Annotated in this window: 47 protein-coding genes, 1 tRNA gene, 3 rRNA genes and 2 pseudogenes (2 of these 53 running past the window's edge); 29 read left to right on the forward strand and 24 right to left on the reverse strand. The window is 54.2% G+C overall.

Translation table 11 applies throughout. The features are described 5' to 3' along the window. On the reverse strand, window positions 1–947 hold the 5' portion of the coding sequence (locus ACSPHG_RS23435) for a serine/threonine protein kinase (RefSeq protein WP_435955864.1). Its footprint begins 40 nt before the window's first position; the window shows 947 of its 987 coding nt (coding positions 1–947); it begins with the start codon at window positions 945–947; the stop codon falls past the left edge of the window. Between the two features lie 76 nt (window positions 948–1,023). After that, window positions 1,024–1,293 (reverse strand): YihD family protein, encoded by a 270-nt coding sequence (locus ACSPHG_RS23440; RefSeq protein ID WP_435955865.1) that lies wholly within the window; start codon window positions 1,291–1,293, stop codon window positions 1,024–1,026. Window positions 1,294–1,317: 24 nt separating this feature from the next. On the opposite strand from ACSPHG_RS23440, the gene mobA reads away from it, so the two are divergent. Next, a complete protein-coding gene (gene mobA, locus ACSPHG_RS23445; RefSeq protein WP_435955866.1) occupies window positions 1,318–1,947 on the forward strand; it encodes a molybdenum cofactor guanylyltransferase MobA in 630 nt (209 codons plus the stop codon). Beyond that, window positions 1,947–2,453: a molybdopterin-guanine dinucleotide biosynthesis protein MobB gene (mobB, locus tag ACSPHG_RS23450; protein WP_435955867.1), complete on the forward strand. Its 507-nt coding sequence runs from the start codon at window positions 1,947–1,949 to the stop codon at window positions 2,451–2,453. The genes mobA and mobB overlap by 1 nt, the downstream gene beginning before the upstream one ends. A gap of 157 nt (window positions 2,454–2,610) precedes the next feature. On the opposite strand, the gene rrf is transcribed toward mobB, so the two are convergent. The 4 genes from rrf to ACSPHG_RS23470 form a co-directional block, all read right to left on the reverse strand. After that, window positions 2,611–2,726: ribosomal RNA gene (gene rrf / locus ACSPHG_RS23455) — 5S ribosomal RNA — on the reverse strand. Window positions 2,727–2,831: 105 nt separating this feature from the next. Then, window positions 2,832–5,739 (reverse strand): 23S ribosomal RNA (locus ACSPHG_RS23460). Between the two features lie 221 nt (window positions 5,740–5,960). Further along, a tRNA-Glu gene (locus ACSPHG_RS23465) sits at window positions 5,961–6,036 on the reverse strand. 85 nt (window positions 6,037–6,121) lie between these two features. Further along, window positions 6,122–7,663 (reverse strand): 16S ribosomal RNA (locus tag ACSPHG_RS23470). Together the 16S, 23S and 5S rRNA genes with 1 tRNA gene alongside form the textbook arrangement of a ribosomal RNA operon. 494 nt (window positions 7,664–8,157) lie before the next feature. On the opposite strand from ACSPHG_RS23470, the gene ACSPHG_RS23475 reads away from it, so the two are divergent. Together ACSPHG_RS23475 and mdtD are read left to right on the forward strand one after the other, a co-directional pair. Next, entirely contained in the window at window positions 8,158–8,856 is a 699-nt protein-coding gene (locus ACSPHG_RS23475; RefSeq protein WP_435955868.1) for a FadR/GntR family transcriptional regulator, read from the forward strand. 40 nt (window positions 8,857–8,896) lie between these two features. Next, window positions 8,897–10,316: pseudogene (gene mdtD / locus ACSPHG_RS23480) on the forward strand (multidrug transporter subunit MdtD); the annotation flags it as partial. Here the strand turns inward: mdtD and rbsR are convergent. From rbsR to kup, 7 genes are all read right to left on the reverse strand, one after another. Continuing rightward, window positions 10,288–11,280, reverse strand: a complete 993-nt coding sequence (gene rbsR, locus ACSPHG_RS23485) for a ribose operon transcriptional repressor RbsR (protein WP_435955869.1) — start codon at window positions 11,278–11,280, stop codon at window positions 10,288–10,290. The pseudogene mdtD and the gene rbsR sit on opposite strands and share 29 nt — an antisense overlap. A gap of 2 nt (window positions 11,281–11,282) precedes the next feature. Then, entirely contained in the window at window positions 11,283–12,212 is a 930-nt protein-coding gene (gene rbsK / locus ACSPHG_RS23490; RefSeq protein WP_435955870.1) for a ribokinase, read from the reverse strand. Window positions 12,213–12,284: 72 nt separating this feature from the next. Next, the gene (gene rbsB, locus ACSPHG_RS23495; protein ID WP_435955871.1) at window positions 12,285–13,172 is read right to left on the reverse strand and encodes a ribose ABC transporter substrate-binding protein RbsB; all 888 of its coding nucleotides are present in this window, start codon (window positions 13,170–13,172) and stop codon (window positions 12,285–12,287) included. Between the two features lie 26 nt (window positions 13,173–13,198). Beyond that, entirely contained in the window at window positions 13,199–14,164 is a 966-nt protein-coding gene (rbsC, locus tag ACSPHG_RS23500; RefSeq protein ID WP_435955872.1) for a ribose ABC transporter permease, read from the reverse strand. Next, window positions 14,165–15,676, reverse strand: a complete 1,512-nt coding sequence (gene rbsA / locus ACSPHG_RS23505) for a ribose ABC transporter ATP-binding protein RbsA (RefSeq protein ID WP_435955873.1) — start codon at window positions 15,674–15,676, stop codon at window positions 14,165–14,167. It lies immediately after the preceding gene. A gap of 7 nt (window positions 15,677–15,683) precedes the next feature. Further along, complete coding sequence (gene rbsD / locus ACSPHG_RS23510; RefSeq protein ID WP_435955874.1) at window positions 15,684–16,103, reverse strand: D-ribose pyranase; 420 nt, start codon at window positions 16,101–16,103, stop codon at window positions 15,684–15,686. A gap of 189 nt (window positions 16,104–16,292) precedes the next feature. After that, window positions 16,293–18,161, reverse strand: a complete 1,869-nt coding sequence (gene kup, locus ACSPHG_RS23515) for a low affinity potassium transporter Kup (RefSeq protein ID WP_435955875.1) — start codon at window positions 18,159–18,161, stop codon at window positions 16,293–16,295. Window positions 18,162–18,385: 224 nt separating this feature from the next. Between kup and ravA the strand changes: the two genes are divergently transcribed. Continuing rightward, window positions 18,386–19,879, forward strand: a complete 1,494-nt coding sequence (ravA, locus tag ACSPHG_RS23520; protein ID WP_435955876.1) for an ATPase RavA — start codon at window positions 18,386–18,388, stop codon at window positions 19,877–19,879. After that, window positions 19,879–21,330, forward strand: a complete 1,452-nt coding sequence (gene viaA, locus ACSPHG_RS23525; protein WP_435955877.1) for an ATPase RavA stimulator ViaA — start codon at window positions 19,879–19,881, stop codon at window positions 21,328–21,330. Before ravA ends, viaA begins: the two co-directional genes overlap by 1 nt. A gap of 8 nt (window positions 21,331–21,338) precedes the next feature. Here viaA and asnA read toward each other — a convergent pair whose 3' ends face one another. Continuing rightward, window positions 21,339–22,331: an aspartate--ammonia ligase gene (asnA, locus tag ACSPHG_RS23530; protein ID WP_435955878.1), complete on the reverse strand. Its 993-nt coding sequence runs from the start codon at window positions 22,329–22,331 to the stop codon at window positions 21,339–21,341. Window positions 22,332–22,491: 160 nt separating this feature from the next. Between asnA and asnC the strand changes: the two genes are divergently transcribed. From asnC to ACSPHG_RS23595, 13 genes are all read left to right on the forward strand, one after another. Then, entirely contained in the window at window positions 22,492–22,950 is a 459-nt protein-coding gene (gene asnC, locus ACSPHG_RS23535) for a transcriptional regulator AsnC (protein WP_435955879.1), read from the forward strand. A gap of 90 nt (window positions 22,951–23,040) precedes the next feature. After that, window positions 23,041–23,490, forward strand: coding sequence for an FMN-binding protein MioC (mioC, locus tag ACSPHG_RS23540; RefSeq protein WP_435955880.1), 450 nt, complete (start codon window positions 23,041–23,043; stop codon window positions 23,488–23,490). A 369-nt stretch (window positions 23,491–23,859) separates the two neighbouring features. Then, complete coding sequence (mnmG, locus tag ACSPHG_RS23545; RefSeq protein WP_435955881.1) at window positions 23,860–25,749, forward strand: tRNA uridine-5-carboxymethylaminomethyl(34) synthesis enzyme MnmG; 1,890 nt, start codon at window positions 23,860–23,862, stop codon at window positions 25,747–25,749. 58 nt (window positions 25,750–25,807) lie between these two features. Continuing rightward, a complete protein-coding gene (gene rsmG, locus ACSPHG_RS23550; protein ID WP_435955882.1) occupies window positions 25,808–26,431 on the forward strand; it encodes a 16S rRNA (guanine(527)-N(7))-methyltransferase RsmG in 624 nt (207 codons plus the stop codon). A 618-nt stretch (window positions 26,432–27,049) separates the two neighbouring features. Next, a complete protein-coding gene (gene atpI / locus ACSPHG_RS23555) occupies window positions 27,050–27,430 on the forward strand; it encodes a F0F1 ATP synthase subunit I (protein WP_435955883.1) in 381 nt (126 codons plus the stop codon). Window positions 27,431–27,438: 8 nt separating this feature from the next. Beyond that, complete coding sequence (gene atpB, locus ACSPHG_RS23560; RefSeq protein ID WP_435955884.1) at window positions 27,439–28,257, forward strand: F0F1 ATP synthase subunit A; 819 nt, start codon at window positions 27,439–27,441, stop codon at window positions 28,255–28,257. A 48-nt stretch (window positions 28,258–28,305) separates the two neighbouring features. Further along, the gene (atpE, locus tag ACSPHG_RS23565) at window positions 28,306–28,545 is read left to right on the forward strand and encodes a F0F1 ATP synthase subunit C (RefSeq protein ID WP_004393045.1); all 240 of its coding nucleotides are present in this window, start codon (window positions 28,306–28,308) and stop codon (window positions 28,543–28,545) included. Between the two features lie 61 nt (window positions 28,546–28,606). Further along, window positions 28,607–29,077: a F0F1 ATP synthase subunit B gene (gene atpF / locus ACSPHG_RS23570; RefSeq protein WP_121263716.1), complete on the forward strand. Its 471-nt coding sequence runs from the start codon at window positions 28,607–28,609 to the stop codon at window positions 29,075–29,077. 14 nt (window positions 29,078–29,091) lie between these two features. Beyond that, window positions 29,092–29,625, forward strand: coding sequence for a F0F1 ATP synthase subunit delta (gene atpH, locus ACSPHG_RS23575; RefSeq protein ID WP_435955886.1), 534 nt, complete (start codon window positions 29,092–29,094; stop codon window positions 29,623–29,625). A 12-nt stretch (window positions 29,626–29,637) separates the two neighbouring features. Continuing rightward, entirely contained in the window at window positions 29,638–31,179 is a 1,542-nt protein-coding gene (atpA, locus tag ACSPHG_RS23580) for a F0F1 ATP synthase subunit alpha (protein WP_435955887.1), read from the forward strand. A 50-nt stretch (window positions 31,180–31,229) separates the two neighbouring features. Continuing rightward, window positions 31,230–32,093 carry a F0F1 ATP synthase subunit gamma gene (gene atpG, locus ACSPHG_RS23585; protein ID WP_435955888.1) on the forward strand — a complete coding sequence of 288 codons (864 nt, stop codon included), beginning with the start codon at window positions 31,230–31,232 and terminating at the stop codon, window positions 32,091–32,093. Window positions 32,094–32,127: 34 nt separating this feature from the next. Beyond that, window positions 32,128–33,510 carry a F0F1 ATP synthase subunit beta gene (gene atpD / locus ACSPHG_RS23590; protein WP_435955889.1) on the forward strand — a complete coding sequence of 461 codons (1,383 nt, stop codon included), beginning with the start codon at window positions 32,128–32,130 and terminating at the stop codon, window positions 33,508–33,510. A gap of 20 nt (window positions 33,511–33,530) precedes the next feature. Next, window positions 33,531–33,950 (forward strand): F0F1 ATP synthase subunit epsilon, encoded by a 420-nt coding sequence (locus tag ACSPHG_RS23595; RefSeq protein WP_435955890.1) that lies wholly within the window; start codon window positions 33,531–33,533, stop codon window positions 33,948–33,950. A 58-nt stretch (window positions 33,951–34,008) separates the two neighbouring features. Here ACSPHG_RS23595 and ACSPHG_RS23600 read toward each other — a convergent pair whose 3' ends face one another. Beyond that, window positions 34,009–36,183, reverse strand: a complete 2,175-nt coding sequence (locus ACSPHG_RS23600; RefSeq protein WP_435955891.1) for a right-handed parallel beta-helix repeat-containing protein — start codon at window positions 36,181–36,183, stop codon at window positions 34,009–34,011. 337 nt (window positions 36,184–36,520) lie between these two features. Here ACSPHG_RS23600 and glmU point away from each other — a divergent pair, with 337 nt between their 5' ends. The 7 genes from glmU to phoU all read left to right on the forward strand — a co-directional run bounded on the left by glmU (window position 36,521) and on the right by phoU (window position 44,739). Next, entirely contained in the window at window positions 36,521–37,888 is a 1,368-nt protein-coding gene (glmU, locus tag ACSPHG_RS23605) for a bifunctional UDP-N-acetylglucosamine diphosphorylase/glucosamine-1-phosphate N-acetyltransferase GlmU (protein ID WP_435955892.1), read from the forward strand. 245 nt (window positions 37,889–38,133) lie between these two features. Further along, window positions 38,134–39,963: a glutamine--fructose-6-phosphate transaminase (isomerizing) gene (glmS, locus tag ACSPHG_RS23610; RefSeq protein ID WP_435955893.1), complete on the forward strand. Its 1,830-nt coding sequence runs from the start codon at window positions 38,134–38,136 to the stop codon at window positions 39,961–39,963. A gap of 241 nt (window positions 39,964–40,204) precedes the next feature. After that, window positions 40,205–41,245, forward strand: a complete 1,041-nt coding sequence (gene pstS, locus ACSPHG_RS23615; RefSeq protein ID WP_435955894.1) for a phosphate ABC transporter substrate-binding protein PstS — start codon at window positions 40,205–40,207, stop codon at window positions 41,243–41,245. Window positions 41,246–41,329: 84 nt separating this feature from the next. Further along, entirely contained in the window at window positions 41,330–42,292 is a 963-nt protein-coding gene (gene pstC, locus ACSPHG_RS23620; protein WP_435955895.1) for a phosphate ABC transporter permease PstC, read from the forward strand. After that, window positions 42,289–43,179 carry a phosphate ABC transporter permease PstA gene (gene pstA, locus ACSPHG_RS23625; protein ID WP_435955896.1) on the forward strand — a complete coding sequence of 297 codons (891 nt, stop codon included), beginning with the start codon at window positions 42,289–42,291 and terminating at the stop codon, window positions 43,177–43,179. Before pstC ends, pstA begins: the two co-directional genes overlap by 4 nt. A 47-nt stretch (window positions 43,180–43,226) precedes the next feature. Then, the gene (gene pstB / locus ACSPHG_RS23630) at window positions 43,227–44,000 is read left to right on the forward strand and encodes a phosphate ABC transporter ATP-binding protein PstB (RefSeq protein WP_435955897.1); all 774 of its coding nucleotides are present in this window, start codon (window positions 43,227–43,229) and stop codon (window positions 43,998–44,000) included. Window positions 44,001–44,013: 13 nt separating this feature from the next. Continuing rightward, complete coding sequence (gene phoU / locus ACSPHG_RS23635; RefSeq protein ID WP_271121494.1) at window positions 44,014–44,739, forward strand: phosphate signaling complex protein PhoU; 726 nt, start codon at window positions 44,014–44,016, stop codon at window positions 44,737–44,739. Window positions 44,740–44,828: 89 nt separating this feature from the next. On the opposite strand, the pseudogene ACSPHG_RS23640 reads toward phoU, so the two are convergent. From ACSPHG_RS23640 to yieH, 4 genes and pseudogenes are all read right to left on the reverse strand, one after another. After that, window positions 44,829–44,927, reverse strand: a pseudogene (locus ACSPHG_RS23640) (6-phosphogluconate phosphatase); the annotation flags it as partial. Between the two features lie 92 nt (window positions 44,928–45,019). Beyond that, a complete protein-coding gene (locus tag ACSPHG_RS23645) occupies window positions 45,020–45,220 on the reverse strand; it encodes a DUF4926 domain-containing protein (protein ID WP_435955898.1) in 201 nt (66 codons plus the stop codon). A 10-nt stretch (window positions 45,221–45,230) separates the two neighbouring features. Further along, on the reverse strand, window positions 45,231–46,361 hold the full coding sequence (locus ACSPHG_RS23650; protein WP_435955899.1) for a DUF6883 domain-containing protein: 1,131 nt from the start codon (window positions 46,359–46,361) through the stop codon (window positions 45,231–45,233). Between the two features lie 394 nt (window positions 46,362–46,755). Further along, window positions 46,756–47,421 carry a 6-phosphogluconate phosphatase gene (gene yieH / locus ACSPHG_RS23655; protein WP_435955900.1) on the reverse strand — a complete coding sequence of 222 codons (666 nt, stop codon included), beginning with the start codon at window positions 47,419–47,421 and terminating at the stop codon, window positions 46,756–46,758. Between the two features lie 179 nt (window positions 47,422–47,600). Between yieH and ACSPHG_RS23660 the strand changes: the two genes are divergently transcribed. Beyond that, a complete protein-coding gene (locus ACSPHG_RS23660) occupies window positions 47,601–48,932 on the forward strand; it encodes an NCS2 family permease (RefSeq protein WP_435955901.1) in 1,332 nt (443 codons plus the stop codon). Window positions 48,933–48,974: 42 nt separating this feature from the next. On the opposite strand, the gene ACSPHG_RS23665 is transcribed toward ACSPHG_RS23660, so the two are convergent. From ACSPHG_RS23665 to ACSPHG_RS23675, 3 genes are all read right to left on the reverse strand, one after another. Next, window positions 48,975–49,541 (reverse strand): NADPH-dependent FMN reductase, encoded by a 567-nt coding sequence (locus ACSPHG_RS23665; RefSeq protein ID WP_435955902.1) that lies wholly within the window; start codon window positions 49,539–49,541, stop codon window positions 48,975–48,977. A 33-nt stretch (window positions 49,542–49,574) separates the two neighbouring features. After that, complete coding sequence (locus ACSPHG_RS23670; protein ID WP_435955903.1) at window positions 49,575–50,303, reverse strand: 4'-phosphopantetheinyl transferase family protein; 729 nt, start codon at window positions 50,301–50,303, stop codon at window positions 49,575–49,577. 126 nt (window positions 50,304–50,429) lie between these two features. Further along, complete coding sequence (locus ACSPHG_RS23675; protein ID WP_435955904.1) at window positions 50,430–51,461, reverse strand: LacI family DNA-binding transcriptional regulator; 1,032 nt, start codon at window positions 51,459–51,461, stop codon at window positions 50,430–50,432. Between the two features lie 222 nt (window positions 51,462–51,683). Here ACSPHG_RS23675 and ACSPHG_RS23680 point away from each other — a divergent pair, with 222 nt between their 5' ends. Then, entirely contained in the window at window positions 51,684–54,116 is a 2,433-nt protein-coding gene (locus ACSPHG_RS23680) for a glycoside hydrolase family 31 protein (protein ID WP_435955905.1), read from the forward strand. A gap of 63 nt (window positions 54,117–54,179) precedes the next feature. Continuing rightward, entirely contained in the window at window positions 54,180–55,508 is a 1,329-nt protein-coding gene (locus tag ACSPHG_RS23685) for an MFS transporter (protein ID WP_435955906.1), read from the forward strand. A gap of 61 nt (window positions 55,509–55,569) precedes the next feature. Here the strand turns inward: ACSPHG_RS23685 and mnmE are convergent, their stop codons facing one another. Beyond that, window positions 55,570–56,934, reverse strand: coding sequence for a tRNA uridine-5-carboxymethylaminomethyl(34) synthesis GTPase MnmE (gene mnmE, locus ACSPHG_RS23690; RefSeq protein ID WP_435955907.1), 1,365 nt, complete (start codon window positions 56,932–56,934; stop codon window positions 55,570–55,572). Window positions 56,935–57,040: 106 nt separating this feature from the next. Next, window positions 57,041–57,671 carry the final stretch of a membrane protein insertase YidC gene (gene yidC, locus ACSPHG_RS23695; RefSeq protein WP_435955908.1) on the reverse strand. Its footprint extends 1,016 nt past the window's final position, so 631 of the gene's 1,647 nt are visible here — the last part of the coding sequence; its start codon lies off the right edge, out of view — the gene reads right to left on this strand; its stop codon occupies window positions 57,041–57,043.

Genomic DNA, 57,671 nt, shown 5'->3' on the forward strand with positions numbered 1-57,671 from the left:
ACCCGGACCTGCTCTGTAAAAGTTGCAGTCTGTGTTCTCCAATAATCTTCCTCGGTAAGCCAGGGGAAGTTTCTGGGAAAAGCGGGATCATCCCAGCGCCGCATAATCCACGCGAGATAATAAACCATGCGCATCGCCCGTAAAGGTTCGATGAGCGCAATTTCATCGGAATCGAACGGCGCGAACTCTTCATAGGCTTCAATGATAGTTTCAAGCTGCATGCGCTGTTCAGCTTTATCGCCGTTGAGCAGCATCCAGATATCCTGTACGGCCGGGCCATTGCGTGCGTCATCAAGGTCGACAAACAGCGGGCCATCTCGCCAGAGGATGTTCCCTGGATGACAGTCGCCGTGCAATCGCAGCGCATCGAACCCGTCGTGCCAGTGCAGTTTTACTTCATCTATTAAAGCATCTGTAGCCTTAAGGAAAGCGGGCTTCAGCGCAGCGGGAACAAGAGAGGTTTGCTCAAACAGGGCTCGCGGCTCATGCAGATATTCATCAAGCCCGATCGTTGGACGCTTTTCAAAAAGCTGACGGCGCCCGGTCTGATGAATGCGGCCCAGATAGCGCCCAACCCATTCCATCTGATCGATATTGTCGGTTTCATACTGGCGGCCTCCCAGGCTTGGGAAAACGGCGAACATAAAGCCCTGGTGTCTGAGTAAAGTCTTGCCGGAATAGGTAAGAGGAGCGGCGACCGGAACTTCATCAGCCAACAGCTCAATGGCGTACTGATGCTCTTCTTCGATCTGTTCTGCGGACCAGCGGTGAGGCCGATAAAACTTCACCACATAGCGTTTGCGATCCTCGTCCTGAAATTGATAGACGCGGTTCTCAAAGCTATTTAAAGGAGTCAGCCCGGAATCCACCCGTATACCCTGTTCGAAAAGGGCATCCATGATGGTATCCGGATGTAGAGTTTGAAAATTGAAAGCGCTGTCCGTCATCCAGGCAACCGGCGGTAAATACGAATAGTTCAGGATAACATTTCGTAGCCGCTTAAGCGGCCTGGCTTACAAGCTTTTACTCTTTAATTACGCCGCGTGCGCGCAGCAGGGCAGTTTTGAAATCTTCTTCGTAATCTTTCTTAAGGCCCGGGATTACCGCATCTTTTTCAGAATCACGCATTTTCAGATGATAGATCAGCACATCATCAGTCAAATCGGTCAACTCGCCGGTATAGCCTGACTCTTTACTGAGTTTCTGTAAAAATTGAATCAGGTTTAGATCCGGCTCTTTTTGCCACGCGGGCTGCAGCAGCTCGAGCAGTTCGTTCAGACGCTTACATTTCATGATAGGGCTCCTTTCACTTGCGAGATGTCACACGTTAGCAGGCTCAATCCCACATTAAAAGAGGCGATATTGGTGAGACGTTTAATAGAAGTCACAGGGGTTGTTTTAGCCGGTGGGCGTGCAACCCGAATGGGTGGACAGGACAAGGGGCTGGTGAAGCTAAATGGGCTACCTATGTTCAAACATGTCGTAAACAGGCTTGCCCCGCAGGTTGGAAATATGGCGATCAGTGCCAACCGGAATGTTGAGATATATCAGCAGGCGGGTTTAGAAGTAGTGAACGATACGCTGGCCGACTATCCTGGCCCCCTGGCTGGCATGCTTTCCGCGATGCAGAAGTTGGATAGCGACTGGTTTCTCTTCTGCCCCTGCGACACGCCGATGATTCCCGACGATCTCGCTGGCCGTCTTTGGGCGCAACGGGGCCAGTATCCCGCAGTGTGGGTTAACGATGGGGAACGCGATCACCCAACAATTGTTCTGATGCACCGGAAACTGATATCCCCGCTGGAAAACTATCTGGCCGCAGGCGAAAGGCGCGTGATGTTCTTCCTGCGCGAGGCGGGCGGCCATGCGATTGCTTTCCCGGATCGGCAGCAAAACTTCATCAATGTTAACTCCCCTGAAGACCTCTCGCAGTGGGAGGGGCGCTAATGCTGCCTTTATTAGCTTTTGCAGCCTGGAGCGGAACGGGTAAGACTACGTTACTGAAACGGCTCATTCCTTTGCTTATTGAGCGTGGTATCCGCCCTGGGCTTATAAAACATACCCATCACGATATGGATGTTGATAAGCCCGGCAAAGACAGTTACGAGCTGCGTAAAGCAGGCGCAACGCAAACTATAGTAGCTAGCCAGAAACGCTGGGCGCTGATGACCGAAACGCCTGAAGAACCCGAACTGAATTTACGTGGGCTCGCAGGCCGCATGGACCGAACTTCACTGGATCTGATTTTGGTAGAAGGTTTTAAGCACGAAGAAGTACCGAAGATCCTGCTTTATCGTAAAGGGGGTTCACACGCTTTTGAAGAGTTAGAGATCGATGCTCATGTTATCGCTATCGCTTGCGATGTGAACCCGGGAACGCAAAAGGCACCCGTTCTGGATATAAATAATCCCGTCCAAATCGCGGATTTCATAATGGAATGGGTTAAGAAGTAGAGTTTTTGGGCGGATAGGCGGGCTGCACCATCTGACACCGCAGCCCGGCCCCCCTGCCGGGGATGGCACTTCGTTTAACCGCCCCACGACAGAGCGTACGTAAACTGCAGACGGCAAAAAGCCCTGCACATCGTGCAGGGCTTTTCACTTGTTTGAAGCCTGGCAGTTCCCTACTCTCGCATGGGGAGACCCCACACTACCATCGGCGCTACGGCGTTTCACTTCTGAGTTCGGCATGGGGTCAGGTGGGACCACCGCGCTAGTGCCGCCAGGCATATTCTGTCTATCAACCGTTACGTTATCCACGTAACCATTGATTTAATCTCGGACCAGCTGAAAATTATATCGTCTCTCTCACCAAAACACCTTCGGTGTTGTAAGGTTAAGCCTCACGGATCATTAGTACTGGTTAGCTCAACGTATCGCTACGCTTACACACCCAGCCTATCAACGTCGTAGTCTTCAACGTTCCTTCAGGACTCTCAGGGAGTCAGGGAGAATTCATCTCGGGGCAAGTTTCGCGCTTAGATGCTTTCAGCGCTTATCTCTTCCGCATTTAGCTACCGGGCAATGCCATTGGCATGACAACCCGAACACCAGTGATGCGTCCACTCCGGTCCTCTCGTACTAGGAGCAGCCCCCCTCAATTCTCCAGCGCCCACGGCAGATAGGGACCGAACTGTCTCACGACGTTCTAAACCCAGCTCGCGTACCACTTTAAATGGCGAACAGCCATACCCTTGGGACCTACTTCAGCCCCAGGATGTGATGAGCCGACATCGAGGTGCCAAACACCGCCGTCGATATGAACTCTTGGGCGGTATCAGCCTGTTATCCCCGGAGTACCTTTTATCCGTTGAGCGATGGCCCTTCCATTCAGAACCACCGGATCACTAAGACCTGCTTTCGCACCTGCTCGAGCCGTCACTCTCGCAGTCAAGCTAGCTTATGCCTTTGCACTAACCTCACGATGTCCGACCGTGATTAGCTAACCTTCGTGCTCCTCCGTTACGCTTTAGGAGGAGACCGCCCCAGTCAAACTACCCACCAGACACTGTCCGCAACCCGGATCACGGGTCTACGTTAGAACACCAGCCATTAAAGGGTGGTATTTCAAGGTTGGCTCCACGCAGACTGGCGTCCACGCTTCAAAGCCTCCCACCTATCCTACACATCAAGGACCAGTGTTCAGTGTCAAGCTATAGTAAAGGTTCACGGGGTCTTTCCGTCTTGCCGCGGGTACACTGCATCTTCACAGCGAGTTCAATTTCACTGAGTCTCGGGTGGAGACAGCCTGGCCATCATTACGCCATTCGTGCAGGTCGGAACTTACCCGACAAGGAATTTCGCTACCTTAGGACCGTTATAGTTACGGCCGCCGTTTACCGGGGCTTCGATCAAGAGCTTCGCCTTGCGGCTGACCCCATCAATTAACCTTCCGGCACCGGGCAGGCGTCACACCGTATACGTCCACTTTCGTGTTTGCACAGTGCTGTGTTTTTAATAAACAGTTGCAGCCAGCTGGTATCTTCGACTGCCTTCAGCTCCACGAGTAAATCGCTTCACCTAACGACAGCGTGCCTTCTCCCGAAGTTACGGCACCATTTTGCCTAGTTCCTTCACCCGAGTTCTCTCAAGCGCCTTGGTATTCTCTACCTGACCACCTGTGTCGGTTTGGGGTACGATTTGATGTTACCTGATGCTTAGAGGCTTTTCCTGGAAGCAGGGCATTTGTTACTTCAGCACCGTAGTGCCTCGTCATCACACCTCAGCGTTTAATAAGAGTCCGGATTTACCTAAACTCTCCGCCTACATGCTTAAACCGGGACAACCGTCGCCCGGCTAACATAGCCTTCTCCGTCCCCCCTTCGCAGTAACACCGAGTACAGGAATATTAACCTGTTTCCCATCGACTACGCCTTTCGGCCTCGCCTTAGGGGTCGACTCACCCTGCCCCGATTAACGTTGGACAGGAACCCTTGGTCTTCCGGCGAGCGGGCTTTTCACCCGCTTTATCGTTACTTATGTCAGCATTCGCACTTCTGATACCTCCAGCAAACCTCACAGTTCACCTTCGACGGCTTACAGAACGCTCCCCTACCCAACAACACATAGTGTCGCTGCCGCAGCTTCGGTGCATGGTTTAGCCCCGTTACATCTTCCGCGCAGGCCGACTCGACCAGTGAGCTATTACGCTTTCTTTAAATGATGGCTGCTTCTAAGCCAACATCCTGGCTGTCTGTGCCTTCCCACATCGTTTCCCACTTAACCATGACTTTGGGACCTTAGCTGGCGGTCTGGGTTGTTTCCCTCTTCACGACGGACGTTAGCACCCGCCGTGTGTCTCCCGTGATAACATTCTTCGGTATTCGTAGTTTGCATCGGGTTGGTAAGCCGGGATGGCCCCCTAGCCGAAACAGTGCTCTACCCCCGAAGATGAGTTCACGAGGCGCTACCTAAATAGCTTTCGGGGAGAACCAGCTATCTCCCGGTTTGATTGGCCTTTCACCCCCAGCCACAAGTCATCCGCTAATTTTTCAACATTAGTCGGTTCGGTCCTCCAGTTAGTGTTACCCAACCTTCAACCTGCCCATGGCTAGATCACCGGGTTTCGGGTCTATACCCTGCAACTTAACGCCCAGTTAAGACTCGGTTTCCCTGCGGCTCCCCTATACGGTTAACCTTGCTACAGAATATAAGTCGCTGACCCATTATACAAAAGGTACGCAGTCACCCCATAAATGAGGCTCCCACTGCTTGTACGTACACGGTTTCAGGTTCTGTTTCACTCCCCTCGCCGGGGTTCTTTTCGCCTTTCCCTCACGGTACTGGTTCACTATCGGTCAGTCAGGAGTATTTAGCCTTGGAGGATGGTCCCCCCATATTCAGACAGGATACCACGTGTCCCGCCCTACTCTTCGAACTCACAGAATGTGCATTTTAGTGTACGGGAGTATCACCCTGTACCCTGCGACTTTCCAGACGCTTCCACTAACACACAAACTGATTCAGGTTCTGGGCTGCTCCCCGTTCGCTCGCCGCTACTGGGGGAATCTCGGTTGATTTCTTTTCCTCGGGGTACTTAGATGTTTCAGTTCCCCCGGTTCGCTTCGTTAAGTTATGTATTGGCTTAACGATAGTGCAACGAATTGCACTGGGTTTCCCCATTCGGAAATCGCCGGTTATAACGGTTCATATCACCTTACCGACGCTTATCGCAGATTAGCACGTCCTTCATCGCCTCTGACTGCCAGGGCATCCACCGTGTACGCTTAGTCGCTTAACCTCACAACCCGAAGGTGTCTCGTAAGACACAATCGACGTTGTGAAAATTTGAGAGACTCGAACATATCGTATTCCCATTCCTTATTACGGAGGAATGAGACGACATGTCGTTTCAATTTTCAGCTTGTTCCGGATTTTTAAAGAGCAAATATCTCAAACATAACTCTACAGAGTCAGTTTTGAGATATTGAGGTCGGCGACTTTCACTCACAAACCAGCAAGTGGCGTCCCCTAGGGGATTCGAACCCCTGTTACCGCCGTGAAAGGGCGGTGTCCTGGGCCTCTAGACGAAGGGGACACTGAAGTCTCAATCGCAAGACGCCTTGCTTCTTTACATCTATCAGACAATCTGTGTGAGCACTACGCGGGTTGTATCTATTAGGTAAGGAGGTGATCCAACCGCAGGTTCCCCTACGGTTACCTTGTTACGACTTCACCCCAGTCATGAATCACAAAGTGGTAAGCGCCCTCCCGAAGGTTAAGCTACCTACTTCTTTTGCAACCCACTCCCATGGTGTGACGGGCGGTGTGTACAAGGCCCGGGAACGTATTCACCGTGGCATTCTGATCCACGATTACTAGCGATTCCGACTTCACGGAGTCGAGTTGCAGACTCCGATCCGGACTACGACGCACTTTATGAGGTCCGCTTGCTCTCGCGAGGTCGCTTCTCTTTGTATGCGCCATTGTAGCACGTGTGTAGCCCTACTCGTAAGGGCCATGATGACTTGACGTCATCCCCACCTTCCTCCAGTTTATCACTGGCAGTCTCCTTTGAGTTCCCGGCCGAACCGCTGGCAACAAAGGATAAGGGTTGCGCTCGTTGCGGGACTTAACCCAACATTTCACAACACGAGCTGACGACAGCCATGCAGCACCTGTCTCACAGTTCCCGAAGGCACTAAGGTATCTCTACCGAATTCTGTGGATGTCAAGAGTAGGTAAGGTTCTTCGCGTTGCATCGAATTAAACCACATGCTCCACCGCTTGTGCGGGCCCCCGTCAATTCATTTGAGTTTTAACCTTGCGGCCGTACTCCCCAGGCGGTCGACTTAACGCGTTAGCTCCGGAAGCCACTCCTCAAGGGAACAACCTCCAAGTCGACATCGTTTACGGCGTGGACTACCAGGGTATCTAATCCTGTTTGCTCCCCACGCTTTCGCACCTGAGCGTCAGTCTTTGTCCAGGGGGCCGCCTTCGCCACCGGTATTCCTCCAGATCTCTACGCATTTCACCGCTACACCTGGAATTCTACCCCCCTCTACAAGACTCAAGCTTGCCAGTTTCAAATGCAGTTCCCAGGTTGAGCCCGGGGATTTCACATCTGACTTAACAAACCGCCTGCGTGCGCTTTACGCCCAGTAATTCCGATTAACGCTTGCACCCTCCGTATTACCGCGGCTGCTGGCACGGAGTTAGCCGGTGCTTCTTCTGCGAGTAACGTCAATCACTGCGGTTATTAGCCACAATGCCTTCCTCCTCGCTGAAAGTACTTTACAACCCGAAGGCCTTCTTCATACACGCGGCATGGCTGCATCAGGCTTGCGCCCATTGTGCAATATTCCCCACTGCTGCCTCCCGTAGGAGTCTGGACCGTGTCTCAGTTCCAGTGTGGCTGGTCATCCTCTCAGACCAGCTAGGGATCGTCGCCTAGGTGAGCCATTACCCCACCTACTAGCTAATCCCATCTGGGCACATCTGATGGCAAGAGGCCCGAAGGTCCCCCTCTTTGGTCTTGCGACGTTATGCGGTATTAGCTACCGTTTCCAGTAGTTATCCCCCTCCATCAGGCAGTTTCCCAGACATTACTCACCCGTCCGCCGCTCGCCGGCAAAGTAGCAAGCTACTTTCCGCTGCCGCTCGACTTGCATGTGTTAGGCCTGCCGCCAGCGTTCAATCTGAGCCATGATCAAACTCTTCAATTAAAAGCTTGATTTGCTTCAACTCGTGAAGCGGTGCTCAAAAATTAACTTTCGTAATAATTCAACTAAATGAATTACTGCTTGGTCACTCTTCAAGACTTGATATTTTTTTGTACCCGAAGGTACTGAGATATCAATCCTGCGAGTGCCCACACAGATTGTCTGATAAATTGTTAAAGAGCAGTGAGTTAGCCGCTTTCGCTGGCTTTCTCGAGGTGGCGTATATTACGCTTTCCTCTTTCAGAGTCAAGCGTTTATTTTCGCTTTCGTCTGACTGACGGGCCGGTTTGTAAGCCGTTGTGCCGTGTCAGTGGAGGCGCAGTATAGGGATTTTTCGGAGGCTGACAAGGGTTTATTGCAAATAAATTACCAAGCGCCTTTTTTTTCATCAAATACGCTGTAAAAGGCGCGCAATACGGGATATTTGCTGTTTTTAGCATCAGAAAGAGATCGGCAATGGCATACTACAAAGAGAAAAATAGCTAAAGGAATTCCCCATGTCTTTATCTGCACAACAACTCGCTGCACAAAAGAACCTGTCTTACGTTCTTGCCGAGAAGCTGGCACAGCGCATTCTCAGAGGAGAATACGAAGCGGGGAGCATTTTGCCCGGCGAGATAGAGTTGGGCGAACTGTTTGGCGTGAGCCGCACCGCCGTACGCGAAGCAGTAAAGACATTAACAGCAAAAGGGATGGTTTTACCGCGCCCGCGCATTGGCACCCGAGTAATGCCTCGCGGCCACTGGAACTTCCTTGATAAGGAACTCCTCACCTGGTGGATGACCGAGGAGAACTTTAATGATGTTGTCGAATACTTCCTTGTGATGCGTAATAGCCTCGAACCCCAGGCCTGTGCGCTAGCCGCAATAAATGGAAGCCGCGAACAGAAAGCCAGTCTCAATGAGATGATGGCGGAAATGGTGAAGTTGAAAAGCGCATTTGACCGCGAACGCTGGGTAGAGGTCGATATGGCCTACCACGAGCACATCTATGAAATGAGCGGTAACCCTTTCCTGTGTTCTTTCGCTAACTTATTCCGTTCTATTTATTACAATTACTTCACCGCGATAACCGATAACGAAGTGATTAAACTCGATTTGCACCAGGCAATCGTTGATGCCATTTCCCAGGGAGATAGCCAGGCTGCGCTAGCGGCAGGCCAGGCATTATTAAAAGAGCCCTTCTCTCACGGGTAAAATCACGTATTCCTGGCTGCTTTAAAACATCAGGATTCTAATGACCAAATCTGCTCGCAATATGGCCGGGCTGCCGTGGATTGCGGCGATGGCCTTCTTTATGCAGGCGCTGGATGCCACCATCCTTAACACCGCCCTCCCCGCTATCGCCCACAGCCTTGGCCGCTCGCCGCTGGCGATGCAGTCCGCGATTATCAGCTACACGCTTACCGTTGCGATGCTGATCCCGGTAAGCGGCTGGCTCGCCGACCGCTTCGGCACCCGTCGCGTGTTTATGGTTGCGGTTTCTCTCTTTACGCTCGGTTCGTTCGCCTGCGCCATGTCGGGCTCGCTAAGCCAGCTGGTTATCTTCCGCGTCATCCAGGGTATTGGCGGCGCAATGATGATGCCCGTTGCACGCCTGGCTTTACTGCGCGCCTATCCGCGCAGCGAACTGTTGCCGGTACTGAACTTCGTGACGATGCCAGGCCTGGTCGGCCCGATTCTGGGGCCGCTGCTGGGTGGGGTACTGGTGACATGGGCGAGCTGGCACTGGATCTTCCTTATTAATATTCCTATCGGTATTCTCGGCCTGCTCTACGCGCGCAAATACATGCCAAACTTCACGACGCCGCGCCGCAGCTTCGATATGACAGGCTTCCTGCTGTTCGGCATAAGCCTGGTTGCCATCTCAAGCGGCATGGAGCTGTTCGGCGAACGCATCGTGGCAAGCTATATCGGCATTCTGATTATCTTCGGAGGGCTGGCTTTGCTCGCGGCTTATATATGGCACGCGCGCCGCCACCCGACGCCCCTTATCGCTCTGCCGATGTTTAAAACCCGAACCTTCTCGATAGGCATCATTGGCAACCTCGCCTCACGCCTGGGCACCGGGTGCGTGCCCTTCCTGATGCCTTTAATGCTGCAGGTCGGGTTTGGCTATACGGCATTAATTGCGGGCTGCATGATGGCACCAACCGCCTTCGGCTCGCTGCTGGCAAAATCAACCGTGACTCAGGTACTGCGCTGGTTCGGCTACAGGAAGACGTTGGTCGGCATCACGCTGGTGATTGGTCTGCTGATTGGGCAGTTTTCCTTGCAGTCGCCGGGAATGGAGGTTTGGCTGCTGATCCTGCCGCTGTTTATTCTGGGGATGGCGATGTCCACACAGTTTACCGCCATGAACACCATTACGCTTGCCGACCTGACGGATGAAAACGCCAGCAGCGGTAACAGCGTGCTGGCCGTAACTCAGCAGCTCTCTATTAGCCTTGGCGTGGCGGTGAGCGCCGCGGTGCTCCGTCTTTATGAGGGAATCGACAGCATTAACACCGTCGAGCAGTTCCATTATACGTTCCTGACGATGGGCGCGGTGACGCTGGTTTCCGCGATGGTGTTCCTGCTGCTACGCCCGAAGGACGGGCGCAACCTGATAAAAGAACGCCACAGGCGCTAAACCGAACCGCGCTCCACCAGCTCCGGCGTCAGCAGCAGGCGCTGCTGCGCGAGGGTGGGCTGCGCCATACGATGAATCAACACATCCACGGCTAGCTCGCCCAGCTCGTCTTTTGGCTGATGGATGGTCGTCAGCGGCGGCGTCATGTAGCGCGCCAGCTCAATGTCATCGTATCCCACAACGGCCATATTACCCGGCACGCTCAACCCGGCTTGGTAAAGCGCGTGATAAGCACCCACCGCCATCGCATCGTTGCCGGTAAAGACCGCATGCGGCGGCTGATCCAACGACAGCAGCGAGTTCATGGCCGTAAATCCGCCCTGAAACTCAAAGTCACCGATGATTTCATACCCAGGATGGATCTCAAGCCCGGCGGCCAGCATCGCTTTGCGATAGCCTTCGAGGCGCAGCCGCGCGGGGGTTTTATCCTGCGGCCCGGCTATACAGGCAATGCGCGTGTATCCATTATCGATAAGATGCTGAGTCGCCATTTCGCCGCCCAGCAGGGAGTTATCCTGAATCACATCGCTTTCGCCTTCGAATGGCGCCCAGTCCATCATCACGGTGGGAATAGAAGGATAGCGATTCATGATCTCCGCAGAAGGGAGATGAGTTTCGGTACACAGCAGCAGCAGCCCGTCGACGCGTTTTTGCATCAGCGTTTCGAGGTTGCGGTTCATGCGCTGCTCGTCGCCTTCCGTATTACAAAGCACCAGGCTGTAACCACGCTCAAAGCAGCTACGCTCTACGCCGCGCACCAGCTCAGAATAGAACGGGTTGCTGCTGGCGGTGATCAGCATGCCGATGGTATGCGTTTGATTAAGCTTGAGGCTACGCGCCAGAGCGGAAGGCGCGTAGTTCAGCGTTTTGATCGCAGCGTCGACCTTCTCGCGAATCGCCTCGCTCACGAACCGGTCGTTATTAATGACGTGTGAAACCGTCGAGGTGGAGACGCCCGCGAGGCGAGCGACATCTTTCATGGTGGCCAAGATTACCCCTGCTGCTGCAAGAACTCGTCAATTTCGTTGCGCCACGGCACGGAGGGCTGGGCACCTTTACGGGTGACGGCGATTGCGGCCGCGGCGTGTGCAAAGCGAATAGCCTCAGCCATAGGCTTATCTTCCAGCAGCGCCGTCACCAGCGCACCGTTAAAGGTGTCGCCTGCGGCAATGGTATCCACGGCTTTAACCTTAAAGCCCGGAACGCGCTGTCCCTTACCCCGATCGCTCAGCCATACGCCACGGCTGCCAAGCGTAATAATGACGGTTTCGATGCCTTTGCCGTGCAGCGCCTGCGCGGCTTTTTCCGCATCTTCGTCATTTTCAACACGAATACCGGTAAGCTTTTCCGCTTCGGTTTCGTTCGGGGTGATCATATCCACCAGCCCCAGCAGCTCGTCCGACAGCTCGCAGGCGGGCGCGGGGTTAAGCACGACTTTAGTCTGGTTCTGATGAGCAATTTTAGCCGCAGCCAGCACGCTTTCCAGCGGCGACTCCAGCTGCATTAATAACGCGGAGGCGTCGGCAATTTTCTGCTGCTGCGCGTTCACCAGCGCAGGCGTCAGCGCGCCGTTGGCTCCGGCATGAATGCCAATCACGTTTTCACCTGCACCGTTTACGAAGATCAGCGCAACGCCAGTGGCGGCGTCTTTGATAGTGCTGATAGGCGCGGTGTCGATATTATCGCTGGCCAACTGCTTGCACACGCGACTGCCGGTATCGTCGTCACCCACGCAGGCAATAAAGGCTATGTCTGCACCGCTACGCCCGGCTGCTACGGCCTGGTTAGCACCCTTCCCACCAAACGCCACCTGATACTCCTGCCCGGTGACGGTTTCACCCGGCGTGGGAAAGTGTTCAAGGTTGAGGATATGGTCTGCGTTGATACTGCCGAGGACGACGAGACTGCCTTTGCTTTTCATTATGTATGTCCAGTTAAGTGCGCCACCTCTATTTATAAGGTGGCGCGATGCCCTGCTTTTCTTTTATTCGTCTTATTTAGTAACCAGCTTCAGGTCAACCGGGATTTTCGCGTCGACTTTCTCGCCCTTCAACACTTTATCCGCAGTTTCTACGCCGATGACGCCGATTTGGTCAGCCATTTGCGCGACCGTTGCGCCCAGCTTGCCGCCTTCAACTGCCTTCACGCCGTCTGCGGTGCCGTCAAAGCCCACCACCAGCACATCGGTTTTACCTGCAGTTTGCAGCGCACGCAGCGCGCCCAGCGCCATTTCGTCGTTTTGAGCAAACACCGCCTGCACGTCAGGATGCGCGGTCAGCAGGTTCTGCATGACGTTCAGACCTTTTGTACGGTCGAAGTCCGCAGGCTGGCTCGCCAGAACGGTAAATTTGTGGGCTGCCGTTGCCTGCTTGAAGCCTTCGCCACGTTCGCGCGCGGCGGAAGCACCGGCGATCCCCTGCAGCTCGATAACCTTCGCGCCGTCACCGACTTTCTTGGCGATGAAGTCACCGGCCATTTTGCCGCCCGCGACGTTATCAGAAGCAATGTGGCTGACCACGGTGCCCTGGTTTGCCATACGGTCCAGGGTAATTACCGGGATTTTGGCCTGGTTGGCCATTTTCACCGCGTTGCCTACCGCATCGGAATCGGTTGGGTTAATCAGCATAAGCTTGGTGCCACGAACCGTCAGGTCCTGCACGTTCGCCAGCTCTTTAGCCGGGTTGTTCTGCGAATCCAGCACGACCAGGTTGTAGCCCAGCTTGTCGGCTTCTTTCTGCGCGCCGTCTTTCAGGGAAACGAAGAACGGGTTATTGAGCGTGGATACAACCAGCGCGATGGTGTCTTTCGCCATGGCGTTTGCGCTAACGGTGGCGCTCAGTGCAACAGCGGAAACCAGGGTAGCCAGCTTTTTCATATTCATAGTCAGATGTCCTGTAGGGTTATGATTTACTGCTTTTTGTTGTCCACCAGCACCGCCAGCAAAATAACCACTGCTTTGACGATCATCTGGTAATAAGAAGAAACACCTAATAGGTTCAGCCCGTTGTTCAGGAAGCCCAGGATCAGCGCGCCGATCAGCGTCCCGACAATACGCCCCTTGCCGCCCGCAAGGCTGGTACCGCCAAGCACAACGGCGGCGATAGCGTCCAGCTCGTAGCCGGTGCCTGCCGTAGGCTGTGCGGAGGAAAGCCGCGCCACTTCGATGATCCCGGCAAGCGAAGCCAGCAGACCACAGAGTGAGTAAACGATAATTTTGACTTTGTTAACGCTGATGCCGGACAGGCGCGTCGCCGCCTCGTTGCCGCCAAGCGCGTAGATGTAACGGCCCAGACGAGTATGGTGCAGCATGTACCAGGCGGCCAGGAACACCACACCCATAATCCATACCGGCGTTGGAATACCCAGCGGGCGGCCGATACCAAACCAGCCAAACACGTCGGCGTTGTCAGAGAAGCCCGTATTTACCGGGCTGCCGTTGGTATACACCATGGTTACCCCGCGCAGCAGCAGCATCATCACCAGCGTCGCGATAAACGCCTGCACCCGCCCTTTCGCAACGATAACGCCAGTCACGGCCCCGATTGCGGCACCCAGCGCCAGCGCCGCGGCAACCGCCACCAGCGCATTCACTTCAAGGCCAACAATCGAGGCGGCCACCGCCCCGGTCAGCGCCAGCAAAGAACCGACGGACAGGTCGATCCCGGAGGTCAGAATGACCAGCGTCATCCCCACCGCCATGATGGCGTTCACGGAGGTTTGCTGCAGGATGTTAAACAGGTTATTGACGGTAAAGAAGTTCGGGCTCAGGCTCGAGACAATCGCAATCAGCACCAGCAGCGCGATCAGCGATTTTTGATCCAACAACCACGCTTTAGTGAACCAGCGGCGGGTAGAAACAGACTGGGTACTCATTTATGCAGACTCCTGATTCACGCGATTAAGCTTACCGACGGCCGCCGCCATCAATGTTTCCTGGGTGGCCTCTTCGCGGGTAAAGACTCCGCCAAGGTGCCCTTCATGCATCACCATGATGCGGTCGCTCATGCCCAGCACCTCAGGCATTTCCGACGAAACGAGGATGATGCTCAGCCCATCGGCTTTAAACTGGTTGATTAACTGATAAATCTCTTTCTTTGCGCCAACGTCTACGCCACGGGTCGGCTCGTCCAGAATCAGCACTTTCGGGCGCGTCATCAGCCCGCGCGCAATGGCGACCTTTTGCTGGTTGCCGCCGGAGAGCAGGCCAATCGGCTGCTCGATTGACGGCGTTTTAACGTTGAACAGACGGACAAAGTCCTGCACCGCCTGCTGCTCATCTTTATGCTTCAGGCTGCCGACGTTATGGCTAAAATAGCGCAGCGCGGTCAGCGACATGTTCTCTTTCACCGACATGCCGAGCACCAGCCCGTCGCGCTTGCGGTCCTCGGAGATATACACGATGCCGTTCGCCAGGCCGTCCTGCGGGGAACGCGCCACCACTTCGCGGCCATCCAGCGCAACGTAGCCGCCGGTACGCGACAGCGCGCCGTACAGCACCTTCATTAATTCTGTACGCCCAGCACCCATCAGCCCGGCCACGCCGAGGATTTCGCCTTTGCGCAGGGTGAAGCTAACGTCGTTTACGCCCGGCCCGGAGAGGTTATCGACGCGCAGACGAATCTCGCCCGGCTCTTTATTCAGGCGCGGGTACTGGTCTTCAAGCTTGCGTCCGACCATCATTTCAATCAGCGAGTCTTCGGTGAGCGACGCCACCTCGCGTTCGGCAATGAACTGGCCGTCGCGGAAGACGGTGACGTCATCGCAAATCTCGAAAATCTCTTTCATGCGGTGGGAAATATAGACGATGCCGCGCCCTTGGCCTTTCAGCTCGCGGATCACGCGGAACAGCGATTCCGTTTCGGTATCGGTCAGCGCATCCGTCGGCTCGTCCATCACGATGACTTTGGATTCGAAGCTCAGCACCTTGGCGATTTCAACCATCTGCTGGTCGCCAATCGACAGATCGCCCACCAGCCGCTGGCTGTTAAAGCGCAGGTTAAGCTTCAGCAGCAGCTTGTCCGCCTCGGCGTACATTTTCTTCCAGTCGATCTTGCCGAAGCGGTTAACGAACTCGCGCCCGAGGAAGATGTTTTCCGCAATGCTGAGCTGCGGGATCAGGTTGAGCTCCTGATGAATAATGCCGATCCCCGCTTCCTGCGAAGATTTCGGGCCGTTGAACGTGGTTTCCTGCCCAAGCCATAAGAGCGAACCGGCATCGCGTTGATAAATGCCGGTTAACACTTTCATCATGGTGGATTTGCCCGCGCCGTTCTCGCCCACCAGCGCCATCACGCGTCCGGGATAAACGTTCAGCGCGGCGCCAGAAAGAGCTTTTACGCCTGGGAACGCTTTATCGATCCCTTTGAGTTGCAGTAACGGTTCCATGCCGGCCTCAGAAAGTTACGCCAGCGCAGAGAATGACATTCGCATACGGGGAACACTCCCCGCTGCGAATAACCGCATGTGCCTGCGCGGTGTGCTGCTTAAACTGCTCGTGACTGATATAGCGAATAGAAATGGTGTTTCCCTGGTGTTGTTGCAGCTGTTCGATGTGTTTGAGCAGCGTTTCGTGGAGCTCTGGATTATGTTGTTGGATTTCCTGAGCAAGGATCGCCGCTTCAACCTGCATCTCCTGCGTTACGACATCCACGACCTGCATAAAGCCGGGTACGCCGTGTGTCAGCGCCAAATCAATGCGCTGCGTGCTGCGCGGAATGGGCAACCCGGCATCGGCAACCACCAGCATGTCGGTGTGGCCAAGACGGGAAATAACGGACGAGATATCAGCGTTGAGAACGGTGCCTTTCTTCATTTTCTTACTCCACTAGCGAAACGTTTCGCTGATTCGGAGTGTAGGAAATGTCATGGCGACAAAACAACCACCAGGTTATGAAAATGTGATCGGTATCGAAACGTTTCGCTCATCATTTTCACAAGCGGTTAAATGAGAGCGCGCTCGGCCACAATAAAAAACGCCCCTTCGGTTGAAGAGGCGTTCTCGTTAAATCTCGACCTGGGTGCCCAGCTCGATAACCCTGTTCGGCGGGATCTCAAACTGGTCCGGTGCCCGCAGGGCGTTGCGCTGAAGCGCCAGGAACAACTTGCCGCGCAGGCGCAGATACCATGGCCGTTTACCGATAATCAGCGACTCGTGGGACATAAAGAACGATGTCTCGGTCATCCTGCAGCTCAGCCCTTCCAGGCCGCAGCGGTGGAAGATTTCCTCAACGTTCGGCGTTTCGCGCCAGCCGTAGCTTGCCACCACGCGCCAGAAGGTCGGCGAAAGCTGCTCGATGGAAACGCGCTTAACGTTGTGAACGTACGGCGCATCTTCGGTTCGCAGCGTCAGCAGCACCACGCGCTCGTGCAGCACCTTGTTGTGCTTGAGGTTATGCAGCATCGCAAAAGGAATGACGTTCAGCGCGCGAGACATGTAAACCGCGGTGCCCGGCACGCGTACCGGCGGCGACTTTTCAAGTGAGGCGATCATCGCTTCCAGAGAGTTGCCGTGTTCATGCATACGCCGCAGCAGGCGGAAACGCTCGCTTTTCCAGGTCGTCATGATGATGAACATCACCAGCGCCAGGCTAAGCGGCAGCCAGCCGCCGGAGAAGATTTTCACGGCGTTGGCGGAGAACAGCGGGATATCAATGCACAGGAAACCGACGCCCATCAGCAGCACGCCGATTTTGTTCCAGTGCCAGTTTTTACGCGCCACGGTACAGACAAGAATAGACGTCAGCACCATGGTGCCGGTGACCGCAATCCCGTAAGCCGCCGCCAGGTTACTGGAATGCTCGAAGCTAACGATGACGATAACCACGGAGATATAGAGGATCCAGTTAATCGCTGGAACGTAAATCTGCCCGGACTCCATTTCCGAGGTGTGGATAATGCGCATCGGCGACAGGTAGCCCAGGCGCACGGCCTGGCGAGTCAGCGAGAAGACGCCGGAGATAACCGCCTGGGAGGCGATAACCGTGGCAAGGGTCGCCAGAATCATCAGCGGAATCAGCGCCCAGTCGGGGGCCAGCAGGAAGAACGGGTTTTTAATCGCTTCCGGCGTTGTCAGCAGCAGCGCGCCCTGGCCGAAGTAGTTCAGCACCAGCGACGGCAGCACGACGGCGAACCACGCGATACGAATCGGGAATTTGCCGAAGTGCCCCATATCCGCATACAGCGCTTCCACGCCGGTAATAGAAAGCACGACCGCGCCCAGCGCAAAGAACGACACGGTTTTATATTCGAGGAAGAAGTGAACCGCCCAGGCCGGATTCAGCGCCTGAAGCACTTCCGGGTTAGCGATAATACTGCGCGCGCCAAGAACGGCGAGCACCAGGAACCACAGCAGCATCACCGGGGCGAACAGCTTGCCCACCATGCCGGTGCCGTGTTTTTGAATCATAAACAGCAGCGTCAGCACGATTATCGACAGCGGGACGATATAGGCATCCAGCGACGGCGCGGCTATCTCAAGCCCCTCTATCGCAGACATGACCGATATCGCCGGGGTTATCACCACCTCGCCATAGAAGAAGCTGCCGCCGATAAGCCCCATGATCACCAGCACCGAGGTCATTCTTGCCGAGGTGTTACGCCCGGCCAAAGACATCAGCGTCAGGATCCCACCTTCACCGGCGTTATCCGCACGCATGACAAAGGTGAGGTACTTCACGGAAACGACAAGAATCAGCAGCCAAAAAATTAAGGACAAAAATCCGAACACGGCGTCGCGTTCTACGCCAAAACCAAACTGACCGGACAGACATTCACGAAGGGTATAAAGCGGGCTGGTACCGATATCGCCGTACACCACCCCAATTGCAGCCAGCGTAATCGCGGGCAATGATTGTTTATTATCAGCGCTCATAGACTAATCTTTTGTTGGAATCCTGAAAGCGTGTGCTTAGTCCCTTGGCCCACAAAAAGGCGCACAGTATGCACGATAATCAAGGAAATCGTACCCCTAAATGCAGTTGGCTTATCTTTGGTCAGACAAAAAAGGTCAGCTCATCAATCGTTAACGAGCTCAGGTAGAAACGATATACTCGGCCCCCCGCACAGCGATAACCGCCTAAGGATGCAAAGCTAATTATGGCTCAATCACATTTATTGGCTGAAAGAATTTCTCGACTCAGCCAGGCGCTTGAAAAAGGACTTTTTGAACGTCAACACGCCATTCGACTTTGCCTGCTGGCGGCCTTAAGCGGGGAAAGCGTCTTTTTACTCGGGCCGCCGGGAATTGCCAAAAGCCTGATCGCCCGTCGCCTTAAGTTCGCCTTCAAGCATGCCCGCGCTTTTGAATACCTGATGACACGCTTCTCAACGCCCGAAGAGGTATTTGGGCCGCTGTCGATTCAGGCTCTGAAAGACGAAGGGCGATATGAACGTCTGACCGCAGGCTATCTGCCGGAAGCCGAAATCGTGTTTCTGGATGAAATCTGGAAGGCGGGGCCGGCCATTCTGAACACCCTGCTCACCGCCATCAACGAACGCCGCTTCCGCAACGGGGCAAGCGAAGAAAAAATCCCCATGCGCCTGCTGGTGGCTGCCTCCAACGAACTTCCGGAGGCGGATAGCAGCCTCGAAGCGCTGTATGACCGCATGCTGATCCGCCTGTGGCTCGACAAAGTGCAGGAGAAAGGCAATTTCCGCTCCATGTTGGTCAGCCAGCATGATGAAAACGACAACCCGGTGGCGGAAAGTCTCCAGGTCAGCGACGAGGAATACTTCAGCTGGCAGCAGGAGATTGGCCAGGTCGCGCTGCCCGATAACGTTTTTGAGCTGATCTTCACGCTGCGCCAGCAGCTTGAGGAGATTTCCGGCGCGCCCTACGTTTCCGACCGCCGCTGGAAAAAGGCGATTCGCCTGCTGCAGGCCAGCGCCTTCTTCAGCGGCAGGCACGCCGTCGCGCCTATCGATCTGATCCTGCTGAAAGACTGTCTGTGGCACGACACGGCGGCCATGAACCTGATGCAGCAGCAGCTCGAAATATTGATGACCGGGCAGGCCTGGCAGCAGCACGCCATGCTGAGCAAGCTAGGGGCTATCATGCAGCGCCGTATCCAGCTGCAACAGCAGCACAGCGACCGTGAAGCCATTACGGTCAGCAAGCAGAGCGGGATGTTCAGCCGTCGGCCGCAGTATCAGCTTCCGGACTACCTCAACGGGGAATCACTGACGCTGCTGCTTCAGCAGCCGCTGAAACTGCACGATATCGAGGTTATCCATATCGCGATTTCACGTGAAACGCTGGCGCAGTGGCTGGTGAAAGGCGGGGAAATTCGCGGCAAGCTTAACGGCATTGGCTTTGCGCAGGCGCTGAATCTGGAAGTCGACGCCACGCAGCACCTGGTGATCCGCGACGTCAGCCTGCAGGGCACCCGCCTGGTGATGCCGGGCAAAGAGCAAAAAGGGATGCCTGGCGAAATCAAACAGCAGCTCGACGATCTCGAGGCCGCGCTCCACCAGCAGCACGAATACTTCAACGATCAGCAAAAATGCCTGTTTATCCACAGCGACTGGCTGGGCAAGATAGAAGCCAGCCTGCAGGACGTCGCCGCACAGATTAAGCAGGCCCGGCAATAATGCTGAGCCTTGAGACGCTCGACGTCATCCTGGCTATCAGCGAAGCAGAATTGATAGAAGAGCTGATATTAACCCTGCTGGCGGCGCCGCAGCTGGCGGTATTCTTCGAGAAATTCCCCCGGCTAAAAAATGCCGTCACCCAGGATATTCCGCGCTGGCGCGAGCTGCTCAAGGCGCGTATCCACGACGCAAAGGTGCCTCCGGGGCTTGCAAGCGAAGTGCTGTGCTATCAGGAAAGCCAGCTGCTTTCGACCAGCCAGCTTGTCGTTAAGCTGCCGGAAATCCTTTCGCGGTTAAAAAGCGTTGAGTCGCCTTTTTACGGGCAGGCCCAGGCGCTGGTCGCAGAACATCCTCATTTTACACCCGCCCAGCAAACGCTGTTTCTTCAGCGCTGGCGGCTAAGCCTTGTCGTACAGGCGACCTCCTTAAACCAGGAACTGCTGGAAGAAGAGCGCGATCGGCTGCTGGCTGAGGTACAGCAGCGCCTGGCGTTGAGCGGCCAACTGGAACCCGTGCTTTCTGAAAACGACAACGCGGCAGGTCGTCTGTGGGATATGAGCGCCGGGACGCTCGGCCGCGGTGACTATCAGCTGATAGTGCAGTACGGGGAGTTTCTGGCAAGCCAGCCCGAATTGTTAAAGCTTGCCGAACAGCTGGGGCGTTCGAAGGAAGCTAAGGCGGTACCGAGAAAGGACTCGCCGATGGAAACCTGGCGCATGATGGTTCGCGAGCCTGCAACGGTACCTGAACAGGTAGACGGCCTGCAGCGAAGCGACGACATTCTGCGCCTGCTGCCGCCGGAGCTGGCAACGCTTGGCATTACCGAACTTGAGTTTGAGTTTTACCGGCGGCTGGTGGAGAAGCAGCTGCTCACCTACCGGCTGCACGGTGATGCCTGGCGTGAAAAGGTGGTTGAGCGCCCGGTGGTGCATCAGGATTTCGACGAGCAGCCGCGCGGCCCGTTTATCGTCTGCGTGGATACCTCCGGCTCCATGGGCGGCTTCAACGAACAATGCGCTAAGGCGTTTTGCCTGGCGCTGATGCGCATCGCACTGGCCGATAACCGGCGCTGTTTCATTATGCTGTTTTCCAGCGAAGTGGTGCGCTACGAAGTCTGCGGCCGGGACGGCATCGAGCAGGCGATCCGCTTCCTGAGCCAGCGCTTTCGCGGCGGCACCGATCTGGCGAGCTGCTTCCGTTCGATCGTCGAAAAAATGCAGGGCAGCGAATGGTTTGATGCCGACGCGGTGGTCATTTCGGATTTTATCGCGCAGCGGCTGCCGGACGATGTGGTGAATAAGGTGAAGGGGTTACAGCAGGCGCATCAGCACCGTTTTCACGCCGTGGCGATGTCCGGACACGGCAAACCCGGCATCATGCGCATTTTCGATCATATCTGGCGCTTTGATACCGGGATGCGTAGCCGCCTGCTAAGACGCTGGCAGCGTTAATTTCATGCTTATAGCAGAGCGGATACTTTGGCCTGGACTTCCGCAGGCCATACGCCGCACTGAACCTGGCCGATGTGCGGCTGTTGCAGCAGCAGCATGGTCAGACGTGACTGCCCAATCCCGCCGCCGATAGTCTGCGGCATTTCACCCTGCAGCAAAGACTGATGCCATTCGAGCTGTAAACGATCTTCATCACAGGTCACCGCCAACTGGCGTTTCAGGGTTTCGGCGTCCACGCGGATCCCCATTGAAGAGAGCTCAAAAGCATCTTCCAGCACGGTGTTCCACACCAGAATATCGCCGTTCAGGCCGGAGAAACCGCCTTCGCTGCTTGTTGACCAGTCATCATAATCCGGTGCGCGAACGTCATGACGTTTGCCATCGCCCAGCTTGCCGCCGATACCAATCAGGAATACCGCGCCCAGCTCTTTGGCGATTGCACGTTCGCGCCCTTTTGCATCTAAATCCGGGAAACGCTGCTGGAGCTCTTCGCTGTGAACGAAGTGAATTTTCTCCGGCAGGGCAGCCACCAGACCATACTGTTCGCTGACCGCGGCTTCCGTGGCTTTCATTGCCGCCCAGATGCTTTCTACGGTTTGCTTTAGCGTGCCGAGATGGCGTTCACCGTCGCCCATCACACGTTCCCAGTCCCACTGATCGACATAGACGGAGTGGATAGGCGTCAGGCGGTCTTCATCGGGGCGAAGGGCTTTCATGTGCGTGTAAAGCCCTTCGCCCGCGCTGAAGTCATGCTGGCCGAGCGTTTTTCTTTTCCATTTGGCCAGGGAATGCACCACTTCAAACTGTGCCTCAGGCAAGGTCTTCACCTTGACCTGTACCGCTTTTTCACAGCCAGACAGGTTGTCCTGTGTACCATCACCCACACGGCTGAGAATCGGTGCCTGTACTTCAATCAGACCCAATTTTTCTTCAAGCTGGCGGGAGAAATGGGATTTCACAAAACTAATCTGGCGCTGTTTAGCGATGTAGGCGGTTTTCATGGCTCTTCTCTTTTTTGCTGTGTTGTTTCAGTACCGACGATTAAGCAACAGAATGGACACCATATTCAATAATCAATAATAAAAAAGGCCACCCTCTTTTTAATCGGTTAATTTCAGGCTATAAAAACTGAATATTCGTAATTAATCATAGGAAAAAGTGATGGATAATTATCAAATCGACAATCTGGATCGCGGCATTCTTGAAGCTTTAATGGCAAATGCGCGCACGGCCTATGCCGAACTGGCCAAGCAATTTGCCGTAAGCCCCGGCACCATTCACGTACGCGTCGAGAAGATGAAGCAGGCGGGAATTATCACCGGAGCGCGTATCGACATTAGCCCCAAGCAGCTCGGCTACGACGTTTGCTGCTTTATCGGCATCATTTTGAAAAGCGCCAAGGATTACCCGTCGGCGCTGGCTAAACTCGAAAGCCTCGAAGAAGTGACCGAGGCCTACTACACCACCGGGCACTACAGCATCTTTATTAAGGTAATGTGCCGATCCATCGACGCTCTCCAGCAGGTACTTATCAACAAGATCCAAACAATCGATGAAATTCAGTCCACCGAAACGCTGATCTCCCTGCAGAACCCGATTATGCGCACCATCAAGCCCTAGCCGCTAAATGTAATACCCATATTATCCACAGGTAGATCGCAGGCCTTACACAGCGTACAATGCAACTCGTTTTGAAAAGGCGGGATCGCAATGGCAGACATTACTCTGATTAGTGGCAGTACGCTTGGCAGCGCTGAATATGTGGCAGAACACCTGGCTGAGAAGCTGGAAGAAGCCGGTTTTTCAACGGAAACGCTGCACGGGCCGCTGCTTGAGGATCTGCAAACCAGCGGTGTCTGGCTTATCGTATCTTCTACGCACGGCGCGGGAGATCTGCCGGATAACCTGCAGCCGCTTTACGATGCAATAAAGGAAGAAAATCCGGATCTGAGCAATGTTCACTACGGCGCGGTGGGTATTGGCAGCCGTGAGTACGACACTTTTTGCGGTGCCATTGAGAAAATGGACGCTTTGCTCAGCGCGTGCGGTGCAAAAAGAGTGGGCTCTTTACTGAAGGTGAACATCCTCGATCATGACATTCCTGAAGATCCAGCTGAAGTTTGGGTCGGATCGTGGAAAGAATTAATCCAGGATTTGTAAAGATCGCACTTTCTTCTGTGTATAACTATGCTTAAAAGCTCGTAGTAAGCAGTAGTTATCCAAAGAACAACTGCTGTACACTTTTTGAGTTGTGCATAACCCTCGATTTTGATCCCAGCTTATACGGCGTGGGATCACCGATCATTCACAGCAAACGATCTATCCCAATCACTTGATCTCTTTAGCTTAAAAGCGGTTATCCACAGCACAGGGCGATCCTAATAAGAGATCATAATAAAGAGATCTTTAAATAAAAAAGATCTTCTTTTAATTAGTGAAGATCCCGGTACTTTCTCGATCGACTAAAGTTGAGTAGAATCGCCAACCCGGGAATCAGTCACCCTCCCGTTTAACCACGAGGCAGTCACCATGTTTTATCCAGATCCTTTTGACGTCATCATCATTGGCGGGGGTCATGCAGGCACCGAGGCCGCTATGGCCGCAGCCCGTATGGGTCAACAGACCCTTCTTCTGACACACAATATCGACACGCTGGGACAAATGTCCTGTAACCCGGCGATCGGCGGTATTGGCAAGGGACATCTGGTTAAAGAAGTGGACGCACTGGGCGGATTGATGGCGAAAGCGATCGATCATGCAGGCATTCAGTTTAGAATACTAAACGCCAGCAAAGGCCCAGCCGTACGGGCGACTCGTGCACAGGCTGACCGTGTGTTATACCGGCAGGCCGTTCGCACCGCGCTGGAAAATCAGCCGAACCTAATGATCTTCCAGCAGGCGGTTGAAGATCTGATTGTGGAAAACGATCGGGTTGTCGGCGCCGTGACCCAGATGGGCCTGAAGTTCCGCGCAAAAGCCGTTGTGCTCACGGTCGGGACTTTCCTCGATGGCAAAATTCATATCGGACTGGATAACTACAGCGGTGGCCGTGCAGGCGATCCGCCGTCCATTTCGCTTTCACGCCGCCTTCGTGAACTGCCGCTGCGCGTTAGCCGCCTGAAAACGGGCACACCTCCGCGTATCGATGCGCGCACTATCGATTTCAGCGTACTTGCGCAACAAAATGGCGATACCCCGATGCCGGTGTTCTCGTTCATGGGAAATGTGAACCAGCATCCTGCGCAGGTACCGTGCTACATCACTTACACCAACGAGAAGACCCACGACGTTATTCGTAATAACCTCGATCGCAGCCCGATGTATGCGGGTGTTATCGAAGGGATTGGTCCTCGTTACTGCCCGTCCATCGAAGATAAGGTGATGCGCTTTGCCGATCGCAACCAGCATCAAATCTTCCTTGAGCCTGAAGGGCTGACCAGCAACGAAATTTACCCGAACGGCATCTCCACCAGCCTGCCGTTCGACGTGCAGATGCAGATCGTCCGTTCCATGCAGGGCATGGAAAACGCGAAGATCGTCCGTCCGGGCTATGCCATCGAGTATGATTTCTTCGATCCTCGCGATCTGAAGCCAACGCTTGAAAGCAAATATATCCAGGGCCTGTTCTTTGCCGGACAGATCAACGGCACCACCGGTTACGAAGAGGCTGCAGCCCAAGGCCTGCTAGCTGGCCTGAACGCAGGCCGCTACTCCGCCGAGAAAGAAGGCTGGGCGCCCGGTCGCTCCCAGGCATACCTCGGCGTGCTGGTGGACGATCTTTGCACCCTCGGTACGAAAGAGCCGTACCGCATGTTCACCTCGCGTGCTGAATATCGCCTGATGCTGCGTGAAGATAACGCCGACCTGCGTTTAACCGCCGCCGGTCGCGAAATGGGCCTGGTGGATGATGAGCGCTGGGCGCGCTTCAACGAGAAGCTTGAGAACATCGAACGCGAGCGTCAGCGCCTGAAAGACATCTGGCTGCACCCGCACTCGCCGCAGGTTGAAGAAGTCAACGCGAAGCTGAGCGCGCCGCTGTCACGCGAGGCAAACGGCGAAGATCTGCTGCGTCGCCCGGAAATGACCTATGCTGAGATGATGCAACTTTCAGCGTTCGCCCCAGGGCTTGAAGATCCGCAGTCTGCCGAACAGGTGGAAATCCAGGTTAAGTACGAGGGATATATCGCTCGTCAGCAGGATGAGATCGACAAGCAGCAGCGCAACGAGAATACCGTGTTGCCAGCTACGCTTGACTACCGTCAGGTGAGCGGGCTTTCTAACGAAGTGATCGCAAAGCTCAACGATCATAAACCTGTCTCGATCGGGCAAGCCTCGCGTATCTCAGGGATTACCCCTGCGGCGATTTCCATCCTGCTTGTCTGGCTAAAAAAACAAGGGCTGCTGCGCCGCAGCGCCTGATAAAGCGTTAATCAGGGCCGGGATATCCTGGCCCGTTTTTTTATGGGTACTGAGAACCGTGTTAAACAAACTGAATCATCTGTTGGACAACGCTTGCATCACGCTTCCTGAAAACCAGAAGCTGCAACTGGTGGGCTACGTTGAGCTGCTCCACAAATGGAACAAAGCGTATAACCTGACATCGGTACGCGATCCTGGCGAAATGCTGGTGCGTCATATTCTCGATAGCATCGTCGTGGAGCCACACCTGCAGGGAACGCGTTTTATCGATGTTGGTACAGGCCCTGGCCTGCCAGGCATACCGCTTGCCATCGTGCGTCCGGATGCTCATTTCACGCTGCTTGATAGCCTGGGCAAGCGCGTTCGCTTCCTGCGTCAGGTTCAGCATGAGCTTCACCTGGAGAACATCATGCCGGTACAAAGCCGCGTTGAAGAATTCCCGGCCGAACCTGGTTTTGATGGCGTTATCAGCCGTGCATTTGCATCAATGACGGACATGGTGAGCTGGTGCCACCATCTGCCAGCAGAGAATGGCCGCTTCTACGCGCTCAAGGGACAACGCCCGGATGACGAAATTGCCGTGCTGCCCGCAGAGTTCAGCATCGAGGAAATCGTGCGTTTACGGGTTCCGCAACTGGATGGCGAACGTCATCTGGTGGTGATTAAGCCAAACAGAAATTAATTTTTATCAAAAAAAGTGAAATTAGGGATGTTTCACCCAGGTTAAAAATACAGGATATTTTTACCGACACCATTGGTTACATTTAACTAAAATACTACAAACTGCTTTCGAGCTATTAACCTGATTACCGTTATTAAAGATTAAAATAGTCACTGTTGAAAATATTATCGTGCTAAAAATACATGCGTCGAACAGGATGCAAACTTGTTAAAAGTTAATTGAGTATGTCAATAAAAGGTTTTTGCGGTGTTGCGCTTTATTTTCAAAAAAGTTGGGCGCAATCAGCTTATTTATCAGACATATGAGATTCGCACTTTATGAGACAGCCTAAAGTGCAATGAATGTAAGATTGTGAATCTGTGATCGGGTGCACGCTTTGTTGTACGGTAATTAGGCTTATTTGCACTTTTCTCAGAAGAGGCCAAGATTCATCAAAAGTTGAAAAATAAGTGGGCAGAAAATTATTTAAACATTTGTTCACCTTTTTGCTACTTAATGTTTGAAATCACGGGGCCGCACCGTATAATTTGCTCGCTTTTTGAGGCTTGACTCTGAGTCGCAAAGACAGTTTTATACGACACGCGACATACCTCTTAGGGAGCAGGAGAAGTTATCGTCATGTCAGTGTCGCTCTTAAGTTGGAACATGGCCCGTAAGCTTCTGTCCATCCAGCTTCTGGCAGTGATAACAGCAGGACTGCTGTTTTGCCTCAAAGACCCCTCTTGGGGCGCTTCTGCTTTTGGCGGAGGCCTGGCAGCCTGGTTGCCAAACGTATTATTTATGATTTTTGCCTGGCGCCATCAGGCGCATACACCTGCTAAAGGCCGTGTGGCCTGGACATTCGCCATCGGTGAAGTGCTAAAGGTGGTTGCGAGTTTTATCATTCTGGTGGTGGCGCTGGTAGGCTTTAAGGCGGTGGTTTTACCGCTGATAGTGAGCTGGTTATCGGTGCTGGTTGTGCAGATACTCGCACCAGCTGTAATTAACAACAAAGGGTAAGAGGCATCATGTCTGCAGGAGAAATCTCTACACCGCAGGAGTATATAGGCCACCACCTGAATAACCTTCAGTTGGACCTGCGTACTTTCTCGCTGGTGGATCCGCATAACCCCCCGGCCACCTTCTGGACGCTCAACATTGACTCCATGTTCTTCTCAGTGGTCCTGGGTCTCTTGTTCCTGGTTATTTTCCGCAAGGTCGCGAAAACGGCTACCAGCGGCGTACCAGGTAAATTCCAGACCGCGATTGAGCTGATTATTGGCTTTGTACATGGCAGCGTTAAAGACATGTACCATGGCAAAAGCAAGGTTATCGCTCCACTGGCCCTGACGATTTTCGTCTGGGTATTCCTGATGAACCTGATGGACTTGCTGCCAATCGATCTGCTGCCTTACATCGGTGAGCATATCTTCGGCCTGCCAGCACTGCGCGTGGTACCGTCTGCGGACGTGAACATCACCCTGTCTATGGCGCTTGGCGTATTCATCCTTATTCTGTTCTACAGCATCAAAATGAAAGGCATTGGCGGCTTCACGAAAGAGCTGACGCTGCAGCCGTTCAATCACTGGGCATTTATTCCTGTCAACTTAATCCTTGAAGGGGTAAGCCTGCTGTCAAAACCTGTATCGCTGGGTCTGCGACTGTTCGGCAACATGTATGCCGGTGAGCTGATTTTCATTCTGATTGCTGGTCTGTTGCCGTGGTGGTCACAGTGGATTCTTAATGTGCCTTGGGCCATTTTCCACATCCTGATCATTACGCTGCAAGCCTTCATCTTCATGGTTCTGACGATTGTCTATCTGTCGATGGCATCCGAAGAGCATTGATTTTACTTACCACTACTGCGTTTTAACTGAAATAAACTGGAGACTGTCATGGAAAACCTGAATATGGATCTGCTGTACATGGCTGCCGCTATTATGATGGGTCTTGCGGCAATCGGTGCTGCGATCGGTATCGGCATCCTCGGGGGCAAATTCCTGGAAGGCGCAGCGCGTCAACCGGATCTGATTCCTCTGCTGCGTACTCAGTTCTTTATCGTAATGGGTCTGGTGGATGCTATCCCAATGATCGCTGTTGGTCTGGGTTTGTACGTGATGTTCGCCGTCGCGTAGTGAGCGTTGCTTAAGATACCAAGCAATATCAGAACGTTAACTAACAAAGAGGCATTGTGCTGTGAATCTTAACGCAACAATCCTCGGCCAGGCCATCGCGTTTGTCCTGTTTGTTCTGTTCTGCATGAAGTACGTATGGCCGCCATTAATGGCAGCCATCGAGAAACGTCAAAAAGAGATTGCTGACGGCCTCGCTTCTGCAGAACGTGCTCACAAGGACCTTGACCTTGCAAAGGCCAGCGCGACCGACCAGCTGAAAAAAGCCAAAGCGGAAGCTCAGGTGATTATCGAGCAGGCAAACAAACGCCGTGCTCAAATCGTTGAAGAAGCTAAAACCGAGGCAGAGCAGGAACGTAACAAAATCGTCGCACAGGCTCAGGCTGAGATCGACGCAGAGCGTAAACGCGCTCGCGAAGAACTGCGTAAGCAAGTTGCTCTGCTGGCAATCGCTGGCGCCGAGAAGATCATTGAACGTTCCGTAGATGAAGCTGCTAACAGCGACATCGTTGATAAACTGGTCGCTGAACTGTAAGGAGGGAGGGGCTGATGTCTGAATTTGTAACTGTAGCTCGCCCCTACGCCAAAGCAGCTTTTGACTTTGCCGTCGAACACCAGAGCATCGATAACTGGCAGTCCATGCTAGCTTTCGCCGCCGAGGTGTCTAAAAACGAAGAAATGGCAGAGCTTCTCTCCGGTGCCCTGGCACCGGAAACGCTCTCTGAGTCGTTTATTACTATCTGTGGTGACCAACTCGACGCAAGCGGCCAGAACCTGATTCGGGTAATGGCTGAGAATGGGCGTCTGAGGGTTCTTCCTGATGTTCTTGAGCAATTCGTGCAACTGCGTGCAGCCCAGGAGGCCACGGTTGAAGTCGAAGTGACTTCCGCTAGCGCACTGAGCGAAGCACAGCTCTCGAAAATCAGCGCCGCGATGGAAAAACGTCTGTCACGCAAAGTGAAGCTGAATTGCAAAATTGATAAGTCTGTAATGGCAGGTGTCATCATCCGTGCGGGTGATATGGTCATTGATGGTAGCGTACGCGGCCGTCTTGATCGCCTGACAGACGTCTTGCAGTCTTAAGGGGACTGGAGCATGCAACTGAATTCCACCGAAATCAGCGAACTGATCAAGCAGCGCATTGCTCAGTTCAATGTGGTGAGCGAAGCTCACAACGAAGGTACTATTGTTTCCGTAAGTGACGGTATCATCCGCGTACACGGCCTGGCCGATGTCATGCAGGGTGAGATGATTTCCCTGCCGGGTAACCGTTACGCCATTGCACTGAACCTCGAGCGCGACTCTGTAGGTGCGGTAGTAATGGGTCCGTACGCTGACCTTGCCGAAGGCATGAAAGTTAAGTGTACTGGCCGTATTCTTGAAGTTCCTGTCGGTCGTGGCCTGCTGGGCCGCGTGGTGAACACCCTGGGTGCACCAATCGACGGTAAAGGTCCACTTGAGCATGACGGCTTCTCTGCCGTTGAAGCGATTGCACCGGGCGTAATCGAGCGTCAGTCCGTAGATGAGCCAGTTCAGACCGGCTATAAATCTGTTGATGCCATGATTCCAATCGGCCGTGGTCAGCGTGAGCTGGTCATCGGTGACCGTCAGACCGGTAAAACCGCTCTGGCGATCGATGCCATCATCAACCAGCGTGATTCCGGCATCAAATGTATCTATGTTGCTATCGGCCAGAAAGCGTCAACCATCGCTAACGTGGTTCGTAAACTGGAAGAGCACGGCGCACTGGCTAACACCATCGTGGTTGTGGCTACTGCTTCTGAATCCGCAGCACTGCAATACCTGGCACCATATGCCGGTTGCGCAATGGGCGAATACTTCCGTGACCGCGGTGAAGATGCACTGATCGTATACGATGACCTGTCTAAACAGGCCGTTGCTTACCGCCAGATCTCCCTGCTGCTTCGTCGTCCACCAGGTCGTGAAGCATTCCCAGGCGACGTATTCTACCTCCACTCCCGTCTGCTGGAGCGTGCTGCGCGTGTAAACGCCGAATACGTTGAAGCTTTCACCAAAGGTGAAGTGAAAGGGAAAACCGGTTCTCTGACCGCGCTGCCAATTATCGAAACGCAAGCTGGTGACGTTTCCGCGTTCGTTCCGACCAACGTAATTTCCATTACCGATGGTCAGATCTTCCTGGAATCCAACCTGTTTAACGCCGGTATTCGTCCAGCGGTTAACCCGGGTATCTCCGTATCCCGTGTTGGTGGTGCAGCTCAGACCAAGATCATGAAAAAACTGTCCGGTGGTATTCGTACCGCTCTGGCACAGTATCGTGAACTGGCTGCGTTCTCTCAGTTTGCATCTGACCTTGACGATGCGACCCGTAAGCAGTTGAGCCACGGTCAGAAAGTGACCGAGCTTCTGAAACAGAAACAGTATGCGCCGATGTCCGTTGCGCAGCAGTCTCTGGTTCTGTTCGCTGCTGAACGCGGTTACCTCGAAGATGTGGAACTGGCTAAAATCGGTAGCTTCGAAGCCGCTCTGATGGCTTACGTTGACCGTGACCATGCTCCGCTGATGCAAGAAATCAACCAATCTGGTGGCTATAACGACGAAATCGAAGGCAAGCTGAAAGGCATCCTCGATTCCTTCAAAGCAACTCAGTCCTGGTAAAGTCTGGCGGCTTGTCTTAGGGCAAGCCGCAAGGCATTGAGGAGAAGCTCATGGCCGGCGCAAAAGAGATACGTAGTAAGATCGCAAGCGTCCAGAACACGCAGAAGATCACCAAAGCAATGGAAATGGTCGCCGCGTCCAAAATGCGTAAATCGCAGGAACGCATGGCAGCCAGCCGTCCTTACGCAGACACCATGCGTAAAGTGATTGGTCATCTTGCTCTGGGTAATCTTGAATACAAACACCCATACCTGGATGAACGCGAAGTTAAACGCGTGGGCTACCTGGTGGTGTCCACTGACCGTGGTCTGTGCGGTGGCTTGAACATTAACTTGTTCAAAAAGCTGCTGGCTGACATGAAAGAATGGTCCGATAAAGGCGTTCAGAGCGAAATCGCAATGATCGGCTCTAAGGGCGTCTCTTTCTTCAACTCCGTGGGCGGCAATGTTGTTGCTCAGGTGACTGGTATGGGCGATAACCCTTCCCTGTCCGAGTTGATTGGCCCGGTGAAAGTGATGTTGCAGGCCTATGATGAAGGCCGTCTGGACAAGCTGTATGTTGTCAGCAACAAATTTATAAACACTATGTCTCAGGTTCCGACAATCACCCAACTGCTGCCGTTACCGCCAGCAGAAGACGGTGAGCTGAAAACGAAATCCTGGGATTATCTGTATGAACCTGATCCTAAAGCGCTGCTGGATACCCTTCTGCGTCGTTATGTGGAATCTCAGGTTTATCAGGGCGTCGTAGAAAACCTGGCCAGCGAGCAGGCCGCACGAATGGTGGCGATGAAAGCCGCTACCGACAATGGCGGCAGCCTGATTAAAGAGCTGCAGTTGGTATACAACAAAGCTCGTCAGGCCAGCATTACTCAGGAACTCACCGAAATCGTCGGTGGCGCGTCCGCGGTATAACCAGGTTTACGAATTACGTAGAGGATTCAACAAGATGGCTACTGGAAAGATTATCCAGGTAATCGGCGCCGTGGTGGACGTCGAGTTCCCTCAGGATGCCGTACCAAAAGTGTACGACGCCCTCGAGGTTACAAACGGTAGTGACCGTCTGGTGCTGGAAGTGCAGCAACAGCTCGGTGGTGGCGTGGTGCGTACCATCGCCATGGGTACTTCTGACGGTCTGCGTCGCGGTCTGGTTGTAACCAACCTCGATCACCCAATCGAAGTACCAGTAGGTAAAGCCACTCTGGGCCGTATCATGAACGTATTGGGTGACCCAATCGACATGAAAGGCGACATCGGTGAAGAAGAGCGTTGGGCTATCCACCGCGCGGCACCTAGCTACGAAGAGCTGGCAAGTTCCCAGGATCTGCTGGAAACGGGCATCAAAGTTATCGACCTGATGTGTCCGTTCGCTAAGGGCGGTAAAGTTGGTCTGTTCGGCGGTGCGGGCGTTGGTAAAACCGTAAACATGATGGAGCTGATCCGTAACATCGCGATCGAGCACTCCGGTTACTCAGTGTTTGCAGGTGTTGGTGAACGTACTCGTGAGGGTAACGACTTCTACCACGAAATGACCGACTCCAACGTTCTGGACAAAGTATCCCTTGTGTATGGCCAGATGAACGAGCCACCAGGTAACCGTCTGCGCGTTGCACTGACCGGTCTGACCATGGCGGAAAAATTCCGTGATGAAGGCCGTGACGTTCTGCTGTTCGTCGATAACATCTACCGTTATACCCTGGCCGGTACAGAAGTATCTGCACTGCTGGGTCGTATGCCATCTGCGGTAGGTTATCAGCCAACTCTGGCAGAAGAGATGGGTGTTCTTCAGGAGCGTATCACCTCCACGAAGACCGGCTCTATCACCTCTGTTCAAGCGGTATACGTACCTGCGGATGACTTGACTGACCCATCACCAGCCACCACCTTTGCTCACTTGGATGCAACCGTGGTACTGAGCCGTCAGATCGCTTCTCTGGGTATCTACCCGGCAGTAGACCCGCTGGATTCCACCAGCCGTCAGCTGGATCCACTGGTTGTGGGTCAGGAACACTACGACACCGCGCGTGGCGTGCAGTCTATTCTGCAGCGTTACCAGGAACTGAAAGACATCATCGCCATCCTTGGTATGGACGAACTGTCTGAAGAAGATAAATTGGTTGTAGCACGTGCGCGTAAGATCCAGCGCTTCCTGTCTCAGCCATTCTTCGTAGCAGAAGTCTTTACCGGTTCTCCAGGCAAATATGTGTCGCTGAAAGATACCATCCGTGGCTTTAAAGGCATCATGGACGGCGAATACGACCATCTGCCAGAGCAGGCGTTCTACATGGTTGGCTCTATCGACGAAGCCGTTGAGAAAGCTAAAAAACTTTAACGCCTTAATCGGAGGGTGATATGGCAATGACTTACCACCTGGACGTCGTCAGCGCGGAGCAACAGATGTTCTCCGGTCTGGTCGAGAAGATCCAGGTAACGGGTAGCGAAGGTGAGCTGGGTATTTTCCCAGGCCACGCCCCGCTGCTCACCGCCATTAAGCCTGGTATGATCCGCATCGTTAAACAGCACGGACACGAAGAGTACATCTACCTGTCCGGTGGTGTGTTGGAAGTGCAGCCTGGCACGGTAACCGTGCTGGCTGATACCGCAATTCGCGGCCAGGATCTCGACGAAGCGCGAGCCCTGGAAGCGAAGCGTAAAGCGGAAGAGCACATCCATAGCTCCCACGGTGATGTGGACTACGCTCAGGCTTCTGCTGAGCTGGCTAAAGCGATCGCGAAACTGCGCGTTATCGAGTTGACCAGAAAAGCGATGTAACTACCTGCTTGAAAGATAAATGCCAGCCAGGCCGCCTGACTGGCATTTTTTTCGCCTGTTATTCTTTGCTCAGAAACGAACCCGTATTAAAAGTGCCATCGGCGTTACGTTGCAAAGGCTCCGGCAGCGTCACCGACTGGTAATCTTTCGCGCTCAACGCCTTGCCCTCCCCGTTTTCGGTTTTACCCTCCCGAATGAAGTAGTTGCTGTTATCCACTCGCCCTGCGACCGCATCGTCGTACCTGCCCTCTTTATCGCGCAGCGAGAGGTTATCGGTAAATATTCCCTGCGTTTCAGCGCTGCCGTAAGGGCTTGGTCGGAAAATAAAGTTAAAGCGCTGGTTATCGACGGCTACGTTGTTGGCGACCACCAGCGCGCCCGGATTGAAGTTATCGGTAAAGCCATCAAGATGGTTACCGATAGCGATGCTGCTATGGATTTGATGAGCGACCGGCTGCCCTTCCCCGCCGAGCTTGAACCCGTTGCTGGTATTGTTGCGGGCAATAGAATTCTCGATGGTCACCACCCCGTTCGGGCCATCCTCTATCTTATTGAACAGGTCGAAACCGTCATCGATATTGTCGTGTGAATAACATCCTTCAAGGAGATTGCCTTCGCCCACCCGCATTTTCACGGCAAAGCCATCGGCATTAATCTTGCCGGGATCTTCATTACTGAAGGACTCGGAATTCACCACGCGGTTGAAGCTTGCCCAGAGCGGGCGCGGCACGTCTGCGGGCGACGATATCTGAATGCCCGTGTCGTCGTTTTTATAGGCCGTGACGTTTTCTATCAGATTATGGCTGCCCTGCACGCGCAGGCTTTTGTCCGTGACGTCTATTCCCTTCAGATGCCAGTAGCTGCCGTCCAGCAGCAGGCCGTGAATTACCGCTTTACCTTCGGCTTCCAGCGTTTTCATTTTTCCTTTCAGACCGCTGGCGGTAATTGGGATGGCCGCCTGCGCGTAGTCCCCGCTGGCCAGTATGATTTTCCCACCCGGCGGAACGAGTGAAACAGCGCTTGCCAAATCGAGCGGGGATGCCTGCGTTCCTTCGCGATCGGCTTTGCCGTCTGGCGCGACGTACAGCGTATGGCCTTTTACGTTCTCGATTTGTTCTACCGTAAAGTCATGAACCACCGGAGCGCGGTCTTTTCCCGCGGCAGGCGTGAATGTCACCGTAAAACGGTTTGTCTCTTTTAAGGTTGTAGGCAGGGTGAACGGCTCGCCGGCAGCGGCGGCTTTATCCTGACCGATCACAATTTCATCCTGACGCACGGTGAAGCTGCCGTCGTAGCTCGCTCGCGCCTGGATGACGTATTGGCCGGTGGTGCTTTTTTCCGGCGAGGCGATTTGCATGATGACCGGCCATTCCTTCGCTACAAAAGGCGCTGAGGCAACGATCTGTGCCGCGCTTGTTGCCAGCGAGGCATCGCGCACCGTGATTTTTGCATTACGGGAAGCGAAGAAGCCGACGTAATACCGATCCTTATCCTGCACGGTGACGCTATCGGCGCCCTTCACGGTCTGCGAAACCCACGCCTGTGTACCCTCTGGTGCCCATGAGGTGATAAACCCGTTGTTGGTGCGTTCCAGCTTCATACGGAAGGTCGGCGTTTTGCTCAGGTCTATCTCTTCCTGATAGCTCTTGCGGGAAATAGCCGAGCCCGTATTGCCCCAGGGCTGCGTGATTCCGTCACGGGCAATGGCCTGCATTTTTACACGCCGCGCGTCTTTCTTATCCTGGGTCATAATGACGTTCATCACCATGTTGGACGCTGCGGGGAATTCCTCATAGCCCTCTTTAAGCGGCTCCTGGCGCGGGTTACCGAGCACATCGCGCACCAGCATTCCTGCCCCTTCCTGAGCGGCAGGCTTAGCCCCGTTTTCCGGGCCAAACTGTTCGACGGTTACCGTCGCCTGCAGTACGAAATTCTCATTGCTGGGTATGGCCGTATAGAAGAAGGTCAGTCCGTCATGGGAATTGGCTATTTTGCCGCCCCGGCTTTCAATGGTGACCGGCCGGGAAAGATCGACACCGTCATCATGCTTAAGCGTTTTTCCGTCGATGGTGACGTTATTTACACCCACTTTTTCAGGCAGTACGTTTGATGAAAAGTTAACATCGGTAGATTGCCCAAAGGCGATGGCGTGCCAGACGGGCTGCTGCGCGCCAGCGGACAGGGTAAAAGCCGCGCTGCATAGGGTAAGGGCCAAAGGTAATTTTGACGCCATGTTATTCTCCTTATAAATGGTTGGCGCCATTATGAGTAAAAATGAAACAGTGTTTCTTTTATGTGTGTCACAAACGTTCATTTTTAAAACAAAACCACCATAAACGGTAGGCCGCTTTATTCCAGACTGAAAAGAAGCCGTAATCCAAAGAGATGGGGCAATATCAGTCGATTGGGTGTACTTATTTGCTCTGAATCTGCCTACACTTGGGCACAAAGATAGTTGAAAAGACGGGTCGGCGTGCGAATTTCCGCCAACGTGTTTTTTGATGCAAAATATGTAGAATTTTCAACGTTAAAACGCTTAACTTCTCTCACAAATTATAGTCAGGACGCGTATGTCAAACAGTGCGATGAGCGTGGTTATCCTTGCCGCTGGTAAAGGAACCCGTATGTATTCCGATCTCCCGAAGGTGCTTCATACCCTCGCCGGGAAACCTATGGTGCAACATGTTATTGATGCGGCGAATAATTTAGGCGCGCAGCGTGTGCATCTGGTGTACGGTCACGGCGGCGATCTGCTGAAACAAACGCTGAGCGATGACTCGCTCAACTGGGTCCTGCAGGCGGAACAGTTGGGCACCGGTCATGCGATGCAGCAGGCCGCGCCGTTCTTTGCCGACGACGAAGACATTCTGATGCTCTACGGCGACGTGCCGCTGATTTCCGTGGAAACGTTGCAGCGCCTGCGTGAAGCAAAACCGCAGGGCGGCATCGGCCTGCTGACGGTAAAACTCGACGATCCAACCGGCTATGGCCGTATCGCGCGTGAAAACGGTAACGTAGTTGGCATCGTTGAGCACAAAGACGCCTCGGACGAGCAGCGCAAAATCAACGAAATCAACACCGGCATTTTGATCGCCAACGGCGCGGATCTCAAACGCTGGCTGGGCAAGCTCGACAACAACAACGCTCAGGGCGAGTTCTACATCACCGATATCATCGCGCTGGCGCATCAGGAAGGACATTCCATCACTGCGGTTCACCCGGACAGGCTCAGCGAAGTGGAAGGCGTGAACAACCGCCTTCAGCTTTCCCGCCTGGAACGCGTATATCAGACCGAACAGGCAGACAAACTGCTGCTGGCGGGCGTGATGCTGCGCGATCCGCAGCGTTTCGATCTGCGCGGCGAGCTGAGCCACGGGCGTGATGTGGAAATCGATACTAATGTGATTATTGAAGGCAAGGTCACTTTAGGCCATCGCGTGAAGATCGGCAGCGGCTGCGTGCTTAAAGACTGCTCGATTGGCGATGACTGCGAAATCAGCCCTTACTCCGTCGTGGAAGACGCCACGCTTGCGGCTGCCTGCACCATCGGTCCGTTTGCCCGTCTGCGCCCTGGCGCTGAGCTGGCAGAGGGCGCGCACGTTGGCAACTTCGTGGAAATGAAAAAAGCGCGCCTCGGTAAAGGCTCAAAGGCGGGGCACCTGAGCTACCTCGGCGATGCTGAAATCGGCGACAACGTTAACATCGGCGCGGGCACCATCACCTGCAACTACGATGGCGCGAACAAGCACAAAACTATCATCGGTAACGATGTGTTTGTCGGTTCCGACACCCAGCTGGTGGCCCCGGTTACCGTCGCGAATGGCGTAACCATTGGCGCAGGTACCACGGTGACGCGCAACGTCGCAGAAAACGAATTAGTCATTAGCCGCGTTAAGCAAACCCATATTGCGGGCTGGCAGCGACCGGTGAAGAAGTAATGCCAAAGCGGTGGGTGGCACCTTGCTTACCCACCCTACGAATCCAGCGTAGGTCGGGTAAGCGCAGCGCCACCCGACAAATCAGCCCATAAAATTTTGGCGAGGGGAAACCATAATTCCTCCGCCCATTAGCAGTACCAAAACTATAACCCCACTCTCTACAAGGCTCGGGGCTCCGGAAAAACCGGAAAATACAGGTCAGCGACAACACATGGCGGAATCGCCATTATCAGGAATTAACTACTATGTGTGGAATTGTTGGCGCGGTCGCGCAACGTGATATCGCTGAGATCCTTCTCGAAGGATTACGTCGTCTGGAATACCGCGGCTATGACTCCGCGGGGCTGGCCGTCGTAGACGAACAGGGTCACATGACCCGCCTGCGTCGTCTGGGTAAAGTACAAAAACTGGCGGAAGCTGCCGAAGAAACCGCGCTGCACGGCGGCACAGGTATTGCCCACACCCGTTGGGCAACCCATGGCGAACCTTCTGAAGTGAACGCTCACCCGCATGTGTCCGACCATATCGTGGTTGTCCACAACGGCATTATTGAAAACCACGAACCGCTGCGTGAAGCATTGCAGGCGCGCGGCTACACGTTTGTTTCTCAGACCGATACCGAAGTAATCGCTCACTTAGTGCACTGGGAGCTGGAACAGGGCGGCTCGCTGCGCGAAGCCGTGCTGCGCACCATTCCTCAGCTGCGCGGTGCCTACGGTACGGTGATCATGGATACCCGTAATCCGGGCGTTCTGCTGGCCGCGCGCTCCGGTAGCCCGATGGTTATCGGTCTCGGCATGGGCGAAAACTTTATCGCGTCCGACCAGCTGGCGCTGCTGCCGGTGACACGTCGCTTTATCTTCCTGGAAGAAGGCGATATCGCCGAAGTGACCCGCCGTGCCGTTACCGTGTTCGACACCAAAGGCGAACAGGTGGAGCGTCCGGACATCGAATCTAATCTGCAGTACGACGCGGGCGACAAAGGCATTTATCGCCACTACATGCAGAAAGAGATCTACGAACAGCCTAACGCCATCAAAAACACCCTGGCCGGGCGCATCAGCCACGGCGAAGTCGATTTGACCGAGCTTGGCCCGCAGGCCAACGAAATGCTCTCTCAGGTTGAGCACATTCAGATTGTCGCCTGCGGCACCTCCTATAACTCAGGGATGGTTTCTCGCTACTGGTTTGAAGCTTTAGCGGGCGTGCCTTGCGACGTGGAAATCGCCTCTGAATTCCGCTACCGCAAATCCGCGGTGCGCCGTAACAGCCTGATGATCACCCTTTCCCAGTCCGGGGAAACGGCGGATACCCTGGCAGCGCTGCGCCTGTCTAAAGAGCTGGGCTACCTGGGGTCGCTGGCGATTTGTAACGTGCCGGGCTCATCCCTCGTGCGCGAATCCGATCTGGCGCTGATGACCAACGCGGGCACCGAAATCGGCGTAGCGTCCACCAAGGCGTTCACCACCCAGCTGACCGTTCTACTGATGCTGGTGGCGAAACTTAGCCGCCTGAAAGGTGCCGATGCGCAGATTGAGCACGACATCGTGCACGGCCTGCAGGCCCTGCCGAGCCGCATCGAGCAGATGCTGTCGCAGGACAAACGCATCGAAGCGCTGGCGGAAGATTTCTCCGACAAGCATCACGCGCTGTTCTTAGGCCGTGGCGATCAGTATCCGATCGCGATGGAAGGCGCGCTGAAGCTCAAAGAGATCTCCTACATTCATGCGGAAGCCTACGCGGCGGGCGAGCTGAAACACGGCCCGCTGGCGCTGATTGACGCGGATATGCCGGTAATCGTGGTGGCTCCAAACAATGAGCTGCTGGAAAAACTGAAGTCCAACATCGAAGAAGTGCGCGCGCGCGGCGGCCAGCTGTACGTATTTGCCGACCGCGATGCAGGCTTTGCCAGCAGCGATAATATGCACATTATCGAGATGCCACATGTAGAAGAGGTCATTGCGCCAATCTTCTACACCGTGCCGTTGCAGCTGCTGTCTTACCACGTTGCGCTGATCAAAGGCACCGATGTGGACCAGCCGCGCAACCTCGCAAAATCGGTTACCGTGGAATAATTTCTGGACCCGATTTGTTTCTAAAAGCTGCCTTTTGGCAGCTTTTTTATTATCGGGATAATATTTGTAAGTGGTTGTTTAATATTGGATAAATTTAATTATTTCGCTTAAGTGACACCGTCTAAGAGGGTTGTCATAAAACTGTCATAATTCGTACATTTAACTGTCACCAAACTGTCCTATTTTCTATCCTGCAACGACTTAACAACGAATTACGTTTATCACCTCTGCAGGAGACATTATGAAAGTTATGCGTACCACTGTCGCAACTGTTGTCGCCGCGACCTTATCCCTGACTGCTTTTGGCGCATCTGCCGCTGCAAGCCTGACTGGTGCCGGTGCAACATTCCCTGCGCCGGTGTATGCCAAATGGGCAGATACCTACCAAAAATCAACTGGTAACAAAGTAAACTACCAGGGTATCGGCTCCTCAGGTGGCGTTAAACAAATTATTGCTAATACCGTGGATTTCGGTGCGTCTGATGCCCCACTGGCTGACGACAAGCTGCAGCAGGAAGGCCTGTTCCAGTTCCCGACCGTCATCGGCGGCGTGGTGCTGGCGGTTAACCTGCCGGGCGTGAAGTCCGGTGAGCTGGTGCTCGACGGCAAAACCCTGGGCGATATCTACCTCGGCAAAATCAAAAAATGGGATGACGAAGCTATCGCTAAACTCAACCCAGGCATGAAGCTTCCACAGCAGAACATCGCGGTTGTGCGTCGTGCTGACGGCTCCGGTACTTCCTTCGTCTTCACCAGCTACCTGGCGAAAGTGAACGAAGAGTGGAAATCCAAAATCGGCGCGGGCTCTACCGTTAACTGGCCAACCGGCTTGGGCGGCAAGGGTAACGACGGTATCGCCGCCTTCGTTCAACGTCTGCCGGGTTCCATTGGTTACGTTGAATATGCTTACGCTAAGCAGAACAACCTCGCTTACACCAAGCTGATTTCAGCCGACGGCAAGCCGGTCGCCCCTTCTGAAGAAAACTTTGCTAACGCCGCCAAAGGCGCTGACTGGAGCAAATCTTTCGCTCAGGATCTAACTAACCAGAAAGGTGCGGAAGCGTGGCCTATCACCTCCACCACCTTCATCCTGGTTCACAAAGAGCAGAAGAATCCGCAGCAGGGCGCTGAAGTGCTGAAGTTCTTCGACTGGGCATATAAAGAGGGTGCAAAACAGGCTAACGACCTGGATTACGCTTCCCTGCCAGATGCCGTGGTTGAGCAGGTTCGCGCTGCATGGAAAACCAACGTCAAAGACAGCTCCGGTAAGGCGTTGTATTAATTTAGCATTATGACGAAAATGTCGGGTAAGCGTAGCGACACCCGACATTTCGTAAGAAACGTATTCAAACTAAAAGAGTAATTTATGGCGGTAAGTAAGCCGACGTTCAAAGCCCCTGGTAAACAAGGCGATGTCATCTTCAGTGCGCTGGTAAAACTGGCTGCGCTGATTGTGCTATTTCTGCTGGGCGGCATTATCATCTCGCTCATCATCTCCTCCTGGCCAAGCATTCAGAAGTTTGGCTTCGCGTTCCTGTGGACCAAAGAGTGGGATGCCCCTAACGATATCTATGGTGCGCTGGTGCCGATTTACGGCACGCTGGTCACCTCGTTTATCGCACTGCTGATTGCCGTGCCGGTGAGCTTTGGTATCGCCCTGTTCCTGACCGAACTGGCGCCCGGCTGGCTGCGTCGCCCGTTAGGCATCGCCATTGAGCTGCTGGCCGCCATTCCCAGTATCGTTTACGGCATGTGGGGCCTGTTTATCTTTGCACCGCTGTTTGCGAAGTACTTCCAGGAGCCGGTTGGCAACGTGCTTTCCTCCGTGCCGATTGTCGGCGCGCTGTTCTCCGGCCCGGCGTTTGGTATCGGTATTCTCGCCGCAGGCGTAATTCTGGCCATCATGATCATTCCCTACATCGCCTCGGTTATGCGCGATGTGTTTGAACAAACGCCGGTGATGATGAAAGAGTCGGCCTACGGCATCGGCTGCACCACCTGGGAAGTTATCTGGCGCATCGTCCTGCCGTTCACCAAAAACGGCGTGATCGGCGGCGTAATGCTGGGCCTTGGCCGCGCGCTGGGCGAAACCATGGCGGTGACCTTTATCATCGGCAACACCTACCAGCTCGACAGCGCCTCGCTGTACATGCCGGGCAACAGCATTACCTCTGCGCTAGCGAACGAATTTGCCGAAGCGGAATCTGGCCTGCATACCGCAGCGCTGATGGAGCTTGGCCTGATCCTGTTTGTTATCACCTTTATCGTGCTGGCGATCTCTAAGTTCATGATCATGCGCCTGGCGAAGAACGAGGGGACGCGCTCGTGACCACAATGGAAATGCAACCTAAAGCACAGCTGGCGGAATCGCGCCGCAAGATGCAGGCGCGTCGCCGCATGAAAAACCGTATCGCCCTGACGCTCTCCATGGGCACCATGGCGTTCGGCCTGTTCTGGCTGGTGTGGATTCTTTTCTCGACAATTACGCGCGGTATCGACGGCATGTCGCTTGCGCTGTTCACCGAAATGACGCCGCCGCCGAACACCGCAGGCGGTGGCCTTGCTAACGCCCTGGCGGGCAGCGGCCTGTTGATTCTCTGGGCGACCGTGTTTGGTACGCCGCTTGGCATCATGGCCGGGATTTATCTTGCCGAATACGGCCGCAAATCCTGGCTGGCGGAGGTGATTCGTTTTATTAACGACATCCTACTTTCCGCGCCGTCGATTGTTGTGGGCCTGTTCGTCTACACCGTGGTGGTGGCGAAGATGCAGCACTTCTCCGGCTGGGCCGGGGTGATCGCCCTGGCGCTGCTGCAAATCCCGATTGTCATTCGTACCACCGAAAATATGATGAAACTGGTGCCGGACAGCCTGCGTGAAGCGGCCTACGCGCTGGGAACGCCAAAATGGAAAATGATTTCCGCCATTACGCTTAAAGCCTCTGTTTCCGGGATTATCACCGGGGTGCTGTTGGCGATTGCGCGTATCGCGGGTGAAACCGCCCCGCTGCTGTTCACCTCCCTCTCCAACCAGTTCTGGAGCACGGATATGATGCAGCCGCTGGCTAACCTGCCGGTGACGATTTTCAAATTCGCCATGAGCCCGTTTGCCGAATGGCAGCAGCTGGCGTGGGCTGGGGTACTGATTATTACCCTGTGCGTTCTGCTGTTGAACATTCTGGCGCGTGTGATTTTCTCAAAGAGTAAACACGGTTAAATTTTGCGGCGCGGCACAGGCGGCGTCGGACGGAGATTAAGAAACAGATGAGTATGGTTGATACTGCCCCGGGCAAAATTCAGGTTCGCGATTTGAACTTCTTCTACGGGAAGTTCCATGCCCTGAAAAACATCAATCTGGATATCGCGAAGAACCAGGTTACCGCTTTCATTGGTCCATCAGGCTGTGGCAAATCCACCCTGCTGCGTACTTTTAACAAAATGTACTCGCTCTACCCGGAGCAGCGCGCCGAAGGCGTAATCCTGCTGGATGGGGAAAATATTCTCACCCAGAGCCAGGATATCGCCCTGCTGCGCGCCAAAGTCGGCATGGTTTTCCAGAAGCCGACGCCGTTCCCGATGTCGATATATGACAACATCGCCTTCGGCGTGCGCCTGTTTGAGAAGCTCTCGCGCAGCGATATGGACGAGCGCGTGCAGTGGGCTTTGACCAAAGCCGCATTATGGAATGAAACCAAAGATAAATTGCACCAGAGCGGATACAGTCTCTCCGGCGGTCAGCAGCAGCGCCTGTGCATCGCGCGCGGCATCGCTATTCGCCCGGACGTGCTGCTGCTTGATGAGCCGTGTTCGGCCCTCGACCCGATCTCAACCGGGCGCATCGAGGAGCTTATCACCGAGCTGAAACAGGATTACACCGTGGTGATTGTGACCCACAACATGCAGCAGGCGGCGCGCTGTTCCGACCATACGGCGTTTATGTATCTGGGCGAGCTTATCGAATTTAGCGAAACCGACACGCTGTTTACCACCCCTGCTAAGAAACAGACCGAAGACTACATTACTGGCCGCTACGGTTGATTTGGAGAACACGATGGACAGCCTCAATCTCAACAAACACATTTCCGGTCAGTTTAACGCTGAGCTGGAATACATCCGCACTCAGGTGATGACCATGGGCGGGCTGGTGGAACAACAGCTCTCCGACGCCATCACGGCGATGCATAATCAGGACAGCGAGCTGGCAAAGCGCGTCATCGAAGGCGACCAGAAGGTCAACATGATGGAGGTGGCGATCGACGAAGCCTGCGTGCGCATCATCGCCAAACGCCAGCCGACCGCCAGCGACCTGCGACTGGTGATGGCCATTATCAAGACGATTTCCGAGCTGGAACGCATCGGCGACGTGGCGGACAAAATCTGCCGCACGGCGCTTGAGAAGTTTTCCCAGCAGCACCAGCCGCTGCTGGTGAGCCTGGAATCTCTGGGCCGCCACACGGTGCAGATGCTGCACGACGTGCTGGACGCCTTTGCGCGCATGGATCTGGACGAAGCGGTGCGCATCTACCGCGAAGATAAGAAAGTTGACCAGGAATATGAAGGCATCGTGCGCCAGCTGATGACCTACATGATGGAAGACTCGCGCACCATTCCAAGCGTGCTGACAGCGCTGTTTTGCGCCCGCTCCATCGAGCGTATCGGCGATCGCTGCCAGAATATCTGCGAATTTATTTTCTACTTTGTGAAGGGCCAGGATTTCCGTCACGTGGGCGGCGACGAGCTGGATAAGCTGCTGGCGGGAAAAGATCCGAAAGAGTGATTCCCCTCACCCCGGCCCTCTCCCCCCAAGAGAGGGAGAAAAGAAAGTCCCCTCTCCTGGGGGAGAGGGTTAGGGTGAGGGCGTTATGCTTAACCCGTAATATCCCAGCCGCGAGCACGCCATAATTCCGGCAATTGCGATAAATCCGTGAACGTGGTGACTTTTGGATGGTCGATCGGCCTGTTGTGCTTCACTTTGAATACACCGGAAACGCCATCCGTGGTGATCCGGTGGGGCAGGTATCGGATGTTATGGTAAATCCGCAATCCTGTAATTATCCTTACGGGATATAATCCGTTACTTGCTCAGGTAAAAGATCAGGCATCGCAGTAGTTCGCCCTTCATCATCAACAAATTCAACCATGTAAGCCAGATATGGTTTTTCATGTATGAATACTATGGTACCCACCATGCCTTTAGTTAACCCCTCATTCGGCAAATCTTCCGCTAACACAACCACTTCAAACTCTTCTCTTCTCATGGCCTGTATCTCACTTAACAAAAATCGTCGTCATGCGTGGAACGACGGCATCAGGTTCATATATCCAACCAGTGCGTACTATCACAGTCTCACCGTTAGCGCCTAATATCGGCATGTCTACGGCCATTCGCTGCCCGTGTAGGTTTGCGTCCAAAACCTTAGCCGGGGCGGTTAATATGCCCTCCTGGACTCTACTCGCTAACACATCAGAATTTGTCGGGTTATAACCCAGCGCTGACTGGAATACTCTAGCCTTATGCCCCCCTTTCGGGTGGGTAACATCTAAGGAGTAAGTGGATAGTTTTCTGTAATCTACAACGGCGTGTTCGGCATTTAGTAATGTGCCTGAATTTGAGGTAAACCCCTTTAAAGCGGGAGATTCAAATGTTGGAATTTTGCTGTAATTAGATATTTCACTAATCTCATTTGCACCTCCCAAGCGACCAAGGCCAAGACCCGCCGCAACAGAGGCTCCCGCAATAATCAGTCCCTTGTTATCCATGACCTGATCGTAACCTGCTGGCGCATCGCCGCCTAGCTGTTTGGCTGTCTGATGAAACCCTTCAATATTACCATTATAGATACCGCCAGCCGCCAGAAGTCGTCCCGCAGCCTTGCTGTTGATGGTTTTCGCTGCCTGTGCGTGTTGCACTGGTGCATCGCCGTAATTCGCCTGCTTTACAGTCGGTGCGGGTTTACGTCCGTTGTGGTTGTTGAGACACTTTTCATAAGCCTTTCTCACTTCGCTTTCGAACCACTCGTGATAGTGATCCATAAAACAGTCATAGACTAAATTGCTGTCTTCATCGAAAGAGAACGGATTGCGGCGATTGTCCCACTGGGCGTGAGTGTCGATGCCGATGATCCAGCCCTCGTCGATATTTCGCTGCGTATCGTAGTAAATGTTATCGGCATAACCCCTCTGACGGCGCTTATCAGGCGCGGAAAACAGGCTCAGATTTCCGCTTTTGCGTCGGGGGACGTCATGGCAGGAAATGTTATCGGGGTAATGATAATGATCGCTACTGATTTCGTAGAATATTCGCGCTTGGCTGAAAGCATCCCGCGGAGACAAAATGTACTGAAAATCAGCCGGAGAAAGCTCTCTTTCTGCATCCCATGCTCTTAGTAACCTGAACATCCATGCTCCCTGTTCCCATTTTTAAATTAAGGTTATTAAACTTTCAAATAAAGCACCAGGCAAGACATGTCTTATGTTCGTGGTAAAAACACTAAAAGATGGTGTGCCTAAAAGAGTTTGAAGCCCAATCGTACGAGATCGTACGCCAAGTACATCTTTTGGGTATGCTGGGCGAGTAAATAAAACGAGGGTTTTTAAACCCCGCCAGAGAGTGTTTCTGTCTTAGTCCATTCAAAGTACCTGGTATTTCTGACTGGAGTCGTGAGAAATCAATCATTCATGCACGGAAAGAGCTAATAGAGGCTAATTCTCTAGTTAGGGTAAAATGTGGGAGGATTGCCGTGCCAGCGCGGTAGTTGTAGGGCGGATAAGCTTGTGTCATCCGCCATCTTTGTTAACCCGTAATATCCCAGCCGCGAGCACGCCATAATTCAGGCAATTGCGCTAAATCAGTAAACGTGGTGACTTTTGGATGGTCGATCGGCCTGTTGTGCGGATCGGCGCAGAAATAGAACACTTCCATGCCTGCCGCTACGCCCGACTGCGCGCCCGCCATCGAATCGTCCACCAGCACGCAGTTTTGTACCTCAACGCCCATCGCTTTGGCCGCGTGGAACATGAGCGCCGGGTCCGGCTTCCAGCACTGGATATCGTAGCCGCTAAACAGTTTGTCCGGGAAATGGTGGAGCATGCCGGTTTTGCCCAGCGAATGCTGCATTTTGCTCACCGGGCCGTTGGAGACGATGCACATCGGCACTTTCACCTGGTCAATCAGCGTCGCGGCACCGGGGATTTCCTGAAGTTCGCTGTCGAAGAGCCTTGCGACCTCCGCGCGGTAAATCGCTTCCAGCTCCGGTTTTGCCAGGGTGACGTCATACCGCTCGCTTATGGTGTCGATGATCTCGTAGAGCTTCACGCCCTTAAAGGTCTTGAATACCTCTTCAAGCGCAAGTTCGATGCCGTATTGCGCAAACATGTGTACGTAGGCTTTGGAGCAAATTACTTCACTGTCGACCAGCGTGCCATCGCAGTCGAAGAACACCGCATCTATCCGGGACATGCCGCTTCCTTTTCTAAAAGTGAATGACCATCTTACCCAATTTGCGCAATTTTTGTGGTACGCAATCGTTGCCGTATAAGCAAATTCAATGAAAAAAAGTCGATATCGACCATCAACATTGTGGGTTTTTGGTATAGGATAACGACGGATTTTTCCCTCTCCTGTTCGGAACAAGACTAATGAGCCAACCACAATCTACTCCGGCTGCAAATCCGGGGCTGCTCGAGCGCGTGTTTAAACTGCGCGAACACGGCACCACCGTACGCACCGAAGCGATCGCCGGTCTAACGACCTTCCTGACGATGGTGTATATCGTATTCGTCAACCCGCAGATCCTCGGCGCCGCCGGCATGGATACCCAGGCCGTCTTCGTTACAACCTGTTTAATTGCCGCATTGGGTAGCATCCTGATGGGGATTTTCGCCAACCTTCCGGTGGCTCTGGCACCGGCGATGGGGCTGAACGCCTTCTTCGCCTTTGTGGTCGTAGGCGCGATGGGCTTGTCCTGGCAAGTGGGCATGGGCGCTATCTTCTGGGGCGCAATCGGCCTGTTGCTGCTGACTATTTTCCGCGTACGCTACTGGATGATTGCCAATATCCCAGTAAGCCTGCGCGTGGGCATTACCAGCGGTATCGGCCTGTTTATCGGCATGATGGGGCTGAAAAACGCCGGTATTATCGTTGCCAACAAAGACACGCTGGTGAGCATCGGCCACCTGACGTCTCACAGCGTGCTGCTGGGCGCGCTGGGCTTCTTTATCATCGCGGTTTTGGCTTCCCGTAATATTCATGCCGCGGTGCTGGTGTCTATCGTGGTGACAACGCTGCTGGGCTGGCTGATGGGCGACGTGCAGTATCACGGCATCGTTTCTGCGCCGCCGAGCGTCATGACGGTTGTGGGTCAGGTAGATTTAGCCGGTTCGCTGAACATTGGCCTGGCGGGCGTCATCTTCTCCTTCATGCTCGTCAACCTGTTCGACTCCTCCGGTACGCTGATCGGCGTGACGGACAAAGCCGGGCTAACGGACGAGAAGGGTAAATTCCCACGCATGAAGCAGGCGCTGTACGTTGACAGTATTTCGTCCGTTGCGGGTTCTTTCATCGGCACCTCTTCCGTCACCGCGTATATCGAAAGCTCATCCGGCGTCTCCGTGGGTGGCCGCACCGGTCTGACCGCGGTTATCGTCGGCCTGATGTTCCTGCTGGTTATCTTCCTGTCGCCGCTGGCGGCGATGGTGCCGGGCTACGCGGCCGCCGGTGCGCTGATTTACGTTGGCGTTTTGATGACCTCAAGCCTGTCGCGCGTGAAGTGGGACGACCTGACCGAAGCGGTTCCGGCGTTTGTCACCGCAGTCATGATGCCGTTCAGCTTCTCGATTACCGAAGGTATCGCGCTTGGCTTTATTTCCTACCTGGTGATGAAGCTGGGGACGGGACGCTGGCGTGAACTCAGCCCGTGCGTGATTGTGGTGGCGCTGCTGTTTATCCTGAAGATTGCTTTTATCGACTGATTTTATTGTCGGGTAGCGCTTCGCTACCCGATTTATTCCGTATTAGCCCTTCACGCGCTTGATGTAGTCGCCAAACGCCGTGAGCTGGCCGGTCAGATGATCAAGCGTGCTTTGATCGACCACTTCCCCCGTTTGCGTATCCACTTTGTTCTGAATCACCCCGCCCATAAACTCCGGCTTGTTCATGACCATCGCATCAAGGAAGACCAGGATCTGACGCAGATGGTACTGACAGCGCGCCCCGCCGATTGCGCCCATCGAGCTGGTCTGAATCAGCACGGGTTTGCCGGCCAGCGGCTGCTCCGGCAGGCGCGACAGCCAGTCGATAGCGTTCTTCAGGCCGCCCGGTACCGAATAGTTATATTCAGGCGTGACGATCACCACGCCGTCCGCGCTGCGAATCTGCTCGGCAATGGCTTCAACCGTCTGCGGGAAGCCCTCTTCCTGCTGCATGTCCGCATCGTACAAAGGAATATCGGCAATGGACGGCAGCGCGTCAATGCTCATACCCGCCGGAGCGATTTTCGGCAGCGTGCGTGCCACCATGGCGTTGAATGAGCCTTTGCGCAGGCTCCCCAGCAGCGTAACTATCTTTAACGAATCGGACATGGATACTCCTATTTGTCTGACGTTCAGGAAAGGTTAGTGTGGAAATAAGGCTTTTTCATAGGGCTGACTGGTAAAGCGTATGATGCGACCGTCAGGATCGCTACGTCGGGACTGCACATCTTTCAGGCTTTGCCAGCCTTCACGGCTGTCGTACTCCCACAGATTCAGCTTCTCAACCGCCGGGGAAACCGTGCAGGCCCAGACCAGAATGTCCTCTGCATCGCTAATCGCTTCGATATGCGTTTGGTTTACCACCCGCATCCGGCCTGCGCCGGGGATCAGCTGTAGCCCTTCATCGTTACCGGTGAGCTTAAAGACGCTCTGGCGCAGCGCGCGCAGCTGGGCGCGGGCCTCGTTGGTATCGTTTTGATTGTTGATCCAGATTGATTCGTTGCTGCTAAAGGTGGAGGTATGGAAGCCAGGCGGGGTGGGGCCAAACGAGCGTGGGAGCTCCATATCAAGACCGCATCGCCCCTCCGTGGTTACCACTACGCCAACCGTATTACCGGCATAGGCGATGCTGAAATCGGTCAACGAACTGTCGGCGAAGTGAGGGCGACCCGCAACCGTAGTGATAATTTTTGGCAGCTGCTGGATGCCGTAGAGCATAAAGAGCAGTTCGGCCAGCAGCGTACGGGATGCCAGAAACCGTGCGCGGCGACGTTCCGGCAGGCTGTGGGCATAGATGAAAGTGTCTTCGCTGAGGCGGGAAGGGCTTGGGTACGTAGAATTGATTGTCCATCGTGCAAAATGCGTTGCCATTTTTCGCTCCATGATAATGGTCAATGGGACACCGTGATCAATTGTAAGGCCTTTAGCCTTACAACGCACGGTCGGAAAGGTGTAAAAAACCGTCAAGAGTGACACCTTTACCGGCTCGCGCTGGCGTTAAATCGCACGATGCTGCTGAACCGAGTTGCCCAAAATCATGCGGCTGCCTAGCTGAATATTGTAAACCGGCGCGTCCGGCTGCATGGCCCGCAGCTGGAGCTGGCGGACGGATTCCCGGCCCAGCTCCTCGCGCGGTACGTATACGGCCGTAAGTTTGGTGTCGCCTCTGTGCAGCAGGTTCGCCCCGTCCATGCTCATTACCGACATCTGTTTCGGCACGCTGATGCCGTACTTCTGCAGCACGTCTATCACGCCGTAGGCCAGAAAGTCCCCGCCGCAGAGCATCGCCGTTGGCATCAGATCTTTTTGGGTATTGGCGAGGATGTGCTCCATGGCTCTTTTCCCCTCCTCCATGCTGAAATCCTCGGCGGCGCAAAGGTGCTGCCGCTCATCAAAGGCCAGGTGATTGTCGCTGAACGCCGCGCGGATGCCCTGTAAACGCTGGAACAGCGTATCTCTGGGCAAGCAAAGCAGCGAAACGATGCGCGTATGGCCCGCTTTTATCAGATAGTCCGCGCTGTAATAGCCGATGGTGCGGTGGTCTGGCGAGATGGAGTCGAGGATCATGTGCGGGTTGTAGGCATTGATCATCACGCAGGGCTTCTGCGCGTTCGCGGCGATTTCGTGAACCAGAGGATCGTCAATACCAATGAGAATGGCCGCTTCGTTTGGCGGCGTTAGCAACGCTTTCATAAAGCCCGGCAGGTCGCTATTCACCTCCGTCATACCGTGGAAGCGGATATGCACATCCCGCTCGGCAAGCTGCGCGGTGATGGTGCTGATAATGGCGTGATAAAAGAGATCGGTTCGAACATCGAAGGCCCGGTGCGGCGCAAAAATAGTGAGATGGTTGAACAACACCCTTTCAGACAGTAACGATTCAAAAATGCCCTGAGCGCTGGCGCAGGCAATGACCTTTTGACGCGCCTGCTCGCTGGTTTTTCCCTGCCCGGATAAGACGCGGGATACCGTGCTGGTGGATAATCCCGTTTCCTTAGCTATCTCTTTGATTTTTAATGAACCTTTCATTTTGAGATCCACTTCACAGTTCGTTATGGGCACATTCCCATGAAATTTAATTCAATATAAACAATATTTTACTGTTTATTATTCAGTTATTAACCCTGATGTTGGGAATACTACCATTCTTTCTCGTTGCTCGCTGTCGGGTGCGTCACTACTCTGTCATTCATTCGGAACAGTTTTATTTATGGCTATCGTTCCTGTCTTTTATTATGAGAGTAATGAATTATGATCAACGACACTTCTGTTGTTTCCGTTCAGGTATGTGACACGTCTGATTTCTTTGGTCCGGTATTTACCTGGCAACACGCTGGCAATAATCATCTTACCTTTAAGTGTGATGATAATCATATTGCTCACGTTTATATTCTGGAAGAAGATATCATTCGCGTAATGGTTCTGCCGAATGCGGAGCAGCATGTTTCAAATACCTGGGCGGTAGTGGCGGGCGCGGAAGACGTCGCTTACGAAGGGCGCGAAAAAGTAGACCTCTCGCCGTTTACCCTCCCGGAATATCAGCTTCACGCTGAGGGCGATATAGTGCATATCGCTACGCAAAAAATTAAGCTAGCAATTAATTTAAAAGGATTTTTCTGCCATTGGTCAGTGCTGACCCACAGCGGCTGGCAGGACGCGGCCCAGGACCGTCCGACCCAAAGCTATAACTTCAATTTCTGGGATCACCGCGTCTACCATTATTTAAAACGTTCTTCCGACGAGATGTATTTTGGCCTGGGGGAGAAAAGCGGTGAGGCAAACCGTCACGGTAAACTTTATCGCATGATGAATACGGATGCGGCATATTATAATGCCAACACCTCCGACCCTCTTTATAAACATTTTCCGTTCTATTTAACCGTTAATAAAAATACCCAGGCCACCTTCGGTATTTTTTACGACACCTATTCCGACTGCCTGTTTGATATGGGCAAAGAGATGGACGATTACAACGGCTTCTTCCGTTCATTTATCGCGGAGACGGGCGATTTAGACTATTACTTTATTGCGGGTTTAGATAATTCAGAAGTAGTAAAACGCTTCACCTGGCTTACCGGCAAACCGGTATTCCCGCCAAAATGGAGCCTCGGCTACTCCGGCTCGACTATGACCTACACCGATGCGCCAAACGCGCAGGAAAGAATGGGGGAATTCCTCGACCGCTGCGAGCAGCATGACATCCTGTGCGACTCCTTCCATCTGTCGTCCGGCTATACGTCTATCGACGGCAAGCGCTACGTCTTTAACTGGAATACCGACAAATTCCCGGACGCTAAAGCATTTATCCAGCATTACCGTGACCACGGCGTGCGGCTGGTTGCCAACATCAAACCTGCCCTGCTGACGTCACACCCGCTCTACCAGGCCGTTGCCGCAGAAGGGCTGTTCGTGCGCAACGCCAAAGACACGGCGCTGGAGCTGCCGTTCTGGGGCGGCAAAGCGTCCTACGTGGATTTCACTCGCCCGGAAGCTATCCAGTGGTGGAAAACCTCTATCACCAGCGCGCTGCTTGATTACGGCATTGCCTCCATGTGGAACGACAACAACGAGTTCGAAGTGAAGGATGCTCGTTCAACCTCCTGCTACTTTGGGCAAAAGGTTGCCGGCCATACCATCAAGCCACTGCAAACCCTGATGATGCTCAAAGCCTCCTTTGAAGCGCAGAAAGAGTACCAGCCGGAAGTTCGCCAATTCTCCGTCTCCCGTGCGGGCGTGGCGGGTATGCAGCGTTACGTGCAAACCTGGTCCGGTGACAACTACACCTCCTGGGAAACGCTGAAGTTTAATATCCGCATGGGCACGGGGCTGGCAATGTCCGGCATGTCGAATACCGGCCACGACGTGGGTGGCTTCTTTGGGCCGGTGCCGGATCCCGAGCTGTTCATGCGCTGGATCCAGTTTGGCGTTTTCCTGCCGCGCTTTAGCATCCATTCGTGCAACAGCGAAGGCGAAAGCGTGACCGAGCCGTGGATGTACCCGGAGATCACTCCGCAGATCCGCGAGATGATCAAGCTGCGTTATTCCCTGCTGCCGTATTACTACCACCTGCTGTGGCGTTCCCATCAGTACTTTGAGCCGATTATGCGCCCGACGTACTACAGCTATCCGGGCGATCAAAACTGCTACGCCGAAAACGACGAAATGATGATTGGCGATAGCCTGCTGATTGCCGCCGTTGTCGAACCGGGCCAAACGACGCGAACCCTTTATCTGCCTCAGGGCGACAGCTGGGTCGACTTCTGGCGTGGCGAACATTATGCGGGCGGCCAGCAGGTGACGCTGCCAGCGCCGTGGGATAAACCGGTCGTGCTGGTGCGCGCAGGCAGCGCTCTGCCGCTTAACGTTGCCGAGCAGCATTTCAACGCCCGCCGTGACGAACGCGGATTTATGATCTTCCCACATAAGGGCTGCGGCGAATATACCGCGGGGTGTTACGAAGACGACGGCGAAACCTACGGCTATCAACAGGGCCGCTGCGGGGAATGGCAGCTGCACGTCAGCAGCAGCGAAAGCCAAATCGAAGTGGAAATTGAATTTGCCGGTGACCAGCAGTTCAAGTCTGAACAGCTAATAGTGAAACTTCCGGCTGGCGAAACCCGCCCGCTGGTGGTGCGCAATAAAAAAGCAGAGTGGCAAAAAGACCACTGGAGCATTACCTGCTGAAAAAGGATTAGCCTCACACGCTGGTGTGGGGCTTTTTGATAGTCTCTGAATACCGAGGTCTCTATGTCTGTCTCTATGCAACAAGCTTCCTGCGCTGTCGCCAGCCGCCCAAAAGGCTGGAGGCGCAACCTCCGCTGGTATTTCGTTATCCTGTTTATGCTGGGCGTGGTGTTGAACTACGTCACGCGTAACTCGCTTGGCGTGCTGGCTCCTGAACTGATGACCGAAATGGGCATGACCACCGAACAGTACTCGTGGGTGGTTGCCGCGTTTCAAACGGCGTACATCATCTTTCAGCCCATCTGCGGCTGGTTTATGGATGTGGTTGGCTTAAAAATTGGTTTTGGCGTGCTGGCTTTGCTTTGGTCGCTGATCTGTGTTTTCCACGCCGGAGCAGGCAACTGGATCCAACTCGCCGTACTGCGCTTCTTTATGGGCAGCACCGAGGCCGCGTCCGGCCCGGCTAACATGAAGGTAATGACCGAATGGTTCCCGCGTAAAGAACGCTCCATCGCTAACGGCTGGGGTGGCGTGGGCTTCTCGCTGGGCGCGATGATTGCGCCGCCGCTGATCGTCGTCATTCATATGTACTGGGGCTGGCAGGCCGCGTTCGTCGTACCGGGTATTGTCGGCGTGCTTTGGGTCGGGCTGTGGTTCTGGGTGTGTGATACGCCAGCGAAAAGTAAGCATCTGAGCGAAGAAGAGCGTAACTACATTCTGTCCGACCAGGACCCGCCTTCCGGCAACATGAAGCAATCGCTGTGGCGCGCGCTCTGGTCTTTGCTGAAGGTGAAAAAGTTCTACGGCATTGCGCTGCCCGCGTTTATGGCTGAACCCGCGTGGCAGGCACTGAGCTTCTGGGTGCCTATTTATATGATGAACGATCGCGGCATGTCGCTGAAAGAAATAGCGATGTTTGGCTGGCTCCCCTTCCTGCTGGCTGACTTCGGAAGCATTGCCGCCGGGCACGTCACTCAGTGGCTGCATCAGCGCTTTAACATCACGCGCATTAACTCCGCCGTCCTGACGTCGTGTTCAGGGGCGCTGATCATGACCAGCATGATGAGCCTGGGCTTTATCGCCAACCCTTACATTGTGATTTTCATTATCTCTCTGGCCGGGTTTGCCCATACGGTGATCTCAGGGATGCTGGGCGTGCTGGTGATGGAATCCTTTGAGGCGAACCAGGTGGCAACGGTAAACGGCCTGCGCGGAACCTTCGCCTGGATTGGCGGCTGTATCTTCTCACTGCTGATTGGCGCGCTATACACTACCGTCGGCTTTACGCCGCTGTTTAGTGCGCTTGGCCTGTTTGACGTGATTGGTGCGGTGATCATGGTAGGGATTCTCTACCAGTGGGGAACCGGCAAGAAAGCGGCTGCAAGCGTGTAATTTTGTGGAAACCTTGTTAGCGGACAAGCCGCTAACAAGGTGAATACCTGCTAACCAGAAATCATTTCCCGATACAGAAGCTGGAGAAGATTCTTCCCAGCAGATCGTCAGACGTAAACTCCCCGGTAATTTCGCTCAGGCTCTGCTGTGACAGACGCAGCTCTTCCGCCAACAGTTCACCTGCCCATGCGCCTAAAAGCTGTGCCTTGCCCTGTTGGAGGTGTTGGGCTGCCTGCTCCAGCGCCTGCAGATGGCGGCGACGCGCTAAGAAGCCGCCTTCCATGTTGGTTTCAAAGCCCATGCTCTGTTTTAGGTGATCGCGCAGCACATCTATGCCTTCACCGGTACGCGCGGAAAGGCGTACAAGTGAGTGACCGTTCACATCACTGAGGCCCAGAGTCTCGCCCGTGACGTCCGCTTTGTTACGCACGACGGTAATCGGCAGGCGCTCCGGCAGGCGAGCGATAAAGTCTGGCCAAATGGCCGCCGGGTCGGTGGCGTCCGTCGTTGTGCCGTCAACCATAAATAGCACGCGGTCGGCCTGTTCGATCTCATTCCACGCGCGTTCGATACCGATGCGTTCTACTTCGTCGCTCGCTTCGCGCAGACCGGCGGTATCGATGATGTGCAGCGGCATGCCGTCGATGTGGATATGCTCGCGCAGCACGTCGCGCGTTGTACCCGCAATGTCCGTGACGATAGCGGCTTCGCGCCCGGCCAGCGCGTTTAGCAGGCTCGATTTCCCGGCGTTTGGACGCCCGGCAATCACCACCTTCATGCCTTCGCGCAGCAGGCTGCCCTGGCGTGCTTCGGCGCGTACCGCATCGAGATCGTTAATGACCTGATTGAGCTGGGCTTCGATTTTACCGTCGGACAGGAAGTCGATTTCTTCGTCCGGAAAGTCGATGGCCGCCTCAACGTAAATTCGCAGGTGGGTTAACGCTTCGACCAGGTGATTTACACGAGCCGAAAATGCGCCCTGCAAAGAGTTAAGCGCCGAACGAGCGGCCTGCTCCGAGCTTGCGTCAATCAGATCGGCGATGGCTTCCGCCTGCGCCAAATCCAGTTTGTCATTGAGGAATGCACGTTCGGAAAATTCGCCGGGCCTTGCGATACGCACGCCGGGCAATGCCAGAATACGTTTTAGCAGCAGGTCGAGGATCACCGGGCCGCCGTGGCCCTGCAGCTCCAGCACGTCTTCGCCGGTAAAGGAATTAGGGCCAGGGAACCACAGCGCGATGCCCTGATCGAGCGTCGTGCCGTCGCCATCGCGAAACGGCAGGTAATCGGCATGGCGCGGTTTAGGAAGCTTGCCCAGAATCGCCTGTGCGACGTCGCGAGCATGGAGGCCTGAGACGCGCAGGATACCGACCCCACCACGTCCCGGCGGTGTCGCCTGGGCAACGATTGTCTCGTTATGGCTCATTACTGTCCCTTCGTGATTGCTGGTGGATGGCGCTTTGCTTAGCCACCCGACGAAAAAAAGAAGGCGGTCAATTGACCGCCTTCCGTGTGCTTAAGCTTAATCGCTATCAGGTCTTTTTCTTGTCGCGGCTGTGTAAGCCACGTTTTTCCAGACCGCGATAAATCAGCTGCTGCTGGATGATGGTCACCGTGTTACTGACGATATAGTACAGCACCAGACCAGACGGGAACCACAGGAAGAACACCGTGAAGATGACCGGCATAAAGGTCATGATCTTCTGCTGCATCGGGTCGGTCACGGTGGTTGGCGACATCTTCTGGATGAAGAACATCGTCAGGCCCATCAGGATCGGCAGGATGTAGTACGGGTCTTGTGCGGACAGGTCATGGATCCACAGTGCGAACGGCGCATGGCGCAGCTCAACGGAGCCCATCAGCATGTAGTACAACGCCAGGAAGATTGGCATCTGGATAACCAGCGGGAGACAGCCGCCCAGCGGGTTAACCTTCTCGGCTTTATACAGCGCCATCATTTCCTGACTCTGACGCTGCTTATCGTCACCAATACGCTCACGCATCGCGGCCAGTTTAGGCTGCAGCATGCGCATCTTCGCCATGGAGGTGTACTGCGCTTTGGTCAGCGGGTACATGATGCCACGAACGATAAAGGTGATAACGATAATGGAGAAGCCCCAGTTACCGACGAAGCTGTGGATAAACTTCAGTAGCTTGAACAGC

The organism is Dryocola baronae, assembly GCF_051297175.1.
GTDB lineage: Bacteria > Pseudomonadota > Gammaproteobacteria > Enterobacterales > Enterobacteriaceae > Dryocola.

Excerpts from the sequence above, each read along its gene's own strand:
- ACSPHG_RS23440 (WP_435955865.1), bottom strand. The coding sequence starts at position 1,293 with ATGAAATGTAAGCGTCTGAACGAACTGCTCGAGCTGCTGCAGCCCGCG.
- mobA (WP_435955866.1), top strand. The coding sequence starts at position 1,318 with ATGTCACACGTTAGCAGGCTCAATCCCACATTAAAAGAGGCGATATTG.
- mobB (WP_435955867.1), top strand. The coding sequence starts at position 1,947 with ATGCTGCCTTTATTAGCTTTTGCAGCCTGGAGCGGAACGGGTAAGACT.
- ACSPHG_RS23475 (WP_435955868.1), top strand. The coding sequence starts at position 8,158 with ATGTCTTTATCTGCACAACAACTCGCTGCACAAAAGAACCTGTCTTAC.
- rbsK (WP_435955870.1), bottom strand. The coding sequence starts at position 12,212 with ATGAAAAGCAAAGGCAGTCTCGTCGTCCTCGGCAGTATCAACGCAGAC.
- rbsB (WP_435955871.1), bottom strand. The coding sequence starts at position 13,172 with ATGAATATGAAAAAGCTGGCTACCCTGGTTTCCGCTGTTGCACTGAGC.
- rbsC (WP_435955872.1), bottom strand. The coding sequence starts at position 14,164 with ATGAGTACCCAGTCTGTTTCTACCCGCCGCTGGTTCACTAAAGCGTGG.
- rbsA (WP_435955873.1), bottom strand. The coding sequence starts at position 15,676 with ATGGAACCGTTACTGCAACTCAAAGGGATCGATAAAGCGTTCCCAGGC.
- rbsD (WP_435955874.1), bottom strand. The coding sequence starts at position 16,103 with ATGAAGAAAGGCACCGTTCTCAACGCTGATATCTCGTCCGTTATTTCC.
- kup (WP_435955875.1), bottom strand. The coding sequence starts at position 18,161 with ATGAGCGCTGATAATAAACAATCATTGCCCGCGATTACGCTGGCTGCA.
- ravA (WP_435955876.1), top strand. The coding sequence starts at position 18,386 with ATGGCTCAATCACATTTATTGGCTGAAAGAATTTCTCGACTCAGCCAG.
- viaA (WP_435955877.1), top strand. The coding sequence starts at position 19,879 with ATGCTGAGCCTTGAGACGCTCGACGTCATCCTGGCTATCAGCGAAGCA.
- asnA (WP_435955878.1), bottom strand. The coding sequence starts at position 22,331 with ATGAAAACCGCCTACATCGCTAAACAGCGCCAGATTAGTTTTGTGAAA.
- asnC (WP_435955879.1), top strand. The coding sequence starts at position 22,492 with ATGGATAATTATCAAATCGACAATCTGGATCGCGGCATTCTTGAAGCT.
- mioC (WP_435955880.1), top strand. The coding sequence starts at position 23,041 with ATGGCAGACATTACTCTGATTAGTGGCAGTACGCTTGGCAGCGCTGAA.
- mnmG (WP_435955881.1), top strand. The coding sequence starts at position 23,860 with ATGTTTTATCCAGATCCTTTTGACGTCATCATCATTGGCGGGGGTCAT.
- atpI (WP_435955883.1), top strand. The coding sequence starts at position 27,050 with ATGTCAGTGTCGCTCTTAAGTTGGAACATGGCCCGTAAGCTTCTGTCC.
- atpB (WP_435955884.1), top strand. The coding sequence starts at position 27,439 with ATGTCTGCAGGAGAAATCTCTACACCGCAGGAGTATATAGGCCACCAC.
- atpE (WP_004393045.1), top strand. The coding sequence starts at position 28,306 with ATGGAAAACCTGAATATGGATCTGCTGTACATGGCTGCCGCTATTATG.
- atpH (WP_435955886.1), top strand. The coding sequence starts at position 29,092 with ATGTCTGAATTTGTAACTGTAGCTCGCCCCTACGCCAAAGCAGCTTTT.
- atpA (WP_435955887.1), top strand. The coding sequence starts at position 29,638 with ATGCAACTGAATTCCACCGAAATCAGCGAACTGATCAAGCAGCGCATT.
- atpG (WP_435955888.1), top strand. The coding sequence starts at position 31,230 with ATGGCCGGCGCAAAAGAGATACGTAGTAAGATCGCAAGCGTCCAGAAC.
- atpD (WP_435955889.1), top strand. The coding sequence starts at position 32,128 with ATGGCTACTGGAAAGATTATCCAGGTAATCGGCGCCGTGGTGGACGTC.
- ACSPHG_RS23595 (WP_435955890.1), top strand. The coding sequence starts at position 33,531 with ATGGCAATGACTTACCACCTGGACGTCGTCAGCGCGGAGCAACAGATG.
- ACSPHG_RS23600 (WP_435955891.1), bottom strand. The coding sequence starts at position 36,183 with ATGGCGTCAAAATTACCTTTGGCCCTTACCCTATGCAGCGCGGCTTTT.
- glmU (WP_435955892.1), top strand. The coding sequence starts at position 36,521 with ATGTCAAACAGTGCGATGAGCGTGGTTATCCTTGCCGCTGGTAAAGGA.
- glmS (WP_435955893.1), top strand. The coding sequence starts at position 38,134 with ATGTGTGGAATTGTTGGCGCGGTCGCGCAACGTGATATCGCTGAGATC.
- pstS (WP_435955894.1), top strand. The coding sequence starts at position 40,205 with ATGAAAGTTATGCGTACCACTGTCGCAACTGTTGTCGCCGCGACCTTA.
- pstC (WP_435955895.1), top strand. The coding sequence starts at position 41,330 with ATGGCGGTAAGTAAGCCGACGTTCAAAGCCCCTGGTAAACAAGGCGAT.
- pstB (WP_435955897.1), top strand. The coding sequence starts at position 43,227 with ATGAGTATGGTTGATACTGCCCCGGGCAAAATTCAGGTTCGCGATTTG.
- phoU (WP_271121494.1), top strand. The coding sequence starts at position 44,014 with ATGGACAGCCTCAATCTCAACAAACACATTTCCGGTCAGTTTAACGCT.
- ACSPHG_RS23645 (WP_435955898.1), bottom strand. The coding sequence starts at position 45,220 with ATGAGAAGAGAAGAGTTTGAAGTGGTTGTGTTAGCGGAAGATTTGCCG.
- ACSPHG_RS23650 (WP_435955899.1), bottom strand. The coding sequence starts at position 46,361 with ATGTTCAGGTTACTAAGAGCATGGGATGCAGAAAGAGAGCTTTCTCCG.
- yieH (WP_435955900.1), bottom strand. The coding sequence starts at position 47,421 with ATGTCCCGGATAGATGCGGTGTTCTTCGACTGCGATGGCACGCTGGTC.
- ACSPHG_RS23660 (WP_435955901.1), top strand. The coding sequence starts at position 47,601 with ATGAGCCAACCACAATCTACTCCGGCTGCAAATCCGGGGCTGCTCGAG.
- ACSPHG_RS23665 (WP_435955902.1), bottom strand. The coding sequence starts at position 49,541 with ATGTCCGATTCGTTAAAGATAGTTACGCTGCTGGGGAGCCTGCGCAAA.
- ACSPHG_RS23670 (WP_435955903.1), bottom strand. The coding sequence starts at position 50,303 with ATGGCAACGCATTTTGCACGATGGACAATCAATTCTACGTACCCAAGC.
- ACSPHG_RS23675 (WP_435955904.1), bottom strand. The coding sequence starts at position 51,461 with ATGAAAGGTTCATTAAAAATCAAAGAGATAGCTAAGGAAACGGGATTA.
- ACSPHG_RS23680 (WP_435955905.1), top strand. The coding sequence starts at position 51,684 with ATGATCAACGACACTTCTGTTGTTTCCGTTCAGGTATGTGACACGTCT.
- ACSPHG_RS23685 (WP_435955906.1), top strand. The coding sequence starts at position 54,180 with ATGTCTGTCTCTATGCAACAAGCTTCCTGCGCTGTCGCCAGCCGCCCA.
- mnmE (WP_435955907.1), bottom strand. The coding sequence starts at position 56,934 with ATGAGCCATAACGAGACAATCGTTGCCCAGGCGACACCGCCGGGACGT.